The organism is Pseudomonas sp. SR18, assembly GCF_023701505.1.
Taxonomy (GTDB): domain Bacteria; phylum Pseudomonadota; class Gammaproteobacteria; order Pseudomonadales; family Pseudomonadaceae; genus Aquipseudomonas; species Aquipseudomonas cyclaminis.
The window spans coordinates 55,879-112,782 of record NZ_JAMQAU010000009.1; the positions used below are offsets into that span (position 1 = coordinate 55,879).

The 56,904-nt window shown below is 60.3% G+C and carries 53 protein-coding genes (1 of these 53 only partly in view); 29 read left to right on the plus strand and 24 right to left on the minus strand.

From position 1 onward, the window contains the following. Positions 1-47: 47 nt before the first annotated feature. Positions 48-1,142, minus strand: a complete 1,095-nt coding sequence (apbC, locus tag NDJ82_RS15030; RefSeq protein WP_250925772.1) for an iron-sulfur cluster carrier protein ApbC — start codon at positions 1,140-1,142, stop codon at positions 48-50. Between the two features lie 171 nt (positions 1,143-1,313). Between apbC and metG the strand changes: the two genes are divergently transcribed. From metG to NDJ82_RS15050, 4 genes are all read left to right on the plus strand, one after another. Further along, a complete protein-coding gene (gene metG, locus NDJ82_RS15035; protein ID WP_099583481.1) occupies positions 1,314-3,365 on the plus strand; it encodes a methionine--tRNA ligase in 2,052 nt (683 codons plus the stop codon). A 113-nt stretch (positions 3,366-3,478) separates the two neighbouring features. Then, complete coding sequence (gene rsxB / locus NDJ82_RS15040; protein WP_250925773.1) at positions 3,479-4,441, plus strand: electron transport complex subunit RsxB; 963 nt, start codon at positions 3,479-3,481, stop codon at positions 4,439-4,441. Positions 4,442-4,585: 144 nt separating this feature from the next. Then, positions 4,586-5,224, plus strand: a complete 639-nt coding sequence (gene nth, locus NDJ82_RS15045) for an endonuclease III (RefSeq protein WP_099583483.1) — start codon at positions 4,586-4,588, stop codon at positions 5,222-5,224. Between the two features lie 107 nt (positions 5,225-5,331). Next, on the plus strand, positions 5,332-5,514 hold the full coding sequence (locus NDJ82_RS15050) for a PA3496 family putative envelope integrity protein (protein WP_099583484.1): 183 nt from the start codon (positions 5,332-5,334) through the stop codon (positions 5,512-5,514). Positions 5,515-5,595: 81 nt separating this feature from the next. Here NDJ82_RS15050 and NDJ82_RS15055 read toward each other — a convergent pair whose 3' ends face one another. The 3 genes from NDJ82_RS15055 to NDJ82_RS15065 all read right to left on the minus strand — a co-directional run bounded on the left by NDJ82_RS15055 (position 5,596) and on the right by NDJ82_RS15065 (position 9,104). Further along, entirely contained in the window at positions 5,596-6,228 is a 633-nt protein-coding gene (locus tag NDJ82_RS15055; RefSeq protein ID WP_099583485.1) for a response regulator transcription factor, read from the minus strand. A 620-nt stretch (positions 6,229-6,848) separates the two neighbouring features. Further along, positions 6,849-8,066, minus strand: a complete 1,218-nt coding sequence (locus NDJ82_RS15060) for an argininosuccinate synthase (RefSeq protein WP_049709749.1) — start codon at positions 8,064-8,066, stop codon at positions 6,849-6,851. Positions 8,067-8,195: 129 nt separating this feature from the next. Continuing rightward, entirely contained in the window at positions 8,196-9,104 is a 909-nt protein-coding gene (locus NDJ82_RS15065) for a flagellar protein MotY (protein ID WP_158878457.1), read from the minus strand. A gap of 156 nt (positions 9,105-9,260) precedes the next feature. On the opposite strand from NDJ82_RS15065, the gene pyrC reads away from it, so the two are divergent. Together pyrC and rnt are read left to right on the plus strand one after the other, a co-directional pair. Further along, the gene (pyrC, locus tag NDJ82_RS15070) at positions 9,261-10,307 is read left to right on the plus strand and encodes a dihydroorotase (protein ID WP_099583487.1); all 1,047 of its coding nucleotides are present in this window, start codon (positions 9,261-9,263) and stop codon (positions 10,305-10,307) included. After that, on the plus strand, positions 10,304-10,975 hold the full coding sequence (rnt, locus tag NDJ82_RS15075; RefSeq protein WP_032891788.1) for a ribonuclease T: 672 nt from the start codon (positions 10,304-10,306) through the stop codon (positions 10,973-10,975). Before pyrC ends, rnt begins: the two co-directional genes overlap by 4 nt. A gap of 141 nt (positions 10,976-11,116) precedes the next feature. Here rnt and NDJ82_RS15080 read toward each other — a convergent pair whose 3' ends face one another. Next, complete coding sequence (locus tag NDJ82_RS15080) at positions 11,117-11,719, minus strand: peroxiredoxin (protein ID WP_003172097.1); 603 nt, start codon at positions 11,717-11,719, stop codon at positions 11,117-11,119. A gap of 244 nt (positions 11,720-11,963) precedes the next feature. Between NDJ82_RS15080 and NDJ82_RS15085 the strand changes: the two genes are divergently transcribed. Next, positions 11,964-12,182 carry a bacterioferritin-associated ferredoxin gene (locus NDJ82_RS15085; protein WP_010564137.1) on the plus strand — a complete coding sequence of 73 codons (219 nt, stop codon included), beginning with the start codon at positions 11,964-11,966 and terminating at the stop codon, positions 12,180-12,182. Positions 12,183-12,383: 201 nt separating this feature from the next. Beyond that, the gene (gene bfr / locus NDJ82_RS15090; protein ID WP_017526353.1) at positions 12,384-12,854 is read left to right on the plus strand and encodes a bacterioferritin; all 471 of its coding nucleotides are present in this window, start codon (positions 12,384-12,386) and stop codon (positions 12,852-12,854) included. Between the two features lie 67 nt (positions 12,855-12,921). Here the strand turns inward: bfr and grxD are convergent, their stop codons facing one another. After that, on the minus strand, positions 12,922-13,248 hold the full coding sequence (gene grxD / locus NDJ82_RS15095) for a Grx4 family monothiol glutaredoxin (RefSeq protein WP_099583488.1): 327 nt from the start codon (positions 13,246-13,248) through the stop codon (positions 12,922-12,924). Positions 13,249-13,325: 77 nt separating this feature from the next. Further along, entirely contained in the window at positions 13,326-15,434 is a 2,109-nt protein-coding gene (locus tag NDJ82_RS15100; RefSeq protein ID WP_250925774.1) for a molybdopterin oxidoreductase family protein, read from the minus strand. Between the two features lie 433 nt (positions 15,435-15,867). Here NDJ82_RS15100 and argF point away from each other — a divergent pair, with 433 nt between their 5' ends. Together argF and NDJ82_RS15110 are read left to right on the plus strand one after the other, a co-directional pair. Next, on the plus strand, positions 15,868-16,788 hold the full coding sequence (gene argF, locus NDJ82_RS15105) for an ornithine carbamoyltransferase (protein WP_099583490.1): 921 nt from the start codon (positions 15,868-15,870) through the stop codon (positions 16,786-16,788). Continuing rightward, the gene (locus NDJ82_RS15110) at positions 16,785-17,891 is read left to right on the plus strand and encodes an ABC transporter ATP-binding protein (RefSeq protein ID WP_250925775.1); all 1,107 of its coding nucleotides are present in this window, start codon (positions 16,785-16,787) and stop codon (positions 17,889-17,891) included. The genes argF and NDJ82_RS15110 overlap by 4 nt, the downstream gene beginning before the upstream one ends. A gap of 67 nt (positions 17,892-17,958) precedes the next feature. Here the strand turns inward: NDJ82_RS15110 and ybaK are convergent, their stop codons facing one another. Continuing rightward, the gene (gene ybaK / locus NDJ82_RS15115) at positions 17,959-18,429 is read right to left on the minus strand and encodes a Cys-tRNA(Pro) deacylase (RefSeq protein ID WP_112193748.1); all 471 of its coding nucleotides are present in this window, start codon (positions 18,427-18,429) and stop codon (positions 17,959-17,961) included. A 327-nt stretch (positions 18,430-18,756) separates the two neighbouring features. On the opposite strand from ybaK, the gene NDJ82_RS15120 reads away from it, so the two are divergent. The 11 genes from NDJ82_RS15120 (at position 18,757) to NDJ82_RS15170 (ending at position 31,107) form a co-directional block, all read left to right on the plus strand. Further along, positions 18,757-19,611 carry an MIP/aquaporin family protein gene (locus NDJ82_RS15120; protein WP_099583493.1) on the plus strand — a complete coding sequence of 285 codons (855 nt, stop codon included), beginning with the start codon at positions 18,757-18,759 and terminating at the stop codon, positions 19,609-19,611. Positions 19,612-19,692: 81 nt separating this feature from the next. Beyond that, complete coding sequence (gene glpK / locus NDJ82_RS15125; protein ID WP_017137034.1) at positions 19,693-21,198, plus strand: glycerol kinase GlpK; 1,506 nt, start codon at positions 19,693-19,695, stop codon at positions 21,196-21,198. Positions 21,199-21,281: 83 nt separating this feature from the next. Next, positions 21,282-22,037, plus strand: coding sequence for a DeoR/GlpR family transcriptional regulator (locus NDJ82_RS15130; protein WP_017526345.1), 756 nt, complete (start codon positions 21,282-21,284; stop codon positions 22,035-22,037). Between the two features lie 265 nt (positions 22,038-22,302). After that, positions 22,303-23,841, plus strand: coding sequence for a glycerol-3-phosphate dehydrogenase (glpD, locus tag NDJ82_RS15135; protein ID WP_250925776.1), 1,539 nt, complete (start codon positions 22,303-22,305; stop codon positions 23,839-23,841). Between the two features lie 314 nt (positions 23,842-24,155). Then, a complete protein-coding gene (locus NDJ82_RS15140; RefSeq protein WP_099583495.1) occupies positions 24,156-25,082 on the plus strand; it encodes a glutamate/aspartate ABC transporter substrate-binding protein in 927 nt (308 codons plus the stop codon). A 193-nt stretch (positions 25,083-25,275) separates the two neighbouring features. Next, positions 25,276-26,022: an amino acid ABC transporter permease gene (locus tag NDJ82_RS15145; protein WP_024073702.1), complete on the plus strand. Its 747-nt coding sequence runs from the start codon at positions 25,276-25,278 to the stop codon at positions 26,020-26,022. Continuing rightward, a complete protein-coding gene (locus tag NDJ82_RS15150) occupies positions 26,022-26,693 on the plus strand; it encodes an amino acid ABC transporter permease (protein ID WP_158878448.1) in 672 nt (223 codons plus the stop codon). Before NDJ82_RS15145 ends, NDJ82_RS15150 begins: the two co-directional genes overlap by 1 nt. Next, a complete protein-coding gene (locus NDJ82_RS15155) occupies positions 26,690-27,424 on the plus strand; it encodes an amino acid ABC transporter ATP-binding protein (protein ID WP_049709764.1) in 735 nt (244 codons plus the stop codon). Before NDJ82_RS15150 ends, NDJ82_RS15155 begins: the two co-directional genes overlap by 4 nt. Positions 27,425-27,533: 109 nt before the next feature. Next, complete coding sequence (aauS, locus tag NDJ82_RS15160; RefSeq protein ID WP_112193742.1) at positions 27,534-29,435, plus strand: two-component sensor histidine kinase AauS; 1,902 nt, start codon at positions 27,534-27,536, stop codon at positions 29,433-29,435. Beyond that, positions 29,432-30,769, plus strand: a complete 1,338-nt coding sequence (aauR, locus tag NDJ82_RS15165) for a two-component response regulator AauR (RefSeq protein ID WP_284738610.1) — start codon at positions 29,432-29,434, stop codon at positions 30,767-30,769. Before aauS ends, aauR begins: the two co-directional genes overlap by 4 nt. Then, positions 30,769-31,107: a GlpM family protein gene (locus tag NDJ82_RS15170; RefSeq protein WP_099583499.1), complete on the plus strand. Its 339-nt coding sequence runs from the start codon at positions 30,769-30,771 to the stop codon at positions 31,105-31,107. Before aauR ends, NDJ82_RS15170 begins: the two co-directional genes overlap by 1 nt. Positions 31,108-31,230: 123 nt before the next feature. On the opposite strand, the gene NDJ82_RS15175 is transcribed toward NDJ82_RS15170, so the two are convergent. From NDJ82_RS15175 to NDJ82_RS15200, 6 genes are all read right to left on the minus strand, one after another. After that, positions 31,231-32,628: a sigma-54-dependent transcriptional regulator gene (locus tag NDJ82_RS15175; protein WP_099583500.1), complete on the minus strand. Its 1,398-nt coding sequence runs from the start codon at positions 32,626-32,628 to the stop codon at positions 31,231-31,233. Continuing rightward, positions 32,618-34,387, minus strand: coding sequence for a sensor histidine kinase (locus tag NDJ82_RS15180; protein ID WP_250925777.1), 1,770 nt, complete (start codon positions 34,385-34,387; stop codon positions 32,618-32,620). Before NDJ82_RS15180 ends, NDJ82_RS15175 begins: the two co-directional genes overlap by 11 nt. Continuing rightward, positions 34,387-35,511 (minus strand): GNAT family N-acetyltransferase, encoded by a 1,125-nt coding sequence (locus tag NDJ82_RS15185; protein WP_099583502.1) that lies wholly within the window; start codon positions 35,509-35,511, stop codon positions 34,387-34,389. The genes NDJ82_RS15180 and NDJ82_RS15185 overlap by 1 nt, the downstream gene beginning before the upstream one ends. A 123-nt stretch (positions 35,512-35,634) precedes the next feature. Continuing rightward, the gene (locus NDJ82_RS15190) at positions 35,635-36,582 is read right to left on the minus strand and encodes an alpha/beta hydrolase (protein ID WP_250925778.1); all 948 of its coding nucleotides are present in this window, start codon (positions 36,580-36,582) and stop codon (positions 35,635-35,637) included. Continuing rightward, the gene (locus tag NDJ82_RS15195) at positions 36,579-37,973 is read right to left on the minus strand and encodes an aspartate aminotransferase family protein (protein WP_158878442.1); all 1,395 of its coding nucleotides are present in this window, start codon (positions 37,971-37,973) and stop codon (positions 36,579-36,581) included. The genes NDJ82_RS15190 and NDJ82_RS15195 overlap by 4 nt, the downstream gene beginning before the upstream one ends. Continuing rightward, a complete protein-coding gene (locus NDJ82_RS15200; RefSeq protein ID WP_250925779.1) occupies positions 37,966-38,664 on the minus strand; it encodes an MtnX-like HAD-IB family phosphatase in 699 nt (232 codons plus the stop codon). Before NDJ82_RS15200 ends, NDJ82_RS15195 begins: the two co-directional genes overlap by 8 nt. A gap of 214 nt (positions 38,665-38,878) precedes the next feature. On the opposite strand from NDJ82_RS15200, the gene NDJ82_RS15205 reads away from it, so the two are divergent. Next, entirely contained in the window at positions 38,879-39,634 is a 756-nt protein-coding gene (locus NDJ82_RS15205) for a MipA/OmpV family protein (RefSeq protein WP_250925780.1), read from the plus strand. A gap of 63 nt (positions 39,635-39,697) precedes the next feature. Here NDJ82_RS15205 and NDJ82_RS15210 read toward each other — a convergent pair whose 3' ends face one another. The 5 genes from NDJ82_RS15210 to NDJ82_RS15230 all read right to left on the minus strand — a co-directional run bounded on the left by NDJ82_RS15210 (position 39,698) and on the right by NDJ82_RS15230 (position 43,218). Beyond that, on the minus strand, positions 39,698-40,090 hold the full coding sequence (locus tag NDJ82_RS15210; RefSeq protein ID WP_158878441.1) for a DMT family transporter: 393 nt from the start codon (positions 40,088-40,090) through the stop codon (positions 39,698-39,700). After that, the gene (locus tag NDJ82_RS15215) at positions 40,087-40,467 is read right to left on the minus strand and encodes a DMT family transporter (RefSeq protein ID WP_032891828.1); all 381 of its coding nucleotides are present in this window, start codon (positions 40,465-40,467) and stop codon (positions 40,087-40,089) included. Before NDJ82_RS15215 ends, NDJ82_RS15210 begins: the two co-directional genes overlap by 4 nt. After that, complete coding sequence (locus NDJ82_RS15220; protein ID WP_158878489.1) at positions 40,464-41,384, minus strand: arginase family protein; 921 nt, start codon at positions 41,382-41,384, stop codon at positions 40,464-40,466. Before NDJ82_RS15220 ends, NDJ82_RS15215 begins: the two co-directional genes overlap by 4 nt. A gap of 106 nt (positions 41,385-41,490) precedes the next feature. After that, complete coding sequence (locus tag NDJ82_RS15225) at positions 41,491-42,144, minus strand: DsbA family oxidoreductase (RefSeq protein ID WP_250925781.1); 654 nt, start codon at positions 42,142-42,144, stop codon at positions 41,491-41,493. A gap of 54 nt (positions 42,145-42,198) precedes the next feature. Continuing rightward, positions 42,199-43,218: an alpha/beta fold hydrolase gene (locus tag NDJ82_RS15230; RefSeq protein ID WP_099583509.1), complete on the minus strand. Its 1,020-nt coding sequence runs from the start codon at positions 43,216-43,218 to the stop codon at positions 42,199-42,201. Between the two features lie 182 nt (positions 43,219-43,400). Here NDJ82_RS15230 and metR point away from each other — a divergent pair, with 182 nt between their 5' ends. Then, positions 43,401-44,318, plus strand: a complete 918-nt coding sequence (metR, locus tag NDJ82_RS15235; protein WP_099583510.1) for a transcriptional regulator MetR — start codon at positions 43,401-43,403, stop codon at positions 44,316-44,318. A gap of 31 nt (positions 44,319-44,349) precedes the next feature. On the opposite strand, the gene NDJ82_RS15240 is transcribed toward metR, so the two are convergent. Genes NDJ82_RS15240 through nosR form a run of 4 tightly spaced genes read right to left on the minus strand, consistent with a single transcriptional unit; the run spans position 44,350 to position 47,278 of the window. Beyond that, positions 44,350-44,856, minus strand: coding sequence for a GNAT family N-acetyltransferase (locus NDJ82_RS15240; protein WP_250925782.1), 507 nt, complete (start codon positions 44,854-44,856; stop codon positions 44,350-44,352). Then, positions 44,853-45,491, minus strand: a complete 639-nt coding sequence (locus NDJ82_RS15245) for a LysE family translocator (protein ID WP_099583512.1) — start codon at positions 45,489-45,491, stop codon at positions 44,853-44,855. Before NDJ82_RS15245 ends, NDJ82_RS15240 begins: the two co-directional genes overlap by 4 nt. A gap of 23 nt (positions 45,492-45,514) precedes the next feature. Beyond that, positions 45,515-45,928, minus strand: coding sequence for an NUDIX hydrolase (locus NDJ82_RS15250; RefSeq protein ID WP_191947181.1), 414 nt, complete (start codon positions 45,926-45,928; stop codon positions 45,515-45,517). A 48-nt stretch (positions 45,929-45,976) separates the two neighbouring features. Continuing rightward, positions 45,977-47,278, minus strand: coding sequence for a response regulator c-di-GMP phosphodiesterase, NosR family (nosR, locus tag NDJ82_RS15255; protein WP_099583514.1), 1,302 nt, complete (start codon positions 47,276-47,278; stop codon positions 45,977-45,979). Between the two features lie 219 nt (positions 47,279-47,497). On the opposite strand from nosR, the gene NDJ82_RS15260 reads away from it, so the two are divergent. The 4 genes from NDJ82_RS15260 to NDJ82_RS15275 all read left to right on the plus strand — a co-directional run bounded on the left by NDJ82_RS15260 (position 47,498) and on the right by NDJ82_RS15275 (position 53,541). Further along, positions 47,498-49,375: a putative bifunctional diguanylate cyclase/phosphodiesterase gene (locus tag NDJ82_RS15260; RefSeq protein ID WP_250925783.1), complete on the plus strand. Its 1,878-nt coding sequence runs from the start codon at positions 47,498-47,500 to the stop codon at positions 49,373-49,375. A 64-nt stretch (positions 49,376-49,439) separates the two neighbouring features. Next, entirely contained in the window at positions 49,440-50,363 is a 924-nt protein-coding gene (locus NDJ82_RS15265; RefSeq protein WP_250925835.1) for a cytochrome-c peroxidase, read from the plus strand. After that, entirely contained in the window at positions 50,360-52,174 is a 1,815-nt protein-coding gene (locus NDJ82_RS15270; protein ID WP_191958227.1) for a DAHL domain-containing sensor histidine kinase, read from the plus strand. The genes NDJ82_RS15265 and NDJ82_RS15270 overlap by 4 nt, the downstream gene beginning before the upstream one ends. Further along, positions 52,171-53,541, plus strand: coding sequence for an ATP-binding protein (locus NDJ82_RS15275; RefSeq protein WP_099583516.1), 1,371 nt, complete (start codon positions 52,171-52,173; stop codon positions 53,539-53,541). Before NDJ82_RS15270 ends, NDJ82_RS15275 begins: the two co-directional genes overlap by 4 nt. A 20-nt stretch (positions 53,542-53,561) precedes the next feature. On the opposite strand, the gene NDJ82_RS15280 is transcribed toward NDJ82_RS15275, so the two are convergent. Further along, positions 53,562-53,834, minus strand: a complete 273-nt coding sequence (locus NDJ82_RS15280) for a type B 50S ribosomal protein L31 (RefSeq protein ID WP_099583517.1) — start codon at positions 53,832-53,834, stop codon at positions 53,562-53,564. Positions 53,835-54,023: 189 nt separating this feature from the next. Between NDJ82_RS15280 and NDJ82_RS15285 the strand changes: the two genes are divergently transcribed. Both NDJ82_RS15285 and NDJ82_RS15290 read left to right on the plus strand, forming a co-directional pair. Next, a complete protein-coding gene (locus NDJ82_RS15285; protein WP_158878435.1) occupies positions 54,024-55,643 on the plus strand; it encodes an FMN-binding glutamate synthase family protein in 1,620 nt (539 codons plus the stop codon). A gap of 228 nt (positions 55,644-55,871) precedes the next feature. Beyond that, positions 55,872-56,904 carry the 5' portion of an OpgC family protein gene (locus NDJ82_RS15290; protein WP_191958226.1) on the plus strand. The gene runs 92 nt beyond the window's last position, so the window shows 1,033 of its 1,125 coding nt (coding positions 1-1,033); its start codon is at positions 55,872-55,874; the stop codon falls past the right edge of the window.

Sequence of the window (56,904 nt, forward strand, 5' to 3'; positions counted from 1 at the left end):
CAAGAAAAAGCCCCGACAACGCGAGGCTCTTTTGCCCTTCAACCCTCTCAGTCGTCGGTGACGGTAATGGTCGGCATGGCCGGTGCCGCCGCTTCCTGCAATACAATCCGCGCGCCCACGTGACGGGCCAGTTCCTGATAAACCATCGCAAGCTGACCGTCCGGCTCGGCCGCTACGGTAGGTTTACCGCCGTCGGCCTGTTCTCGAATGGCCATCGACAACGGCAACGACGCCAGTAATTCAACCCCGTACTGGGTCGCCAGCTTCTCGCCGCCGCCTTCACCAAACAGGTGTTCGGCGTGACCGCAGTTGGAGCAGATGTGCACTGCCATGTTTTCCACGACGCCAAGCACCGGGATGTTGACCTTGCGAAACATCTCCACGCCTTTTTTCGCGTCGAGCAGCGCCAGATCCTGGGGGGTGGTCACGATTACCGAGCCAGCCACCGGGACTTTCTGCGCCAGGGTCAGTTGGATATCGCCAGTGCCTGGCGGCATGTCGATGACCAGATAATCCAAGTCGCCCCAAGCGGTCTGCGTAACCAATTGCAGCAAGGCGCCGGAAACCATCGGCCCACGCCACACCATCGGCGTGTTTTCATCGGTCAGGAACGCCATGGACATGACTTCCACGCCCAGGGATTCGATGGGCACGAACCACTTCTGATCCTTGACCTTCGGCCGCGTACCTTCGGCAATCCCGAACATCACGCCTTGGCTTGGGCCATAGATGTCGGCGTCAAGAATGCCTACGCGGGCGCCTTCACGGGCCAGGGCCAGCGCCAGGTTGGCCGCCGTGGTGGATTTACCCACACCACCCTTGCCGGAGGCCACGGCCACGACGTTCTTGACGTTAGCCAGGCCCGGAATCTGTGCCTGGGCCTGGTGCGGCGCGATCACGCACTGGATGTCGACGTTGGCTGAACGAACACCGTCGAGACCTTCGATAGCCATTTGCAACATCTGCGCCCAGCCACTTTTGAACAGCCCGGCGGCATAACCCAGCTCCAGCTGCACCGACACCTGATCCCCCTGGACCTCAATGGCGCGCACACAGCCGGCACTGACCGGGTCCAGATTCAAATAGGGGTCGGTGTACTGGCGAAGAACGGCTTCCACCGCTGCGCGATTCACGGCGCTCATGGGCTACTCCCGAAAAAGACTGACTGAAACAGGCGGCTATCCTAACCGTTCCGGCCGCTGAACGGCATGCTTTCGAAGGGCTGGAAAATTCTGAAACAGCGTCACGGGGTGAAATAAATTTCCCGGCGCTTTATAGTGGCCGACCTCCGTTTCATCAAGTAGCCGAGCCCCATGTCCGAGCCACGCAAGATCCTCGTCACCAGCGCCCTGCCCTATGCCAATGGTTCTATCCACCTTGGCCATATGCTTGAGTACATCCAGACCGATATGTGGGTGCGCTTCCAGAAGCACCGCGGCAACCAATGCATCTATGTCTGCGCGGACGACGCCCACGGTTCGGCCATCATGCTGCGCGCCGAAAAGGAAGGCATCACCCCGGAACAACTGATCGCCAATGTGCAGGCTGAACACAGCGCCGACTTTGCCGAGTTCCTGGTGGACTTCGACAACTTCCACTCCACTCACGCCGAAGAAAACCGTGAGCTGTCGAGCCAGATCTACCTCAAGTTGCGTGATGCCGGGCACATTGCCCAGCGTTCGATCACCCAGTATTTCGACCCGGAAAAGAAAATGTTCCTGGCCGACCGCTTCATCAAGGGCACCTGCCCGAAATGCGGCACTGAAGACCAGTACGGCGACAACTGTGAAAAATGCGGTGCCACTTATGCACCGACTGACCTGAAGGATCCGAAGTCGGCAATCTCCGGCGCCACGCCGGTACTCAAGGATTCCCAGCACTTCTTCTTCAAACTCCCGGATTTCCAGCAGATGCTGCAAACCTGGACCCGCAGCGGCACCCTGCAGGATGCCGTGGCGAACAAGATCGCCGAATGGCTGGATGCCGGCCTGCAACAGTGGGATATCTCCCGCGATGCACCGTACTTCGGCTTCGAGATCCCGGATGAGCCGGGCAAGTATTTCTATGTGTGGCTGGACGCGCCGATCGGCTACATGGCCAGCTTCAAGAACCTCTGCGACCGCACGCCGGAGTTGGACTTCGACGCGTTCTGGGGCAAGGACTCCACCGCCGAGTTGTACCACTTCATCGGCAAGGACATCGTCAACTTCCACGCCCTGTTCTGGCCGGCGATGCTCGAAGGTTCGGGCTACCGTAAGCCGACCGGTATCAACGTGCACGGCTACCTGACGGTCAACGGCCAGAAGATGTCCAAGTCCCGTGGCACCTTTATCAAGGCGCGCACCTACCTGGACCACCTGTCGCCGGAATACCTGCGCTACTACTACGCGTCCAAGCTGGGCCGTGGCGTCGACGACCTGGACCTGAACCTGGAAGACTTCGTACAGAAGGTCAACTCGGACCTTGTCGGCAAAGTCGTCAACATCGCCAGCCGTTGCGCCGGTTTCATCCACAAGGGTAATGCCGGGTTACTGGTTGCAGAAAATGCCGCACCGGAACTGACCGACGCGTTCCTGGCCGCCGCGCCAAGCATCGCCGACGCCTATGAAGCCCGCGACTTTGCCCGCGCCATGCGCGAGATCATGGGCCTGGCCGACCGCGCCAACGCCTGGATCGCCGACAAGGCCCCGTGGTCGCTGAACAAGCAGGAAGGCAAGCAGGCAGAAGTCCAGGCGATCTGCGCCACCGGCGTCAACCTGTTCCGCCAGTTGGTGATCTTCCTCAAACCGGTGCTGCCACTGCTGGCGGCCGACGCCGAGGCATTCCTCAACGTCGCCCCGTTGACCTGGAACGACCACACCACCTTGCTCAGCAACCACCAGTTGAACGAGTTCAAGCCGCTGATGACCCGTATCGACCCGGTAAAAGTCCAGGCCATGACCGACGCTTCGAAAGAAGACCTGGCCGCCAGCCAGACCGACACCGGCTCGGCTGCACCAGCGGGCAACGGTGAGTTGGCCAAAGACCCGCTTTCTCCGGAAATCGAGTTTGACGCCTTTGCCGCCGTTGACCTGCGTGTTGCGCTGATCATCAAGGCCGAAGCCGTGGAAGGTGCCGACAAGCTGCTGCGCCTGACCCTGGACATCGGTGACGAGCAGCGCAATGTGTTCTCCGGGATCAAGAGCGCGTATCCGGACCCCTCCAAGCTCGATGGTCGCCTGACCATGATGATCGCCAACCTCAAGCCACGCAAAATGAAGTTCGGTATCTCCGAAGGCATGGTGATGGCCGCTGGCCCTGGTGGTGAAGAGATCTACCTGCTCAGCCCCGATAGCGGCGCCAAGCCGGGTCAGCGCATCAAGTAACCCTGCAAATCAGCCCTGCCGTCTCGGCGACAGGGCTGTTGAGCTAGTGCCCCTTTCTCGCTTGCCGGATAATCAGGCCCTGTTTGTTTAACCGGCTTGCCAATGATCACCCCATGAATCTGATTCAACGTATCGAAGCGCTGCTGCCGCAGACCCAATGCGGAAAGTGCGGGCACCCGGGTTGCAAGCCTTACGCCGAGGGCATCGCGCAGGGCGAGGCCATCAATAAGTGCCCGCCCGGTGGGCAGGAAACCATTGCAGGCCTTGCGCTGTTGCTGCGTGTACCGGTGCTGGACCTCGACACCAGCCGTGGCGAGGCGCCAGCGCAGGTTGCGTATATCCGCGAGGCTGAGTGCATCGGGTGCACCAAGTGCATCCAGGCTTGCCCGGTAGATGCCATCGTTGGCGCCGCCAAGTTTATGCACACGGTGATTATCGATGAGTGCACGGGCTGCGACCTGTGCGTCGCACCATGTCCGGTGGACTGCATCGAGATGCGCCCGCCGATCACCGTGCTGCCTATCGTAGGTGGCCTGGCGGCCAACGACGAAGAACGTCATGACCGTGAAATCAAGCGCAACCGCGCACGGCGGCGCTTCGAGCAACGTAACGCGCGCTTGCAACGAGAAGAAGAGCACAAGCTCGCCGAACGCCTGGCCCGAGCCAGACGCGTGGTACCGGAGCCTCCCACACAGCTGGATACTCACGAGGCCGCGAGGGATGCGTCGATCAAGAAAGCCAAGATCAACGTTGCAATGAGCCGCGCCCAATTACACAAATCGCTGAAGGCATTTGGGCATCCGCCAACATTTGAGCAGCAGTCACAGTTGATCGTTCTGCAACAGCAGTTCGAAGCAGCAGAACAGGCACTGGCCGCCTTGGACCAGAACAACGCGCTCGCGACGCCGCTTCCCAGCAACAACAACGCCGCCCTCAAACGCGCCAAGATCCAGTTGGCGATGCGCCGTGCAGAGCTGAAGAAAGCCCAGGACCAACAGGGTGATGCACAACAATTGGCCGACGCAAGAAGCAAGGTCGATGAGGCCCAACGCCAGCTGGATGCCCATGGTGACTGACGCGCCCTGGGGTGGTTGATCGCCATTGCCGCCACCCGTTGATACCTGTCGGGTTTATGCTACTCGGGTCGTTGCTCGCAGGGTTCCAGGCCTGGACCCACTATTCGAAACTACGCTGATCGCCTGCAAGGAATCCTAAGCCTGATGAACGCCGCAAAACGCCTGGAAATTTTCCGCAGGTTTCACGAAGACAATCCGGAACCCAAGACCGAACTGGCCTACTCCTCGCCGTTCGAGTTGCTGATTGCGGTGATACTGTCGGCCCAGTCTACGGACGTTGGCGTCAACAAGGCCACGGCCAAGCTGTATCCCGTGGCAAACACACCAGAGGCAATCTATGCCCTGGGTGTGGACGGGTTGTCGGAGTACATCAAGACCATAGGCCTGTACAACAGCAAGGCCAAGAATGTCATCGAGACCTGCCGCCTATTGGTGGAACTGCATGGCAGCGAAGTGCCACGAACCCGCGAAGCCTTGGAAGCCCTGCCGGGCGTGGGCCGCAAAACCGCGAACGTGGTGCTCAATACCGCATTCCGACAACTGACAATGGCCGTGGACACCCACATTTTCCGGGTCAGCAATCGAACCGGCATTGCGCGCGGCAAGAACGTGGTTGAGGTGGAAAAGCAGTTGATGAAATTTGTGCCCAAGCCTTACCTGCTCGACTCCCACCACTGGCTGATCCTGCACGGGCGTTACGTTTGCCAGGCCCGCAAGCCACGCTGCGGCAGCTGCCGCATTGAAGACCTGTGCGAATACAAGGAAAAGACATCGGACGATTGAGAGCTCATTGGTTTTCTCGATCAATCGATTGAAAAAATCTTTTTTACCCGTCCATGGATTATCGTTATAAGGAGCGCCAACGGCAGTCTTACTCCGGAGTTAACGTTATGAGCACTGACAAAGAACAGTTGGATGTGGAAGACGACCTCGTTGAGTCGGATGACGATGACGCGCAAGCCCCTGTGGCCGAGGTGGCCAAGACCAATCTGAGCAAACGCCGTACTATCGACAATCTTCTGGAAGAACGACGCTTGCAAAAACAACTGTCCGACTACGACTTCGATCTCTGAGGAGCGCTAGACGGCCGGAAGCCTCCCTGACGGAGGCTTTTTTATGCCGACGGTCCCGGACTATGTGCAGGCTGCCCCCCTCTATACCAAGCCATTACGCTGGGCGAGCTCGATCAGGTCCACGAGGGAACGAGCATTGAGCTTGAGCAGCAGGCGAGTCTTATAGGTGCTGACCGTCTTGTTGCTGAGGAACATTCCGTCGGCGATCTCCTTGTTGGTTCTACCCCGGGCCAATTGCTGCAACACCATCATTTCGCGACCCGACAAACGCTCGACCATATCGGCCTCGCTGGCATTGCCCATGGTAGAGCGTACCGAGTTGAGTGCCTGGTTCGGAAAGTAGCTGTAGCCCGACAACACTGCCTTGATCGCACTCAGCAGCTCGGTCAGGTCCTGTTGCTTGCACACATAGCCGGCAGCACCGGCCTGCATGCAACGCATGGAAAAATGACCAGGGGCCTGCGAGGTGAGCACCAGCACCTTGAACGGTATTGCTTGCTTGGTAGATGACAGCCGGCAAATAACTTCCAGGCCATCGAGTTTGGGAATCCCAATATCCAGTATGACAATGTCCGGCATATGCTCCCGTGCAAGTTGCAACGCATCGACACCGTTATCGGTCTCGGCAACGACCTCATAACCATGGCGTTCCATTAGCATACGCACAGCAAGACGAATGACGGGATGATCATCCACGATCAGCACTTTATTCATGAGAAAGTCCAATTTCGCTGTTCGAATTATTTAGAGCAAGCACAATAGCCTAGTCGTTTGCTAGTTGGCATAGCGCTCCCCCCCAGGCAAGAGCAAGCAGAGACCCACCCCACAGCGATAAAGGAAATGCCCTACAAAAAAACGCAGACTTGGATGTTTCCAGTTTTATAGAGCCTTTCAGACCTTTCCGGCATTTTTCATATTTTGAGTGAAATCTCCCTAGGAACCCCGACACCAAGTAACCATGCTGCACACCGCTATCAGCAAATGCCTCTTGCACATCGACTGCAGAGGCGCGGGCAGGGGTAAAAAAATCAACAGTTTCAGCTCCATTTAACATATTTATTTACATCCTTATTTCCTACAGACCCATGTGTCTTTTACATACTCCCGTAACTACATGAGTGAATTATCTGTAAGACTGGTTCCTACACATATGTAAAAAATTCATTCCTCCCTACAAAAAACGCAGATAACGCACGGCAATCAAGAGTCGAGTTTCCGAAAAGTTTGAACACTGGGTTTAAACAACCTTGAACAACACCGACTTATTTAAAATCCTGGGCAAAAAAAATGGCCCCTTGAAAACAAGGGGCCACTCTTCACAACCGGCGAAACCCTCAGAACAACGAGCGGCCTTTGTTGGCAGCGATGCGCATGCGCAATGCGTTCAACTTGATAAAGCCTGCTGCATCCGCCTGGTTATAGGCGCCGCCATCTTCTTCGAAGGTGGCGATGTTGGCGTCGAACAGCGAGTCATCGGACTTGCGACCGGTAACGATCACATTGCCCTTGTACAGCTTCAGGCGCACAACGCCATTCACGTGGGCCTGGGAGGCGTCGATCATCTGTTGCAGCATCAGACGCTCTGGGCTCCACCAGTAGCCGGTGTAGATCAGGCTGGCGTACTTGGGCATCAACTCGTCTTTGAGGTGAGCCACTTCGCGGTCCAGGGTGATGGACTCGATGGCGCGGTGAGCGCGCAGCATGATGGTGCCACCTGGAGTCTCGTAGCAGCCACGGGACTTCATGCCCACGTAGCGGTTCTCGACGATGTCGAGACGGCCAATGCCGTGTTCGCCACCGATACGGTTCAGGGTCGCAAGCACGGTGGCCGGAGTCATTTCGACGCCGTCCAGTGCGACGATGTCGCCGTTGCGGTAGGTCAGTTCCAGGTATTGCGCCTTGTCTGGAGCGTTCTCCGGGGAGACGGTCCACTTCCACATGTCTTCTTCGTGCTCGGTCCAGGTGTCTTCCAGCACGCCGCCTTCATAGGAGATGTGCAGCAGGTTGGCGTCCATCGAGTACGGGGATTTCTTCTTGCCATGACGCTCGATCGGGATTGCGTGCTTTTCAGCGTAATCCATCAGCTTTTCACGGGAGAGCAAATCCCATTCACGCCAAGGAGCAATCACTTTCACGCCAGGCTTGAGTGCGTAGGCACCCAGTTCGAAACGCACCTGGTCGTTGCCCTTGCCGGTGGCGCCATGGGAAATGGCGTCGGCGCCGGTTTCGTTGGCGATTTCGATCAGGCGCTTGGCGATCAGCGGGCGTGCGATGGAGGTACCCAGCAGGTACTCGCCTTCGTAGACGGTGTTGGCGCGAAACATCGGGAAGACGAAATCGCGGACGAATTCTTCGCGCAGGTCGTCAATGTAGATCTCTTTCACGCCCATGGCTTGCGCCTTGGCACGTGCAGGTTCGACCTCTTCGCCCTGACCCAGGTCAGCGGTGAAGGTCACCACTTCACAGTTATAAGTATCCTGCAGCCACTTGAGGATCACCGAAGTGTCCAGGCCGCCGGAATACGCGAGAACGACCTTGTTTACGTCGGCCATGCCATCACTCCACGGGGTTGTACGGAAAGGCGTCGATTCTACCGACCAAAACCGTGAAATTACAGGGGCGCGACAGCAAATGAAGATAAAGCGACAGATTATGTCGAGGGCGCGACCGACGCCCGCCCCTTAAGAAGTGTGCGCGGGGTTGCTCGGCACAGCGGCCTGGGGAGCCGGTTTCTCGGGGGCAGCCACCCGCTCAAGCTGAATATTCACCCGGCGGTTGCGCGCCCGGTTGGCGGCATTTGTATTCGGTGCCAAAGGATAGCTTTCGCCATGAAAGCGCAGGGTGATCTGGGATTCCTGGATGCCATTGGCCTTGAAGTAGTCCATCACCGCCAGTGCACGACGCCGTGATACATCGCGATTGCTCAGGCGATTGCCGCTGTTGTCCGAGTGACCGTTCAATTCGATGTGGTTGACGGTAGGGTCCGCTTTCAGGAATTCGAGAATCACCGCCAGCTTCTGCTTGGCCGCCGCGTCCAGCTCGATACCACCGCCGGGAAAACCGACTTCGGTCTGCTTGACCTGATCGTAATTCATCGGCAGCAACTTGGCCGTGCACAGCTGATAGTCACTGTAGGCCTTGTTGAATTTCACCGGCAGCAGGCGAATCTCTGAATAGCCGCCCTCGCGCCCGTAGTGACGCACGGTGGGTGAACGGCCATCGAGCAAGCCATTGAACAGGCGCCCGGCCTGGGCCTGGGAGCTGTTGAACAGCACATCGCCACTGCCTGCGCGCACGGCGCCGAGATTGATATCGCCACGACCAGGCTGCCACGGCGCCGCAGCGGCCAACAAGGTGGCGGATCCTGAGCCCAGCGAGCCGTTATAGGCTTTCAGGCGGAATGTCGCCTGCTCACCGGCCCGGCGCACGAACTCACCCGAACCGAAATCGGTGATCGGTTGGGTCAGGCGGCACTCGAACTTGTCACCCTCCACCTTCCACTCAATATTCTCCAGACGTGTCTGGAACGTGAGGGCCATTGCAGGCAGGCTGGCGAACACACTGAGCAGGGCTAGATAATGCTGGCGCACGGGAGGCTCCACTGGTTTCTACAACACTTCAAAGCGTCATACATCGATAAGGCATACGAAAGGCTATCGGATGCATCCTGCAAAACTTGATAGCGAGTGCCTGCAAGAGTCTTTTCCGGTAGCATTCCCACCAGATTGACCCGCCTGGAATCCCCAATGTCCGACCGCCTGACCCTGCTGCGTCCCGACGACTGGCATATTCATCTTCGCGATGGTGCTGCGTTGCCCCAAACCGTGGCCGATGTAGCGCGCACGTTTGGCCGCGCCATCATCATGCCTAACCTGGTACCACCGGTGCGTAACGCCGCTGAAGCCGATGCCTATCGCCAGCGTATCCTCGCTGCACGACCGGCCGGCAGCCGCTTCGAACCATTGATGGTGCTCTACCTCACCGACCGCACCCAGCCCGAAGAAATTCGCGAGGCCAAGGCCAGCGGTTATGTACACGCCGCCAAGCTGTACCCGGCTGGCGCGACCACCAACTCCGATTCCGGCGTGACCAGCATCGACAAGATCCTGCCCGCCATCGAAGCCATGGCCGAAGTCGGCATGCCGCTGCTGATCCACGGTGAAGTCACCCGTGGCGACGTGGACGTGTTCGATCGCGAGAAGGTCTTCATCGACGAGCACATGCGCCGCGTGGTCGAGTTGTTCCCGACCCTCAAGGTGGTGTTCGAGCACATCACCACGGCCGATGCCGTGCAGTTCGTCACCGAGGCCTCGGCCAACGTCGGCGCAACCATCACCGCGCATCACCTGCTCTATAACCGCAACCATATGCTGGTGGGCGGGATTCGGCCGCACTTCTATTGCCTGCCGATCCTCAAGCGCAATACCCACCAGGTGGCGCTGCTGGATGCCGCGACCAGCGGGAACCCGAAGTTCTTCCTTGGCACTGACTCGGCGCCCCACGCCCAGCACGCCAAGGAAGCCGCGTGTGGCTGTGCCGGTTGCTACACCGCGTATGCCGCCATCGAGCTGTACGCCGAAGCGTTCGAACAACGCAATGCTCTGGATAAACTCGAAGGTTTCGCCAGCCTCAACGGCCCACGTTTCTATGGCCTGCCGGCGAATACCGACCGCATCACCCTGGTCCGGGAAGACTGGACCGCCCCTGCCAGCCTGCCATTTGGCGAGCTGACCGTTATCCCGCTGCGCGCCGGTGAAACACTGCGCTGGCGCCTGCTGGAGGAAAGCAAGTGAGTGAAGACCATTACGATGACGACCAGGAACACGGTGGCGGTGGTTCACGCCACCCGATGGCCGAACGTTTCCGCGGCTACCTGCCTGTCGTTATCGACGTAGAAACCGGCGGCTTCAATTGCGCCACCGATGCGCTGCTGGAAATTGCCGCGACGACCATCGGCATGGATGAACAGGGCTTCGTTTATCCAGAACACACCCATTTCTTCCGCGTCGAGCCGTTTGAAGGTGCCAACATCGAAGCGGCAGCCCTGGAGTTCACCGGGATCAAGCTGGATCACCCCTTGCGCATGGCCGTCAGCGAAGAAGCGGCACTGACCGACATTTTCCGTGGCGTTCGCAAGGCGTTGAAGGCCAATGGCTGCAAGCGTGCGATCCTGGTGGGGCATAACAGCAGCTTCGACCTGGGCTTCCTGAATGCTGCCGTGGCCCGCCTGGACATGAAGCGCAACCCGTTTCATCCGTTCTCCAGCTTCGACACCGCCACCCTGGCTGGCCTGGCTTATGGCCAGACCGTACTGGCCAAGGCGTGCCAGGCCGCCGGTATCGACTTCGATGGTCGCGAAGCCCACTCGGCGCGCTACGACACCGAGAAGACCGCTGATCTGTTCTGCGGCATCGTCAACCGCTGGAAACAAATGGGCGGTTGGGAAGACTTCGGCGACTGAGGCTGACTCGAACGGGCTTTCATGGCTAGGCGAGCTTGTCGTGGTGAGCGAGCTTGCTCGCTCACCACAACTAAAGGTCAAAACCCGCACATAAAAAAAACCGGCCCTCACAGGCCGGTTTTTTTTCACCGCGAATCTGGCTTACAGCTTGCCAGCGTTCTCGGTCAGGTAAGCCGCAACGCCTTCTGGCGAAGCGTTCATGCCTTTGTCGCCTTTCTTCCAGTTGGCAGGGCAAACTTCGCCGTGCTCTTCGTGGAATTGCAGCGCGTCAACCAGGCGGATCAGCTCTTCCATGTTACGGCCCAGCGGCAGGTCGTTGATGATCTGCGAGCGAACAACGCCCTTGTCGTCGATCAGGAACGCGCCACGGAAGGCAACGCCGCCTTCAGACTCAACGTCGTAGGCCTTGGCGATGTCGTGCTTCATGTCAGCAGCCATGGTGTATTTGACTTTGCCGATGCCGCCATCGTTGATGGCGGTGTTGCGCCAGGCGTTGTGGGTGAAATGGGAGTCGATGGAAACAGCAACCACTTCAACGTTACGCGCCTTGAAATCGTCCATGCGGTGGTCCAGCGCGATCAGCTCCGAAGGGCAGACGAAGGTGAAGTCCAACGGGTAGAAGAACACCAGGCCGTATTTGCCTTTGATGGCTTCAGACAGCTTGAAGCTGTCTACGATTTCGCCATTGCCGAGGACGGCTGGTACGTCGAAATCCGGGGCTTGTTTGCCGACGAGTACGCTCATTGGGTATCTCCTGATGGGGGTGACTTGAAGTAAAAGGATCCCTTCCAGTGTGTCGTGGGTAAACGACAACGCTGTGACGGGATCACGCTTCGTGAAGACCGACCATCATACACGGCTCGGGAAAAAACCGTTCGTCAGCGGGTAATCATTCTGACCAGAGAAAGACAGAATCTACTTTGACAATCATTCTCGTTAACATTAAGATCCATCGCACTTAAGCCTTAACCCGCGACGGTTCTCCCTTATGTATGTGTGCCTGTGTACTGGCGTCACCGACGGACAAATCCGCGAAGCAATCTATGAAGGTTGCTGCAGCTACAAGGAAGTGCGTGAAACCACCGGCGTTGCCAGCCAATGTGGCAAATGTGCTTGCCTCGCCAAGCAAGTGGTTCGGGAAACCCTGACGCAGCTGCAGACAGCCCAGGCCGCGCTCCCGTACTCAGCAGAATTTACACACGCTTAAAACAGCGTGTTTTAAAGAACCGGACTTAGTGTCCGGTTTTTTTATGCCTGTAATTCAATTAGTTAGCGTCAAGACGCGGAACACAAACATTCTTATTCCGATTAATTTTCATTTATTATTCAATAACTTAGGTTTGACACTAGGGTTTTCGCCGCTCAAACTCCGCCCTATATACAGCTATTACAGGGCAGGACCCCAGTCATGAAAGGCGACATCTCAGTCATCCAGCAACTCAACAAAATCCTTGCCAATGAACTGGTCGCGATCAATCAGTACTTCCTGCATGCGCGCATGTATGACGACTGGGGCCTGGAAAAGCTCGGCAAGCGCGAATACAAAGAATCCATCAAGGCGATGAAGGACGCAGACGCGCTGATCAAGCGCATCCTGTTCCTCGAAGGCCTGCCGAACGTGCAGGACCTGGGTAAGCTGAACATCGGCGAGCACACCCAGGAAATGATCGGCAGCGACCTTGGTTTTGAACGCAAGAGCCACAGCGACCTCAAGGCCGCCATCGCTCACTGCGAAGCCCAGGGCGACTTCGGCAGCCGCGAGCTGCTGGAAGATATCCTGGAAGACCAGGAAGAACACATCGACTGGCTGGAAACCCAGCTGGGCCTGATCGACAAGGTCACCCTGGAAAATTACCTGCAATCGCAGATGGGTGAATAACCCGCTCTCGCAGGCGTAAAAAAGCCCCGCTCTCTCACGAGAAGCGGGGCTTTTTATTGCAGGCGAATCAGGCGTCGGTCTTTGCCGCTGCGTCTTTGATCAGCGCCTGCAACGAACCATCAGCTGCCATTTCAGTGATGATATCGCTACCGCCAACCAGCTCACCGGCTACCCACAGTTGCGGGAAGGTCGGCCAGTTGGCGTACTTTGGCAGGTTGGCGCGGATTTCAGGGTTTTGCAGGATATCCACATAAGCGAACTTCTCGCCGCACGCCATCACAGCCTGGGACGCCTTCGCGGAGAAACCGCACTGAGGAGCGTTCGGAGCGCCCTTCATGTAAAGCAGAATGGTGTTGTTGGCAATCTGCTCTTTGATCGTTTCGATGATATCCATGGAACACCTCGGCTGGAACTTTGCGACTCACAGGTCGGCACGGTGGCGCATTGTAACGCAAAATTCCAGCCGGGTGCTCAGGCGGCTGCTACCTGGACCGGAACCCCATTGAGCGCAGCGTTGCCCGATAACTCATCCAACTGCCGTTCGTCGGTCAAATCATTCGCACTCGCCCCCGGTTGCGCACTGGCAATGCTCATCTGCACGCCTGGTCGGCCATGGCCCCAGCCATGGGGCAGGCTGACGACACCGGGCATCATCTCTAGGCTGGCCAGCACTTGCACCTCGATCATGCCGATGCGCGAACTCACGCGCACCCGCTGACCGTCACTCAGTTGCCGGCTGACCAGATCATCGGGATGCATCAACAATTGATGCCGGGGCTTGCCCTTCACCAGGCGATGATAGTTATGCATCCAGGAATTATTGCTGCGCACATGCCGACGGCCGATCAGCAGCAGTTCGCCAGGCCCAGGCAGCGGCTGCGCTGCGAAGCGCGCCAGGTCAGCAAGAATCACCGCTGGCGCAGCCTGCACCGTGCCATCTGCAGTTTTCAGTCGCGCAGCGAGATTGGGCTGCAAAGGCCCCAAATCCACACCATGGGGATGATCGGCCAGCATCGCCACCGACAGCTTATGACTGGACCCATCACCGTACGCCCCGGCACGTAGTCCAAAGTCGATCATCTTGGCCGGCGGCATCGTCGGTTTAAGCACCGCCCCCGTCTGCGCCGCAAAGGCCGTGGCCAGGCCGACGAAAATTTCCCAGTCATGCAACGCCCCAGCAGGCTTGGGCAGGATCGCGCGGTTGAAACGGGTGACGTTACGCACCGCAAACATGTTGAAGGTGGTGTCGTAGTGATCGTTTTCCAGCGCGGAGGTGGACGGCAGGATCAGATCGGCATAGCGCGTCGTTTCGTTGATATAGAGGTCGACGCTGACCATGAACTCCAACCCGTCCAGCGCCTGCTCCAACTGGCGACCATTGGGCGTCGACAGCACCGGATTGCCCGCCACGGTGATGAGTGCGCGGATCTGTCCTTCGCCTTCGGTAAGCATTTCTTCAGCCAGCGCCGACACCGGCAACTCGCCACCGTACTCCGGACGCCCGGAAACCCGGCTCTGCCAGCGGTTGAAATGCCCGCCACCGGTCGACGCCACCAGGTCCACCGCAGGTGAGGTGCACAAAGCGCCGCCGACCCGGTCCAGATTGCCGGTGACCAGGTTGATCAATTGCACCAACCAATGGCACAGCGTGCCAAACGCCTGGGTCGACACGCCCATGCGTCCGTAACACACGGCCTTGTCCGCGGCGGCAAAGTCCCGCGCCAATTGGCGGATCTGCTCGGCGGGCACCGCACACTGGCGGCTCATGGCCTCGGCAGTAAACCCAGCGATCGAACGGCGTACGTCCTCAAGACCTTCCACCGGTAAATGGCTGGTGCGTGTCAGGCCCTCAGTAAACAAGGTGTTGAGCACGCCAAACAACAGCGCCGCATCGCCGCCCGGCCGTACGAACAGGTGCTGGTCAGCCATGGCCGCCGTCTCACTGCGCCGAGGGTCAACCACCACGACTTTGCCGCCCCTGGCCTGAATGGCCTTGAGGCGCTTCTCCACATCCGGCACCGTCATGATGCTGCCGTTGGACGCCAGCGGGTTGCCGCCCAGGATCAACATAAAGTCGGTATGGTCGATGTCCGGGATCGGCAGCAGCAGGCCATGGCCGTACATCAGGTGGCTGGTGAGGTGATGGGGCAACTGATCCACCGAGGTCGCCGAAAACCGATTGCGCGTCTTGAGCAAGCCGAGGAAGTAGTTGCTGTGGGTCATCAGCCCATAGTTGTGCACGCTGGGGTTGCCCTGATACACCGCCACCGCATTCTGCCCGTGGCGGGCCTGGATGCCGGCCAGCCGCTCGGCTACAAGCGCAAAGGCCTCGTCCCACGGGATCGGCTGCCATTCGCTGCCCACCCGCAACATGGGCTGGTGGAGGCGGTCCGGGTCATTCTGAATATCCTGCAACGCCACCGCCTTGGGGCAGATGTGACCCCGACTGAACGTGTCCAGCGCGTCGCCCTTGATCGAGGTGATCGCCAGGCTACCGTCTTCGGCTTGGGTGGTTTCCAGGGTCAGGCCACAAATGGCTTCACACAGATGGCAAGCACGGTGGTGGAGAGTCTTGGTCATGGCCAGTCTCTTTATAGGGGCTTTGATCTGACTATGAGCCGCGACCATGACGGGCGCCAGCATCGTTCGTCCCGTGAATCGCCGGCCATCAGGCCAAGCCATGACCAAACATGAGCAAATGTTACGAAACCCCGCCCACAGCCTCCGAAACCGACTCAGCCTGATCCAAGCCCGCCCCCGCGCATTGCAAAAGGTTGCGACGCCAGTGTACAAATGGCCCGCTGCTGTCAGGAATTCGTCTTCAAAAGCGCTCTCGCGCCCTTCTTGAACACCCCTAAAAACGTAGCCCTATTGGTAAGACGCGACATTTAATGTCAATATCGCGCCTTCCCCTATTTCGTCGCCCCGTGCGGCTTTCGCCGCAGGTCTCGCCCGTTGTCACAATAAACAAGGCTTTGAGTATCTGCGGTCTGTTGCAAAAAGGTAGTTAATGATGAGCGCAAGGCACTTTCTCTCCCTGATGGATTGCACGCCCGAAGAGCTGGTCAGCGTGATCCGTCGAGGCATTGAGCTTAAAGACCTGCGTAACCGCGGCGTACTGTTCGAGCCTTTGAAAAACCGCGTTCTCGGCATGATTTTCGAGAAGTCGTCGACCCGCACCCGTGTGTCCTTTGAAGCCGGCATGATCCAGTTGGGTGGCCAAGCTATCTTTCTGTCCTCGCGCGACACTCAATTGGGCCGTGGCGAACCAGTCGCCGACAGCGCCCGTGTCATGTCGCGCATGCTCGATGCGGTGATGATCCGCACATTTGCCCATAGCACCGTTACCGAATTTTCCGCCAACTCACGGGTTCCAGTGATCAACGGCCTCTCCGATGACCTGCACCCCTGCCAGTTGCTGGCTGACATGCAGACGTTCCTGGAACATCGCGGCTCGATCCAAGGCAAAACCGTGGCCTGGATCGGCGACGGCAACAACATGTGCAACAGCTATATAGAAGCGGCGATTCAGTTCGACTTCCAGCTGCGCATTGCCTGCCCGGAAGGCTACGAGCCGGATGCGCGCTTCCTGGCGCTGGCTGGCGATCGCGTCACCCTCGTGCGCGACCCACGTGAAGCCGTACTCGGCGCGCATCTGGTCAGCACCGACGTCTGGACCTCCATGGGCCAGGAAGACGAAACCGCCAAGCGCCTGGCCCTGTTCGCACCATTCCAGGTGAACCGCGCTTTGCTCGACCTGGCCGCGCCGGATGTGCTGTTCATGCACTGCCTGCCCGCCCACCGGGGTGAAGAAATCAGCCTCGACCTGCTTGACGATGAGCGTTCGGTCGCCTGGGACCAAGCCGAAAACCGTCTGCACGCCCAGAAGGCCCTGCTCGAATTCCTCGTCCCACCGTCGTACCACCACGCATGAGCCAGCCCCTTCTGCTGAACCTGCGCAATCTGGCATGCGGCTATCAAGATCAACGGGTGGTGCAGAACCTCAATCTGCACCTCAACGCGGGTGATATCGGTTGCCTGCTCGGTTCCTCGGGCTGCGGCAAAACCACCACCTTGCGTGCCATTGCAGGCTTTGAGCCAGTGCACGATGGCGAAATCAGCCTGGCGGGCGAAGTGATCTCCAGTGCCGGTTTTACCCTGGCACCGGAGAAACGTCGCATCGGTATGGTGTTTCAGGACTACGCGCTGTTTCCCCACCTCAGCGTGGCCGACAACATCGCGTTCGGTATCCGCAAGCATCCGCAAAAGGACCGCGTAGTCGCCGAACTGCTGGAGCTGGTCAACCTGAAGAACCTGGGCAAGCGCTTCCCCCACGAACTGTCCGGCGGCCAGCAGCAACGTGTCGCCCTCGCCCGCGCCCTCGCCCCGGAGCCGCAACTGCTGCTGCTGGACGAACCCTTCTCCAACCTCGATGGCGAACTGCGGCGCAAGCTCAGCCATGAGGTGCGCGACATCCTCAAGGCACGCGGCACCAGTGCGATCCTGGTCACCCATGATCAGGAAGAAGCCTTCGCCGTCAGCGATCAAGTGGGTGTGTTCAAGGAAGGCCGGCTGGAGCAGTGGGACACGCCCTACAACCTCTACCACGAACCGCAGACACCTTACGTCGCGAGCTTTATCGGCCAGGGTTATTTCATTCGTGGCCAACTGAGCTCGCCCGAATCCGTCAGCACCGAACTGGGTGACCTGCGCGGCAATCGCGCCTACACCTGGCCGACCGGTGGCGCGGTGGATGTACTGCTGCGCCCGGATGACATCGTCTATGCGCCGGACAGCGCGTTGAAAGCACGGATCGTCGGCAAGACGTTCCTCGGCGCATCGACCTTGTACCGCTTGCAACTGCCGACTGGCGCGCAACTGGAATCGATTTTCCCCAGCCATGCCGATCATCAGGTAGGGGCGGATGTGGGGATTCGCGTGGCGGCTGAACATCTGGTGCTGTTTCAGGCCTCGGGCAGCGTTGCCGCGCAGATCCCTCAAGCCGAATCCGGCGTACGACGCCACAGCCCGACCTGAAAACACAGAGAACACATGTGGGAGGGAGCTTGCCCCCTCCCACATTGGAGTTCACCGGAGCCTGAGATTACTCCCTGCCAATCGGCGCGAACTTGGCCTGGGTGTGTTCAGCCAGCACCTGCGCCGACAGCTCCACCTCCAGCCCCCTTCTCCCCGCACTGACAAAAATCGTTGCAAACGGCTGCGCCGTCACATCGATAAATGTGCGCAGACGCTTCTTCTGCCCCAGCGGGCTGATGCCGCCCAACAGGTAGCCGGTAGAACGCTGGGCCGCAGCCGGATCGGCCATTTCTACTTTTTTCACCCCCGCCGCCTGCGCCAAGGCTTTCAAGTCCAGACTTCCGACGACCGGCACCACCGCCACCAATAATTCGCCCTTTTCACTGCTGGCCAATAAGGTCTTGAACACCTGCGCCGGGTCTAGGCTCAATTTCTCTGCGGCTTCCAGACCATAGGAAGCGGCCTTGGGATCGTGTTCATAACTGTGGATGCGATGTTCGGCGCGAACTTTTTTCAACAAATCCAATGCGGGGGTCATGACGTCTCCGGCGGTGCCTAACAGATGGCCAATTCTAGGCCAAGCCCACGTAAAACGCTCTAGTGCGCACCTCTCTCCAGCCGATAGTCCATGGAGCAAGCATGATCATTCATCAAACCCATAGTTAGAAAGTGACTGACCGTTCACTTTCGACCTTTGACAGCGGTCATTCTTGTCTATATTTTTTCGCTTACGAACACTGTACGAATGTTCCTACAGCGCTCCAGCAGTAAGCCGTGCCTTGGATGGGGATCCTCGTCACGGTGAAAATCGCGCAACCGTCCGTTGAGGCGGTGCGCCAGACAAGAACAACAATCGAGGTTTTCCATGACAACTGCTCTTCAACAGCCTTCACTTTCGAGCCAATGCATGGCCGAATTCCTGGGGACTGCGCTTCTGATCTTCTTCGGTACAGGATGTGTCGCTGCGCTCAAGGTCGCGGGTGCCAGCTTTGGTCTGTGGGAAATCAGCATTATCTGGGGGATCGGCGTCAGCATGGCGATCTACCTGAGCGCCGGTATTTCCGGGGCTCACCTCAATCCAGCCGTCAGCATCGCCCTGTGCCTTTTCGCCGATTTCGAAAAGCGCAAACTGCCTTTCTATATCCTTGCCCAAGTGGCAGGCGCGTTCTGCTCCGCTGCGCTGGTGTACACGCTCTACAGCAATCTGTTTTTCGATTACGAACAAACCCACCATCTGGTGCGCGGTACCCAGGCCAGCCTGGAATTGGCCTCAGTGTTCTCCACGTATCCACATGCGCTGCTGAGTACTGCACAGGCGTTCCTGGTGGAAATGGTCATCACCGCCATCCTGATGGGCGTGATCATGGCCCTGACCGATGACAACAATGGCTTGCCACGCGGCCCGTTGGCTCCGCTGCTGATCGGCCTGCTGATTGCAGTGATTGGCAGTGCCATGGGGCCGTTGACCGGCTTTGCGATGAACCCGGCGCGGGATTTCGGGCCCAAGCTGATGACCTTTTTCGCGGGTTGGGGTGAAATGGCCTTTACTGGCGGGCGCGATATTCCTTACTTCCTCGTACCCGTTTTCGCGCCGATTGTCGGCGCATGCCTGGGTGCTGCGGCCTATCGCGGGCTGATTGCCCGTCATCTGCCGAGCGCCGCACCTGCTGTAGCTGAAACCCAAGACACCGCCGTCACTGGCGAAACCCGTATTTCCTGATAAGACCGCCTGGCCCCTACTGCCCTTTTAGTGGCCCAGGCTGTTGATCCACTCCCTTATTTCTCGTCCAAGGCAATCGACATGACCGACATTCAGAATAAGAACTACATCATTGCCCTTGATCAGGGCACCACCAGTTCGCGGGCGATCATCTTTGATCGTGACGCTAACGTGGTCTGCACCGCCCAGCGTGAATTCGCTCAGCACTACCCGCAAGCTGGCTGGGTCGAACACGATCCGATGGAAATCTTCGCCACCCAGAGCGCGGTCATGGTCGAAGCCCTGGCCCAGGCTGGTCTGCACCATGACCAGGTCGCCGCCATCGGTATCACCAACCAGCGTGAAACCACCGTGGTGTGGGACAAAATCACCGGGCGCCCGATCTACAACGCCATCGTCTGGCAATGTCGCCGCAGCACCGAGATCTGCCAGCAGCTCAAGCGTGACGGCCACGAACAGTACATCAGCGACACCACCGGCCTGGTCACCGACCCGTACTTCTCCGGCACCAAGCTCAAGTGGATCCTCGATAACGTCGAAGGCAGCCGCGAGCGCGCACGCAACGGCGAGCTGCTGTTCGGCACCGTGGACAGCTGGCTGATCTGGAAATTTACCGGCGGCAAGACCCACGTCACCGATTACACCAACGCGTCACGCACCATGCTCTTCAACATCCACACGTTGGAGTGGGACGCGAAGATGCTGGAGATCCTCGACGTTCCGCGCGAAATGCTGCCGGAAGTGAAATCCTCCTCGGAAATCTATGGCCGCACCAAAAGCGGCATTGCCATTGGCGGTATTGCCGGTGACCAGCAAGCGGCGCTGTTCGGCCAGATGTGCGTGGAAGCCGGCCAGGCCAAGAACACCTACGGCACCGGCTGCTTCCTGCTGATGAACACCGGCGACAAAGCGGTGAAATCCAAGCACGGCATGTTGACCACCATCGCCTGCGGCCCGCGTGGCGAAGTGGCTTACGCCCTGGAAGGCGCGGTCTTCAACGGTGGTTCCACCGTGCAGTGGCTGCGCGATGAACTGAAGATCATCGCCGACGCCACCGACACCGAATACTTCGCCGGCAAGGTCAAGGACAGCAATGGTGTGTATCTGGTCCCAGCCTTCACCGGCCTGGGCGCTCCGTACTGGGACCCCTACGCCCGTGGCGCGCTGTTCGGCCTGACCCGTGGCGTACGTGTTGATCACATTATTCGTGCAGCCCTGGAGTCGATTGCCTACCAGACCCGCGACGTTCTCGACGCCATGCAGCAGGACTCCGGCGAACGCCTCAAAGCCCTGCGTGTGGACGGCGGCGCGGTCGCCAACAACTTCCTGATGCAGTTCCAGGCCGACATCCTCGGCACCCAGGTCGAGCGCCCGCAAATGCGCGAGACCACGGCATTGGGCGCCGCCTACCTGGCAGGCCTGGCCTGTGGTTTCTGGGGCAGCCTGGACGAGTTGCGTGGCAAGGCGGTGATCGAGCGCGAATTCGAACCACAGCTGGATGAAGCGGCCAAAGAGAAACTCTACGCCGGATGGCAAAAAGCCGTCAGCCGCACCCGCGATTGGGAACCGCACGAAGGCGCCGAATAAGCCAAGCGCCGGTTGTAACTGGTCGGGAGCAGATTCCTGCGTCATCATGGGCCACTTTTGTATGGCAGCCCAAAGGACGCCCCATGAATCTGCCTCCCCGCCAACAACAAATCCTCGAACTGGTCCGCGAACGCGGCTACGTGAGTATCGAGGAAATGGCGCAGTTGTTCGTTGTCACCCCGCAAACCATCCGCCGCGATATCAACCAGCTGGCGGACGCCAATCTGCTGCGCCGCTACCACGGCGGCGCAGCCTATGACTCCAGCGTTGAAAACACCGCGTACGCCATGCGTGCCGACCAGATGCGCGACGAGAAACAGCGCATCGGCGAAGCCATCGCCGCGCAAATCCCCGATCACGCCTCGCTGTTCATCAATATCGGCACCACGACCGAGTCCATCGCCCGTGCGCTGCTCAATCACAACCACCTGAAAATCATCACCAACAACCTCAACGTCGCCACCATGCTCAGCGCCAAGGATGACTTCGACGTGCTGCTGACCGGCGGTAACGTAAGGCGTGACGGCGGCGTGGTGGGCCAGGCCAGCGTGGACTTCATCAACCAGTTCAAGGTCGACTTTGCCTTGGTCGGTATCAGCGGCATTGATGAAGACGGCAGCCTGCTGGATTTCGATTACCAGGAAGTCAGGGTTTCCCAAGCGATCATCGCCAATGCGCGCCAGGTGATCCTGGCGGCCGACTCCAGCAAATTCGGGCGCAACGCCATGATTCGCCTGGGGCCGATCAGCCTGGTGGACTGTTTGGTGACCGACCAGCAGCCGGTGCCGGCGTTGGTGCAGTTGCTCAATGAGCATAAGGTTCGGCTGGAAGTCGTGTAGCGCCTGCAACACCGCCATCGGGGGCAAGCCCCCTCCCACCTTTGAATGTGCACACCGATCAAAATGTGGGAGGGGGCTTGCCCCCGATTGCGATCTATCCGACACCCACCCTCCAAGAATCATGTTCACAATTCTTCCTTTCCCTACCCTTTGATGAGTTTTTTCAATCAAAGTCGGGTGGCTGTGCCCGCGTTTATCAGCTACCATTTTCGCAAATGAACATTAATGTTCGAATTCAAAGACGAAAAAATCGCGAGGCCAGCCGATGAACCCTTCCACCTTGCCTGCTCCACCGCTTGCCGAAATCTATGACGTTGCCGTGATCGGCGGCGGGATCAACGGCGTCGGCATAGCAGCGGACGCAGCCGGTCGCGGTTTGTCGGTGTTCCTTTGCGAAAAGGACGACCTGGCCAGCCACACCTCCTCCGCCAGCAGCAAGCTGATCCACGGTGGCCTGCGCTACCTGGAGCATTACGAATTCCGCCTGGTGCGTGAAGCGCTGGCCGAACGTGAAGTGCTGCTGGCCAAGGCCCCGCACATCGTCAAGCAGATGCGCTTTGTATTGCCGCACCGCCCGCATCTGCGCCCGGCGTGGATGATCCGCGCAGGCCTGTTCCTGTACGACCACCTGGGCAAGCGTGAAAAGCTCGCCGGCTCCAAAAGCCTCAAGTTCGGCGCCGACAGCCCGTTGAAAAGCGAAATCACCAAGGGTTTCGAGTATTCCGACTGCTGGGTCGATGACGCCCGCCTGGTCGTACTCAACGCCATGGCCGCCCGTGAAAAAGGCGCGCACATCCACACCCAGACCCGTTGCATCAGCGCACACCGCAGCAACGGCATGTGGGACATGAACATGGAACGCGCCGATGGCAGCCTCTTCTCGATCCGCGCCCGCGCGCTGGTGAATGCCGCTGGCCCGTGGGTCGCCAAATTCATCAAGGACGACCTGAAGCTGGATTCGCCCTACGGCATCCGCCTGATCCAGGGCAGCCACCTGATCGTGCCGAAACTGTACGAGGGCGCCCACGCGCACATCCTGCAGAACGAAGACCAACGCATCGTTTTCACCATTCCGTACCTGAACCACCTGACCATCATCGGCACCACTGACCGCGAATACACCGGCGACCCGGCGAAAGTGGCGATCACCGAAGGTGAAACCGACTACATGCTCAAGGTGGTCAACGCACACTTCAAGAAGCAACTGAGCCGCGATGACATCGTCCACACCTACTCAGGCGTGCGTCCGCTGTGCAACGACGAGTCGGATAACCCATCGGCCATCACCCGCGATTACACCTTGTCACTGTCTGGTGGTTCGGGCGAGGCGCCGATCCTGTCGGTGTTTGGCGGCAAGCTGACCACCTATCGCAAGCTTGCCGAGTCGGCGATGGCGCAATTGGCCCCGTACTTCACCCAGATGCGCCCGAGCTGGACCGCCAAGGCCAGCCTGCCGGGCGGCGAAAACATGACCACGCCAGAAGCGCTGGCCGAAGCGATTCGCAGCAAATTCGACTGGGTGCCAAGCGAAATCGCACGCCGCTGGTCCACCACTTACGGCAGCCGCAGCTGGCGCCTGCTGGAGGGTGTGCAATCGCTGGCCGACCTCGGCGACCACTTGGGTGGTGGCCTGTATACCCGCGAAGTCGACTACCTGTGTGCTGAAGAATGGGCGACCCAACCGCAGGACGTGCTGTGGCGCCGCACCAAGCTTGGCCTGTTCACCACCCCGCAAGAGCAGGACAACCTGCAACGCTATCTGTCCCAGGTTGAGCAGAACCGCAGCAAGATCCAGGCGGCCTGACAGACGCATCGTACAAAAGCCCCTGCGCCGTGAGGCCCAGGGGCTTTTTTATGCTGGCCAGATCATTCGGTTTTCCGAACGCGACACCCCAGCCTAGTCGGTTTGCCGGATTAAACAGTTACATATTTACCGTAACACAAAGTTAATAACCATATAAATCAACCAGTTAAGCTTTTACGCCTGGCCTGGCACGACTCATGCTCTACACTCTTGGACGATTGCCTGGGACGCCTCAGGAGCCGTCAAGGGCATTCGCTGTACAAGAGAGCCGTCTAACTGGCTTCATAAAAAAAACAAATGTCGAGGAAGTATTGATGCGCATCGTTCCCCATATCCTGGGCGCAGCTATCGCTGCTGCTCTGATCAGCACTCCAGTTTTTGCCGCCGAACTCACCGGCACACTGAAGAAAATCAACGACTCCGGCACCATCACCCTCGCTCACCGCGACAGCTCCATTCCGTTTTCCTACATCGCGGATGGTTCGGGCAAACCCGTTGGTTACTCCCACGACATTCAAGTGGCTGTCGTTGAGCAACTGAAAAAAGACCTGAACAAGCCCGACCTGAAGACCAAGTACAACCTGGTCACTTCGCAAACCCGTATCCCGCTGATCCAGAACGGCACTGCGGACCTTGAGTGCGGCTCCACCACCAACAACACCGAGCGCGCCCAGCAAGTCGACTTCACCGTCAACATCTTCGAAATCGGCACCCGCCTGCTGGTCAAGAAAGACAAGGAAGGCAAGCCTTCCTACGCTGACTTCGCTGACCTCAAAGGCAAGAACGTCGTGACCACCGCCGGCACCACGTCCGAGCGCATCATCAAAGCGATGAACGCCGACAAGCAGATGGGCATGAACGTCATCTCCGCCAAAGACCACGGCGAATCCTTCCAGATGCTCGAAAGCGGCCGCGCCGTTGCGTTCATGATGGACGACGCCCTGCTGGCCGGCGAAGAAGCCAAGGCCAAGAAGCCGGATGATTGGGTCATCACCGGTACTCCGCAGTCCTTCGAAGCCTACGCTTGCATGGTTCGCAAAGGCGACCCGGACTTCAAGAAAGCCGTGGATGACGCCATTGTCGCCCTGTACAAGTCCGGCGAGATCAACAAGATCTACGCCAAATGGTTCGAAAGCCCGATCCCACCGAAAGGCCTGAACCTGAACTTCCCGATGAGCGACAAAGTCAAGGATCTGATCGCTAACCCTAGCGACAAACCAGCGCCAGAAGTAAAAATCTGATACCTGACTAAGCTTATGTCCTGAGGGAGCAACCCTCCCTCAGGCGTCTGTAATTACCTGCTGGCTTTAACTTGGAACACTCGACCTGGCGGTTTTCGAGCCGATCGCGTGTGCCTGGCGTTCATCGTCAGGTGGGAATGGATTTTCCCCAAGCGGGTGCTTGTACATCGATCGACTTCGAGGGGAGACCCTAATGAATTACAACTGGGACTGGGGCGTGTTCTTCAAGTCCACCGGCGTGGGCAGCGAGACTTATCTCGACTGGTACATCGCCGGCCTGGGCTGGACCATTGCCATCGCTGTCGTGGCGTGGATTATCGCCTTGCTGCTGGGCTCCATTCTGGGGGTCATGCGCACGGTGCCAAACCGCCTCGTATCGGGCATCGCGACCTGCTACGTGGAACTGTTTCGTAACGTGCCGCTGCTGGTTCAGCTGTTCATCTGGTATTTCCTGATACCCGACCTGCTGCCGCAAAACCTGCAGGACTGGTACAAACAGGACCTCAACCCGACCACCTCGGCCTACCTGAGCGTCGTCGTGTGCCTGGGCCTGTTCACCGCTGCCCGTGTGTGTGAGCAAGTGCGCACCGGCATCCAGGCGCTGCCACGGGGCCAAGAGGCCGCTGCGCGCGCCATGGGCTTCAAGCTGCCGCAGATCTACTGGAACGTGCTGCTGCCCCAGGCCTACCGCATCATCATTCCGCCGCTTACCTCGGAATTCCTCAACGTGTTCAAGAACTCCTCCGTGGCGTCCTTGATCGGCCTGATGGAACTGCTGGCGCAAACCAAGCAGACCGCCGAATTCTCGGCCAACCTGTTTGAAGCCTTCACCCTGGCTACGCTGATCTACTTCACCCTGAACATGAGCCTTATGCTGCTGATGCGTGTGGTCGAGAAGAAAGTCGCGGTGCCCGGCCTGATCTCCGTGGGGGGTAAATAATGGAACTCGATTTCAGCGGCATCATCCCCGCCATCCCGGGCCTGTGGAACGGCATGGTCATGACCCTGCAGTTGATGGTCATGGGCGTGATCGGCGGCATCGCACTGGGGACGATCCTGGCGCTGATGCGCCTGTCGTCCAGCAAACTGCTGTCGCGCGTGGCCGGCGCCTACGTGAACTACTTCCGCTCGATCCCGCTGCTGCTGGTGATCACCTGGTTCTACCTGGCGGTGCCGTTCGTGTTGCGCTGGATCACCGGCGAAGACACCCCGATCGGTGCGTTCACCTCCTGCGTCGTGGCCTTCATGATGTTCGAAGCCGCTTACTTCTGTGAGATCGTGCGGGCCGGCGTGCAGTCGATCCCCAAGGGCCAGATGGGCGCAGCACAAGCGATGGGCATGACCTATGGCCAGACCATGCGCCTGATCATCCTGCCCCAGGCGTTCCGCAAGATGACCCCGTTGCTGCTGCAACAGAGCATCATCCTGTTCCAGGACACCTCGCTGGTCTACACCGTGGGCCTGGTGGACTTCCTCAACTCCGCCCGCTCCAACGGCGACATCATCGGCCGCTCCAATGAGTTCCTGATCTTTGCCGGTGTCGTCTACTTCATCATCAGCTTTTCCGCCTCGCTGCTGGTCAAGCGTCTGCAAAAAAGGTTTGCCGTATGATCTCTATCAAGAACATCAACAAGTGGTATGGCGACTTCCAGGTGCTGACCGATTGCAGCACTGATGTCAAAAAAGGCGAAGTGATCGTGGTGTGCGGGCCTTCGGGCTCGGGTAAGTCCACGCTGATCAAGTGCGTCAACGCGCTGGAACCCTTCCAGAAGGGCGACATCGTGGTCGACGGCACCTCCATCGCCGACCCGAAGACCAACCTGCCGAAATTGCGTTCGCGCGTGGGCATGGTGTTCCAGCACTTCGAACTGTTCCCGCACCTGACCATCACCGAAAACCTGACCATCGCGCAGATCAAGGTGCTGGGCCGCAGCAAGGAAGAAGCCACCAAGAAAGGCCTGCAACTGCTGGAGCGCGTCGGCCTGTCGGCGCACGCCCACAAGCACCCCGGCCAACTCTCCGGTGGCCAACAGCAACGTGTGGCGATTGCCCGCGCCCTGGCCATGGACCCGATCGTCATGCTGTTCGACGAACCGACCTCGGCCCTGGACCCGGAAATGGTCAACGAAGTGCTGGACGTGATGGTGCAACTGGCCCATGAAGGCATGACCATGATGTGCGTGACCCACGAAATGGGTTTCGCCCGTAAAGTCGCCGACCGCGTGATCTTCATGGACGCCGGCAAGATCATCGAAGACTGCCCGAAAGAAGAATTCTTCGGCGACATCAGCGCCCGCTCCGAGCGTGCACAGCACTTCCTTGAGAAAATCCTGCAGCACTAAGCCCTACACAGCTGCCACTGTAGGAACATGGCCAATGTGGGAGGGGCTTACCCTCTCCCACACTGGATCGCGCAGGCCGGTAAGCTCTGGTTGACCCAAGGCATCTGTGATGAAATGCGACCCCAACCAATTTCGCGCCGCACCGCCATCACTTGCCGTGAAGCCTCGTCTGATTCGCCAACTGTTCCTGCCGCCGTTGATCGTCGCCCTGATGATCGGCCTGGGTTATATCGGCTTCTGGATCAGCGAGTACTACGGCATCCGCACCCTCAGCGACACCGGCGAACGCCAGTTGGAGCTGCATGCCCGCACCGTCGAAAGTGAACTCAGCAAATACACCTACCTGCCCAGCCTGCTGGAGCTGGAGACCAGCGTCTCGCAGTTGCTCGCCGACCCGAGCCAGGAAACCCGTAAAAGCGTCAACGATTACCTCGAAGGCCTGAACCGACGCAGTCGCAGTCGGGCCATTTATGTGATGGACACCACCGGCCGGGTACTGGCCACCAGTAACTGGCGCGATGCCGACAGTTATCAGGGCGAAGACCTGTCCTTCCGCGCCTATTTCCAGAACGCCGTGCGCGGCCAGCCCGGGCGTTTCTACGGCATCGGCAGCACCAACGGCGAGCCCGGCTATTACCTGGCCCACGGCCTGGAAGAGCACGGCAAGATCATCGGCGTCGCAGTGGTCAAGGTGCGTCTCGAAGCCCTGGAAGAACGCTGGCAACGTGCGCGCCTGGAAGCGTTCGTCAGCGACGAGAACGGCATCATCATTCTCTCCAGCGACCCGGCCCGCCGCCTCAAGGCCGTGCGCCCGCTGAGCGATGAGACCAAGGATCGCCTGGCCCACAGCCTGCAATATTACTGGGCCACACTGAACGAGCTGGAACCGCTGGCCCGTGAACGCCTGAACGAAGGCACCGAAAAACTGACCTTCCCGGCCAACAGCGAAGTGGTCAACGACGAACACGAAGTCAGCTACCTGGCGCAAACCCGCCCGCTCTACGACACGCCGTGGAATTTCACCCTGCTCACCCCGCTCAATGACCTGCGCCGCGCAGCGATCAACCAGGGCATCCTGGTGGCTGTGGCCTTTGGCCTGGTGGCTTTCCTGCTGATCGCCTGGAACGAGCGGCGCAAGGTCATCGCCACCCGCCTCGCCGCGCGTGAAGCGCTGCAGGAAGCCAACAGCCAGTTGGAACGTCGGATTGCCGAACGCACCGCCGACCTGCGTGCCAGTAATGAACGGCTCAAGGGCCAGATCCGCGAACGGCGCCAGGCCGAAGAGACCCTGCGTCGCGCCCAGGATGAGCTGGTGCAGGCCGGCAAACTGGCGGCCATCGGCCAGATGTCCACCAGCATCGCCCACGAATTGAACCAACCGCTGGCGGCGTTGCGCACCTTGTCCGGCAACACTGTGCGCTTCCTGGAGCGCGGCGCCCTGGACACCGCCAGCGCCAACCTCAAGACCATCAACGAACTGATCGACCGCATGGGGCGCATCACCGCCAGCCTGCGCTCCTTTGCCCGGCGCGGTGATGACCAGGGCGAAGCCAACCTCGCCAAGGCGGTGGACGCCGCGTTCCAGGTACTGGGCGCACGCCTGGACAGCCTGGCACTGACGGTGCACCGCGACTTCGCAGCGGCCCAACTGCAGATCGACCAGACGCGCCTGGAGCAGATCCTGGTCAACCTGATCGGCAACGCCCTCGACGCCATGCAGGCCCAACCCACCCCTGAACTGTGGCTGGAAGGCAGCGTTGCCGAAGGTAAATACCGCCTGTATGTGCGCGACAACGGCCACGGCATCGACGCCGAGGCGCGCAAGCATTTGTTCGAACCGTTCTTCACCACCAAGCCCGGCGAGCAAGGCCTGGGCCTGGGCCTGACCCTGTCCGCCAGCCTCGCGGCGGCCACCGGCGGCAACCTCGCCGTGGAACACCCGGCCAGTGGTGGTACTGCCTTTGTCCTGAGCCTGCCATTGGTGGGCGCTCAAAAAGCTGAGTCGACATGAATATTGATCCTCAAGACCTCACCGTGCTGATCGTCGAAGACGACCCCCATGTGCTGCTCGGCTGCCAGCAGGCGCTGGCGCTGGAAGATATTCCCAGCGTCGGCGTAGGCAGTGCCGAAGAGGCGTTGAAGCGCATCGGCGAGAACTTCGCGGGTATCGTGATCAGCGACATCCGCCTGCCGGGCATCGACGGCCTGGAGCTGCTGACCCGCCTCAAGGCCCTGGATAAAAGCCTGCCGGTGGTGCTGATTACCGGGCACGGCGATATTTCCATGGCCGTCGGCGCCATGCGCAACGGCGCGTACGATTTCATGGAAAAGCCCTTCTCTCCCGAACGCCTGGTGGATGTCGCCCGGCGTGCCCTGGAGCAACGCGCACTGGCGCGGGAAGTCTGGTCACTGCGCCGTCAGTTGGCCGAACGCGACTCCCTGGAAGGCCGCATCATCGGCCGCTCCCCGGCCATGCAGAACCTGCGCGAGCTGATCGCCAACGTCGCCGACACCTCGGCCAACGTGCTGATCGAAGGCGAGACCGGCACCGGCAAGGAGCTGGTCGCCCGCTGCCTGCATGATTTCAGCCGGCGTCACTCGCACCAGTTCGTCGCGCTCAACTGCGGCGGCCTGCCCGAAAACCTGTTCGAAAGCGAGATTTTCGGCCACGAAGCCAACGCCTTCACCGGCGCCGGCAAGCGGCGTATCGGCAAGATCGAACACGCCCATGAAGGCACGCTGTTCCTCGATGAAGTGGAAAGCATGCCGATCAACCTGCAGATCAAATTGCTGCGGGTCTTGCAGGAACGCACCCTGGAACGCCTGGGTTCGAACCAGAGCGTGGCGGTGGATTGCCGAGTGATCGCCGCCACCAAGTCCGACCTCGACGAACTGAGCCGCGCCAGCCAGTTCCGCAGTGACCTGTACTACCGCCTCAACGTGGTCACTCTGGAACTGCCGCCTTTACGCGAGCGCCGGGAAGACATCCTGCAACTGTTCGAACACTTCCTGCAGCAGTCGTCCCTGCGCTTCGACCGCAGCGTGCCGGAGTTGGACAACCAGACCCTCTCCAGCCTGATGAGCCACGAATGGCCCGGCAACGTGCGTGAACTGCGCAACGTCGCCGAACGCTTCGCCCTCGGCCTGCCCGCCTTCAAGAAGAGCGGCGCCGGCAGCGGCAACCAGGGCGTGGCCTTCACCGAGGCGGTGGAAGCGTTTGAGCGCAATCTGCTCAGCGACGCCCTGCAACGCAGCGGTGGCAACCTGACCCAGGCCAGCCAGGAGCTGGGGATGGCCAAGACCACGTTGTTCGACAAGGTCAAGAAATACGGGTTGAGTCACTGATGGATCTATTCCTGAAGGCCGCCCTTGGCGCGGCGGTGGTGCTGATATTGGCGGCGCTCGCCAAGACCAAGAACTATTACATCGCGGGGTTGGTGCCGCTGTTCCCGACCTTTGCGCTGATCGCCCATTACATCGTCGGCAAGGGCCGTTCGGTGGAGGATTTGAAGACCACGATCCTGTTCGGGATGTGGTCGATCATTCCGTACTTTGTGTATTTGGCGACGTTGTATGTGCTGGTGGATCGGATGCGGTTGGAGGCATCGTTGGCCTTGGCAGCGGTAGCCTGGTTGATGGCGGCGACGGTGCTGGTCAGCGTCTGGGTGCGCCTCCACACCTGACACACCACAGTCAAAATGTGGGAGGGGGCTCGCCCCCGATAGCGGCGTGTCAGTCACCTTATCTTTAACTGACCCACTGCCATCGGGGGCAAGCCCCCTCCCACATTTTTTATCCCGGTTGGGTCAGCGGACTATTTTGTCGACTTGAATGCCCAGCTTCTTGAGGCGATACCAGAAACTGCGTTCAGAGATCCCGATCTTCGCCGCCGCCGCAGCCTGCACCCCGTTGCTCTCGTGCAACGCCGCCAGTATGTAGGCCTTCTCCACCTCCGCCAGCGCCGCGTCCAGGTCCTGGGGAATCCCCGGTCCATCGCTGAGGATCGCCGTCACGCCGCCCTCGCCCGGCTTCGACGCAAACAGATACCCCGGCAAATCTATATCCTCGATCACCGGCGACGCCGCCACGATGGTCGCGCGCTCCACGCAGTTTTGCAGCTCGCGGATATTGCCCGGCCAGTGATACGCCGCCATGGCCTGCAACGCCTCGGGGCTGAAGCCGGTGATGCGTTTGCCGGCGGTGGCGCTGAGGCTGTGGGCGAAGTGACGCGCCAGCGGGGCGATGTCTTCCACGCGCTCGCGCAGGGCCGGTAACGGGATCGGGAACACGTTGAGGCGGTAATACAGGTCTTCGCGAAACTCCTTATTGGCTACCGCTTCCAGCAGGTTCTTGTTGGTGGCCGCGATCACCCGCACGTCGACTTTGCGTTCGCGAGGGTCGCCCACCGGCTCGATGACCCGCTCCTGCAAGGCGCGCAGGATCTTGGCCTGCAACGCCAAAGGCATATCGCCGACTTCATCGAGGAACAGCGTGCCTTTGTCGGCCTGCATGAAGCGCCCTACCCGGTCCGCGACTGCGCCAGTGAACGCGCCCTTGCGGTGGCCGAACATTTCGCTTTCCAGCAACCCTTCCGGGATCGCCGCGCAGTTGACCGCCACGAAAGGTTTGTCGGCACGGCTGCCGTGCTTGTGGATGGCACGGGCGACCATTTCCTTGCCGGTGCCGCTTTCGCCGGTCAGCAGGATGGTGGCGCTGCTGTCACGTACCGAGTCCACCGCTTGCAACACCGTGCGAAACGCCGGGCTGTCGCCCACCAGGCTGTCGAACTGCGCATGCTCATCCAGCTCGGCGCGCAGGCGTGCGTTGTCGCGCATGATGTCGCGAAACTGCAACGCCTTGCTGACGGTGATGTCCAGCTCATCGATATCGAACGGCTTGGCGATGTAGTCATAGGCGCCGTTGCGCATCGACTGCACCGCATTTTTCACCGTGCTGTAGGCGGTCATCACGATCACCGGCACGTGGGGGTAGCGCACCTTGATCTCCGCCAGCAGCGCCGGCCCGTCCATGCCCGGCATGCGCCAGTCGCTGATCACCAGGTCAATGTCTTCCTGCTCCAGCACCTTGAGCGCATGCAGGCCGTTACCGGCGATAAATACCTGGATGCCGTTCTGACTCAGGGCCGACGCCAGCAGGTCACAGAGCTTGGGTTCGTCGTCGACCACCAGAATGTTATGCGTCATGACTGTCCTCGTCGTCTTCGCCCATCGCCGGAATGTACAGGCTGAAGGTGGCGCCGGCATCTTTCTCGCTGGCGCATTCGATGCTGCCGTCGTGACTTTCCATGATCGAATAGACTTTGGCCAGGCCCAGGCCGGTACCTGAGGCCTTGGTGGTCACGAATGGCGTAAAGATGCGCTCGACCATCTCTGCTGCAATGCCCTGGCCGGTATCGGCAATGCTGATAACGGTGTGGTCGTTCACTGTGCGAATCCCCAGCGTCAGGCGCCCGCCGTCGGGCATCGCGTCGATGGCGTTGAGAATAAGGTTGAGGCACGCCTGTTTAAGCTGCTTGGCATCCGCGTAGATCGTCGCGCCCGGTGCCTGGTCGTCGATCTGCGTATCAATGTTATGTGTCGCCAGTTCCGGCGCGCAGAAGCCGAGGATCTCCTCCACCAGCGCACGCACCGGCTGCACCACCCGTAGCGGCGGGTTGGGCTTGGCGAAGTCGAGGAACTCGGTGATCAGGTCGTTGATGCGGCTGACTTCACTGATCACGTATTCCAGGTGGCGTTTGTCGGTGTCCGGCAGGTCGGCGCGGCGGTGCAACAACTGGGTGGCGGTCTTGATGATGCCCAGCGGGTTGCGGATCTCGTGGGCGAGGCCCATGGCGACTTCACCCAACGCGTGCAGGCGGTCACGTCGGCGCAGCTGGGCCTCAAGGTGATGCAACTCGCCAAGGCGCTCGGTCATATGGTTGAAGGTGCTGCTCAACTGCGCCAGCTCATCGCCGCCGCTGACCGCCACGCGGTGCGTGTAATTGCCCGAGATCACCGCCCCCACGCCTTCGGACAAATCCCGCAGCGGCCGGGTCAGGCGCCGCGACACCAGCACCCCCGCCGCCAGCGACAGCGCCGAGCTGACCAGGAAAATCAGCACGAACAGGTTGCTCTGGTTGACCAGCCCCATCAGGCTGCTATGGCGCAGCAGACCGCTGAAGATCACGCCTTGCAAATCGCCGGCATCGTTGAAGATCGGCCAGTACAAACCGCTGTAGTTATTGGTGAACTGCTCGCTGGGCTGGCGAGTGGCGCGCATGGCGGTTTCGACAGTCTTGGGGATGCGCGACGGGTGATCCTCAAAGCGCTGGGTCGAGAAGATTTCCGAGAACCCCTCCGGGTTGGCCAGGTACAGGCGCAGGTCGAGGGAATGCACATCGGCCACGCTGGTCAGGAAACTGCTGTCCAGGTAGGTGCCGACCAGCAGCAGGTAGTCGACGCCGTCCCGGCTGGTCTCGAAGGTGGAGACCACGATACCGGTGGTGGCCCCGCCCACCTTGACCGTTTGCAGCACCGTATTCTTGGCCAGGCTGATCTGCTGCACGATGTCATCGGCGGCGGTGGTGAACACCACTTTTCGATCACTGGCGCGGATCAGCGCCACCACGTCGATGTCCGTGGCATCGGCAATGTCGGCCGTCAGCCGGTCGTGTCGGGCGGCTTGCTTGTTGTCCGGCGGGCTGATGTAGCGCAGGAACAGCTTGGCCATGCGCGCGTTGTCGTGAAGGATGTCGCCGATCTCGTCCTTGACGATCTTGGTCGACTCTTGCAGCCAAATGCGCACGTTACTGTCGAAAATCTGCGACAGCGTGCTAGCGGCCAGTTCCGCCGCGATCATGGTGGGAACCACGCTGACCAACCAGAACGCCAGCACCAGCTTGCGCTGGACGCTCCAGCGCGAAATGGCAAAGGGGCGGGCTTTCTGGCGGGTCTTGGTGATCATCAGGTTTCGCTTATCGCAGCAGCCATGGCAGGGTCGGAACGATCCGGTCGAATAAACAGTTTTACCAACTTGAGCAGGCCGTTGACCAGCCGGTTGCGATGCCGGAAGAACACGCTGTTGCCCTGGAACTCGCAGCCCAGGCGCAGCTTACTGGCATACCCGGCCTGGCCGCACTCGTACAGTGCAATCTTGTGCTCAATACAGTAGTCGACGTTGGTCAGCCAACTGCGGAAATACAGGTTGTAGTCGCGGGTAAACGCCACGTCATGCCCGAAAAACTTATCCACCAGCCGGTGTTCGTCCACCAGCATCAGGTTGAACGCCACCAACTGCTCGTCCACCCAGTAAAGCGCACACACCGCGCGCGATTCAAGGCGTTCGAGCACACCGGTGAAGTAGCTCGCAGGCAGGCGTTCGAACTGCAATTCGGCCCGTGTCAGCGTGGCTTCGTACAGGCGCATGACCTCAGGCAGCACGTCGTCGATATTGCGCCGCCATTCCACCCGTGGGCCGGGCGCGCGCAGTTTGCGGCGCAGGTCCTTGCGCGTGGATTTGCCCAGCGAGCCGAGGTAGGCGTCCACCGAACCATAGGGCAGCGGCAATACGCCGGTGGGCAGGCTCGGCATGGCCTGGAAACCGGCGGCGCGGCAGCTGTCGACCCAGTGCGGATCGTTGCTGGGTGCGTCCTTGACCGCCAACAGGCCGATGCCGAAATCATCGGCGTCGTGGCGCGCGGCTTGCAGCACATGCTTGAGCAACAGCGGGCGGCGCGACTCGGGCACGTGGCTGGCAAATCCGGCATCACAGCGCTCGGCCACCGGCGAGCCGATGGCGTACAGCCCCAACTGCAAGACGCCGGGCCACAGCCGCTCCAGGCGTTCGGTCAAGCGCTTGCCGGCGCCGGACACCGTGGTGTCGAGGCGGTAATGGGTGATGAACGCGGGCGCGACCGCCACCAGGGTTCCATCTTCGTAAACCGCCAGGTAGCGCCATTGGAAATCATCGATGGCGGCGTTTTCCACGGCGACGTAATAGTCCCAGTCCTCCAGGGCACCCGGAAAACAATCGTTCCATGCACTGCGCTGGAGGGCCCGGATGGTGGGGAAGGCTTGGGTGGTGATCACATTGGCTTCCAACTGGAGTTGTTGTGGTGAAAAGAGTGTGTGTGGTGAGCGGGCTTGTCGAATCGTCGCACCGCCCGCGCTGGGTGGCGAAGCAGCCCCAATCCAGGCAATGAGTTTCTCCAGCTAGACCGCAATGGCAGGTTTTGGGGCGGCTTCGCCACCCAGCGCAGGGCAAGCCTGCTCACCACAACAGCCCTGCTCACCACAACAAGCCTGCTCACCACAACAGCACTGCTCACCACAGGAAACTTGCCGGCTGATGAAGTCAGCACTCAACTCAATCACCCGCCGGTATTGCAGGTCGACGGTGATCATGTGGTAGCAGTTGTCCAGCAGGATCTTGGTCACCGGCCCGCCGAGGTGGCGCTCCACGTAATCGGCGTTCCAGCGGCTGGTGATGTCGTCCTCGATGGAGTGCAGCACCAGCGCCGGCACGTTGATCCGGGGCATGCGTTTCTTGACCACCGCGTTCATCCAGTGCAACTCGCGCACGGTCACGCCTTCCATGGTCAACAACCCCGCTTCGCTGCTCTCGCCTTCCTTCATCTGCCGCTCGACGATCGCCCGCAGCCGTTCATTCTTGATGCCGTACGGCGGCTTCTCGGTGAAGCGGAACAAGCGCACGCCGAAAGGAATGCGGATCAGCAACGGCGTGATAAACGCCATTTTGCTGATGCTCCAACCGTCGTACTTCAAGGTGGTGGAATACATCAGCAGGCCGGCGACCTGGCCCGGATGCTCGGAGGCCAGGTACATCGACATCACCGCACCCATGGACAAGCCACCGACAAACACCTGCGCGTGCCGCTGCTTGATCTGTACAAACGTCTTGCGCACGCCTTCATACCAGTCACGCCAGCCAGTGGCCTGCAGGTCACTGTTATCACCGCAGTGCCCGGCCAGGGTGGGCACGTACACCGTGCAATTGCCCGCCTTGGCCAGGCCCTTGGCGACCTGGCGCAGTTCGGTCGGAGTGCCGGTCAGGCCGTGGATCAACAGGATCCCGACCGGACCTTCACCGAGAACGAAGCCGGCATCACCTTCGCCGAGGTCGATCTCTGCCCGGCTCACCGCGTGGTCGCTCGCACCAACAGTTGCTCAAGCAGCTTCAAGCCGAGGTCGATTTCCGGGTAGCTGATTTCCAGGGACGGCGCGAGGGTGATCACGTTCTTGTAGTAACCGCCCACGTCGAGGATCAGGCCGAGTTTCTGGCCATCCACCACCATGTCGCCCTTCATGCCTTCTTCGACCATGTAGTCCAGGGTCGCCTTGTCCGGCGTGAAGCCGTCCGGGCCGCAGATTTCGCAGCGCAGCGCCAGGCCCAGGCCGTCGACATCGCCGATGATCGGGAAGCGCTTCTGCAAATCCTGCAGGCCTTCCAGAAAGTATTTGCCCTTGGCCATGACCATTGCGCCGTAGTCGACTTCGTTGGTCATCTTGAACATTTCCAGGCCCACCGCCGTGCCCAACGGGTTGGAGGCAAAGGTGGAGTGGGTCGAGCCTGGCGGGAAGATCTTCGGGTTGATCAGCTCTTCACGGGCCCAGATGCCACCCAGTGGGTTGAGGCCGTTGGTCAGGGCCTTGCCGAACACGATCACATCCGGCTGCACGTCGAAGTGCTCAATCGACCACAGCTTGCCGGTGCGGTAGAAGCCCATCTGGATTTCGTCGGACACCATCAGAATGCCGTGCTGGTCGAGCACGTGCTTGAGCTCACGGTAGAAGTTCATCGGCGGGATCACGTAGCCGCCGGTGCCCTGGATCGGCTCGACGTAAAATGCTGCATATTCACACTGGTTGGTTTTCGGGTCCCAGACGCCGTTGTATTCGGTCTCGAACAGACGTGCGAATTGCTGCACGCATTGGCTGCCGTACTCTTCTTTCGTCATGCCTTTGGGGCCACGGAAGTGGTACGGGAACGGGATAAAATTGGCGCGCTCGCCGAAGTGGCCATAGCGGCGACGGTAGCGAAAACTGGAGGTGATCGACGACGCGCCGAGGGTGCGCCCGTGGTAACCGCCTTCGAAGGCGAACATCAGGCTTTTGCCGTTGCTGGCGTTACGCACCACTTTCAGCGAATCCTCGATGGACTGCGAACCGCCGACGTTGAAGTGCACGCGCCCGTCCAGGCCGAACTTGTTCTTGGCGTCCACCGCGATCATTTCCGACAGCTCGATCTTGCCCTTGTGCAGGTACTGGCTGGCGATTTGCGGCAGGGTATCGATCTGCTGTTTCAGCGCGTTGTTCAGGCGCGGGTTGGCATAGCCGAAGTTGACCGCCGAGTACCACATTTGCAGGTCGAGGTAGGCCTGGTCTTCGGTGTCCCACACGTAGGAGCCTTCGCAGCGGCTGAAAATACGCGGCGGCTCGATGTAGTGGACGGTGTCGCCGTAGGAGCAGTACTTGGCTTCTTTATCCAGGAGGATCTGGTCTTCGGCGGTAGCGATGCGGATATCAGACATGGTGGAAAACTTCCTGTGTGTCGGCAGTGAAGGAGGTCGCGTTGGCGGCAATGCCCTGAGGCAGTTGCGCGAGCAGCGCAGGCACTTGGGCAAAGCTGTCGAAGCGCGCATGGGGAATCTGGTGGGCGACGCAGTACTCGGCGAGGCTGCCCTTGGCGAACACGAAGTCGGCGGTGGAGGCCACGCACATGTCGGACTTGCCGTCGCCGATCACCAGCACGCGCTTGTTGCGCGGCGTGGATTTGCACTTGCAGTTGCCGGACGCGGCGCGGCAGGCGTCGCTGGAATACGGGAAATCGATGCGCCAGCTGTTCTGGTCGACCTGGCGCAGGCGGTTGGCGAGGATCGGCAGCAAGGTCACGTAGTTGCGCGACAGGATCCGCGCAATGCCTTGCTCGATACCATCGCTGACCACTTCGATGGACGCGCCGAGGCCAATCACGTGATCGACGAAGTCCGGAAAGTCCGGGTCGATCTCGACGCTGTCGAAGTACGCCAGCAACTCGCTGGGGGTGGCCTTGATCAACGCCAGTTGGCGGCTCAGGCATTCGCGTGAACCGATATGCCCATCCAGCCATTGCTGCTCGATGGTTTCCCACTCGGGGCCGGCGAAGCGTTGGAGGACGTTGTCGATAACATCGGTGGGGGTGATGGTCCCGTCGAAGTCGCACACGATATGCCAGTCAATCATTGTGGTTACCTTGATGGAGTGCGCTGTCTGCGCGTTCACCAGGGGTAGAGCAGGGAGTGTGCCAAGTGGCTGAAGCCCAGCGGGGCTGGGCGCGGGAGGCGCAATGTGTCGTGGAAGCTACAATTTTTGTAGCTTGCTACAAACAAGATGAGTGCTTGCGTGGGGCCGGGGGTTTGCGCGTTCATGCGCGTGTATTCACTTAGGAACTGTGACCATGTTGAGGATCACATGCGCGGCACTCGCCGGTTTACTGAGCCTCGCCGCCCACGCCGAAGGCATCAGCGGTGACGTCGGCGCAGGCGTCAGCTACCAGCCCCACGACCCGACCGGCAGCCGCTACGAAACCCGGCCCGTCCCCTACCTCGACCTGGACTGGGGCAACGTGAGCCTGGGCACCGATGACGGTTTGAGCTGGAGCGCCCTGAACACCAACGGTTTCAGCGCCGGCCCGTACATCAATTACCTGCAGGGGCGCACCTCCAACGGCTCGTTGCAGGGCCTGCGCAACGTGTCGGACATGGCTGAAATAGGCGGGTTCATCCAATACGCTCCGGCTGACTTCTGGCGGGTCTATGCCCAGTTGGGCCAGGCTGTCGGTGGTGGTCACTCCCAGAGCAGCGCGCTGGGCAAGGTCGGCGGCGAGCTGGGCTATCCCCTGGGCGGTGGGATCATTGGCAGCAGTGGGCTGGTGGCGCACTTCGCGGATGCGCGGCAGACCCAGACGTATTTCGGGGTGGATGAAAACGAGGCGGCGGCCACGGGTTTCAAGGCCTACAACGCCAGCGGCGGTTTCCAGAACATCACCCTGAGCCAGAGCTTCCAGTTCCCCCTGGCGCCCAACTGGTCACTGCTGACCAGCGCCAGCTGGGTGCATCTGGTGGGCTCGGCGGCGGACAGCAGTATCGTCAGGCAGGCTGGTGAGGTGAACCAGGGCCAGGTGCAGACGGCGATCAGCTACACCTTCGACTGATTCACCTGATGCATGGAGATATAAATGTGGGAGGGGGTTTGCCCCCTCCCACATTGGCCTGTATCAGCTCTTTTCACCTTCCGCCAGCAGCGCTATCCCGCCGATAATCACCGCCACTCCCACCCAGTGCAGCGGGCTGATATGTTCCCCTAGCCCCAGCCACGACCCCAGCAGCACCACCACAAACACCAGTGAACTCAGCGGAAACGCCAAGGACAGACTGCTGCGCCGCAGGATCAGCATCCACACGAAAAACGCGCCGATGTAGCAGGCAATCGCCGCCAGAATCCCTGGGTTACGCGCCACATCGGCCAGCCACTGCAGGTTGAAATCCATCTGCCCCAGTTGGTCACCGGCGACTTTGGTAAACAACTGCCCGGCGCTCTCGGTGCAGATCAGTAGGGCCCAGAGCACCACGGTGCCGAAACGTCCATGCAACCATGCGTGCGCATTCATGCCTGACTCCCGGCAATCGCCACCAGCATCACCCCCAAGGTAATCACCAACGTGCCCAGCCAGCGGCGGCGGCTGACGGTTTCACCCAGCACCACTTTGCCTGCCAGCACCACCCCGCAATACGCCAGCGCGGCGGCTGGAAACAGCAGGCTCAACGGCGCACGGGACAGAGCTTCCAGCCAGATAAAAAACTCGATCACGTAGGCACCGATCCCCGCCCACAGTAACGGCGCATTAAACACCTGGCCCCAGAATGCGTTCAGGCGAAAGCCGCCTTCCAACTCCGGCAAACGGTCCAGGCCGAGCTTGAAACACAACTGGCCGATCACATCGAGCACGATGGAAAACGCCACCAGCAACACCACGGTCAAGGTCACGGGAACAGCTCCTCAAACAGGTCGATCAGGGCTTCATTGGTGGCCGCATTGCGCTGCAAATCCTCGGGGCTCCAGCGCCCCACTGGCGGCTGGTCGGACTTGGCTTCCCAACGCTTTAACGCGTTGCTGAACGCCGGCGTGGCGAACTCGCCGCACACGTCGATGCCGATGATCCGTTTGCGTGCCGCCAGCGCGCGCAGGGCCTGGAGCAAGTGGGTCAGGCGCATGCCGCCCTGGTCCCAGTTGGTGGCCGCGTCTTCACTGGCGAGCACGTCCTTGTCGATGGTGATCCAGATCGCCTCGGTGGGCAGGCTGCTGATCATCTGTTCAAGGAACGCGGCCCAGTCCAGCTCCGCCAGATTGCGCCAGTGCAGGTGGTTTTCCTGCTGCTGGTGACCCGCGCCATCGCCGACCCGGCCCCAGACTTTCGACGGCGGATGCTGCCAGGGAAACAGCTGCAACTGCCCGCGCTTGAGGGCGCCAAGGTTGCCGCCGCGCAGCTGCGGGTTGTGCAAGTCATCGCTGCACGGGCCGAGGGTGACGATGCGTTTGATCGCCGGCATCTTCAGCGCGCGGTTGACCCATGAACCGCAGTGTCGCTTGGGCGCAAAGCGCACCCAATCGGGGTGGTTATCGAAGTGGATCAGGCTGATGGGTTCTTTGAGATCGGCAAGGAAGGCCGGCGTGAGGTGGTGATAATCGCCGGAGCCGACAAACAGGATTTCCGGTCGCGCATCCGTAGGCCGTGGCCGTCGGGCCAGGCGTTCGGTGAAGCGTTTCCAGGTTTTTGCGGTGGACCACAGGCGCAGCTTCGGGCCCAGGTCGAGCAGGTCGATGCAGGTAGCACGGCCACTGGCCAGGCGCCGGGCAATCGGCGCCTGGGCCGTGAGGCTGTGATCGAGGTCGAGAATGTTCAAGGTCATGTGTCCCCTATGGCTTTAGGGGGTCAATGCAAGGGGCGGGCCAGTGAGATATTTGTGGGAGGGGGGAAGCCCCCTCCCACATTTTGATTTGTGCTCGGCTTCAGTTCTGGGATTCGCGAATGATCTGGCGAATCGCCCCCACAAACGCCTCAACCGGCTGACCACCGCTGACCGCGTACTGGTCGTTGAACACGATGGTCGGCACCGACGTCACGCCACGGGATGTCCACAGCTGCTCTTGCTCGCGGACGTCGGCGGCGTATTCATCGCTGGCGAGAATCTCGGCCGCGCGCTTGATATCCAGGCCGACGCTCTCGGCAATGATCGCCAGGGTGGCCTGGTCGGACGGGTCCTGGCCATCGGTGAAGTAGGCCTTGAACAACGCTTCCTTGAGGTTGTACTGCAAGCCTTCCAACCCGGCCCAATGCAACAGGCGATGGGCGTCGAAGGTGTTGTAGATGCGGCTCTGGCCATCGGTGCGGAATGCAAAGTCCAGATCGGCGCCCATGTCGCGGATGCGCGCACGGTTGGCCTGGGATTCTTCGGCGGTCGAGCCGTATTTTTCAGTGATGTGCTCGACGATGTTCTGCCCTTCGGCAGGCATGTTCGGGTTCAGTTCGAACGGCTGGAAATGGATCTCGGCCTGCACCTCGGTGCCCAGTTGGTCGAGGGCTTCGGTCAGGCCACGCAGGCCGATGATGCACCAGGGGCAGGACACGTCACTGACGAAATCGATTTTCAGGGGAGTACTCATGGTAGGCAACCTCGTTGGCAGTCATACGCCGCAAAGGTTGCACGATACACCACCTCACAACAGCTTCGCAGGCGCCACCTGATCAATCTGTGCCCAATGGGCCGCGTCTTCACGATGGGCTTGCAGGTACGGCAACACCGCCGTCAGCAGCGGCGCCTTGAAAGCCTCCTGGAAACGATGGGCCATGCCGGGAATCAGCTTCAATTGGCTGCCCTGGATATGCGCCGCCAGGTGCACGCCGTGCATCACCGGCAACAACGGGTCGGCGGTGCCGTGGACGACCAGGGTCGGCACGCGCAACTGGTTGAGCAGCGGTACGCGGCTGGGCTCGGCGAGGATCGCCATGATCTGGCGCTTCACGCCCTCCGGGTTGAAGGCACGGTCGTAAGAGAGCGCCGCCTGGTGCAGCAGCGCCTGGCGATCATCCTTGATCGTCGGGCTGCCCAGCGCGGCCAGCAGATCGGCCTGTTGTTCCAGGGCCACCTCGCGATTGGGCGCGCCGCGCCTCGACAACAGTTGCACCAACGCCGCACTCGGTGCCGGCAAGCCTTCGGCGCCGGAGCTGGTCATGATCAGGGTCAGGCTCTCCACCCGCTGCGGTGCCATGGCCGCCAAATGCTGGGCGATCATGCCGCCCATGCTCGCGCCGAGCACGTGAAATTGCTCGATCTGCAACGCGCTCATCAGCCCGAGTGCATCATCGGCCATATCGGTCAGGGTGTACGGCGCCGCCACCGGCAAGCCGAGCTTGTAGCGCAGCACTTCAAAGGTGAGATTGGCGTTGGCCGGCGCCTGGCGCCAGGTGGACAGGCCGACATCGCGGTTGTCATAGCGGATCACCCTGAAGCCTTGTTGACACAGGGCTTCCACCACTTCGTCCGGCCAATGGATCAATTGCCCACCCAGGCCCATCACCAGCAGCAACGCCGGATCGGACGCACGGCCGATGCTCTGGTAGGCGATGCTCACCGTTTCCAGGTCGACCGTTTGGGTCGGGACATTGACATCACATCGAGACGCCGCAAAAGACGGCAGGCCAAACCAGAAGGCGGCCAGTAAAAGCAACACGCGCATGAAAAACACCGAAACGCAGAACCCCAGTAGAGCGCGAGTCTGATGAAGTTTGTTCAAGCGCGCTGCCACACTTGTATGACCGTTTGATGAAGAGTGCCCAGTGGTCGTGGTCGACACGCCTTGCAACATGAGACAAACTCACGCTATTCAACTTCGTCACAAATTGTCTTCATGGAGAGCCCGTGCTCGAAATCCGTCACCTCAAGACCCTGCACGCCCTGCGCGAAGCCGACAGCCTGGTGGAAGCCGCCGAGCGCCTGCACCTGACGCAATCGGCGCTGTCCCACCAGTTCAAGGAGCTGGAAGAGCGCCTGGGCATGCAGCTGTTCGTGCGCAAGACCAAGCCGCTACGCTTCACCAGCGCCGGCCTGCGCCTGCTGCAACTGGCCGACGCCACCCTGCCCTTGCTGCGCGGCGCCGAACGCGATATCGCACGATTGGCCGGTGGCACCGCTGGGCGCCTGCACATGGCCATCGAATGCCACAGCTGCTTTCAGTGGCTGATGCCGACCATCGACCAGTTCCGCGACGCCTGGCCGGAAGTCGAGCTGGACCTGGCGTCGGGTTTTGCCTTCGCCCCGCTGCCGGCCCTGGCCCGTGGCGACCTGGACCTGGTAGTCACGTCCGACCCGCTGGAACTGCCGGGCATCACTTATGTGCCGCTGTTCACCTACGAAGCCATGCTGGCCGTGGCCAACCAGCACGCGCTGGCGAACAAGTCGTTCATCGTGCCTGAAGACTTGCTGCCCGAAACCCTGATTACCTACCCGGTGGAGCGCGACCGCCTGGACATCTTCACGCGCTTCCTGGAACCCGCCGACATCGAGCCGGCCCAGGTGCGGACCTCGGAGCTGACAGTGATGATGATGCAACTGGTCGCCAGCGGCCGTGGCGTGTGCGGCATGCCCCATTGGGCGCTGCATGAATACAGCTCGCGTGGCTACGTGAAGGCCAAGCGCCTGGGTGAGAAAGGCTTGTTTGCGACGCTGTATGCGGGGATTCGTGCGGACATGCTGGATGCGCCGTACATGCGCGACTTTTTGCTTACGGCCAAGGACACGTCGTTTTCGACATTGGACGGGGTAAGCGCCGTTCGCTGATCAAACCAGCCCTCGCTCCCACAGGTAGATCTCAGTCGGTCTTCAGTTCACGCCACATGTGGATCTTGTCGAAATATTCGACGCCCATCCGCACCGCCAGCGGCTCCAGGCCGTATTGAATGAACCCGCAACGTTGGTACAACGCAAACGCGGCATCATTGCCGGCGGTGACGGTCAGTTGGATCACTTTGAGGCGCGGGTGCTGGCGCGCTTCATCGAGCGCCGCTTCCACCAGGCGTCGGCCCAAGCCCTTGCGCTGATAAGCCTCGGTCACGTACATGCCAAACAACGTTACCTTGTGCCGCGCCTTTTCCCGAGGCTCGAACGCCAGGCCGACAATCCCCGCCAGTTCATCCCCTTCGAAACCGCCCAGCAGCCGATCCAACGGGTTGTCGAGGCGCTTCTCCCACCAGCTCAGCGGCATCAATGCGCGCTCGGCCACGCTGGAGGTAAACGCCTGTGGATAAACCTCATAGGCCTGCAGCATCAAGGCCCGATACACCTGCGCATCAGCCGCCCCGAGCGCGCGAATGTTCATGCGCTGCGCCGTTGCTCAACCATCAGCCGGACGGCCAGGGCGGCGAGGACAAAGCCCATGAAATAGCGCTGCACCGACAGCCATGTGGGGTTGTGCATAAACCACGCGGCGATGGAGGCGGCAAACAGCGAGATCAGCATGTTCACCAGGAAACTCACGCTGATCTGGGTGAAGCCCAGCATCAGGCTCTGGGTAAACACCGAACCGTGTTCCGGGGTGATGAACTGCGGGAACACCGAGAGGTAGAACACCGCGATCTTGGGGTTCAGCGCGCTGGTAAGAAAGCCCATGGTCACCAGTTTGCGGGTGGAGTCCGGCGGCAATTGCTGGGCCTCGAACGGCGAGCGTGCGCCCGGCTTGACCGCTTGCCAGGCCAGCCACAGCAGGTAGAGCGCGCCAGCCCACTTGAGCACTTCATAGGCCATCGGCACCGCGAGGAACACCGCCGTCAAACCGACCGCCGCCGCGAACAGGTGCACAAAGAACCCCGCCACCACACCGAGCAACGACACCATGCCCGCCTTGCGGCCCTGGCAGATCGAACGGGAGATCAGGTAGATCATATTCGGGCCGGGGGTGAGCACCATCAGCAGGCACGCGGCGGCGAAAATCAGCAAGTCGTTGAGTGGGATCACGGGTCAGTCCTTGAGCCTGTGCATCAGGCAGTGGTAGTCAGCGATGAGCGATAGAACGGCAGGATCAAATCACGCGTCAACGGCGCCAGGACCAGGCCGCCATCACCGGCAGGGTCGATCCAGCGGACTTCTTCGATTTCGGCGGCAGGGGCGACGGGCACGTCAATCTGCACTTGGAACAACTCGGCGTCCACGGTGAACCCCGGCTCGTTGGCCGCAGGGGCAGAGAAGTTGCCAAGATAGGCGGCCGCGTTGGGATCGATACGCAGGTTCAGCTCCTCAAACAGTTCCCGGGCCAGGGCCTCGGCCGGTTGCTCGCCGGCATCGATCTTGCCACCGGGCTGCATAAAGGCCTGGGTGCCGCGCTTGCGCACCAGCAGGGTTCGGCCGTCAGCACCGATCAAAAGGGCAGCGGCGATGCGGATAGTGGTGGACATGAAATAAAAGCCTTTAAGTCAAAAGAGTGAACAGTAATGGAACGCGGCTCACGCCTCCTCCGGTTCCTTGATAAATACGCTGTACTTGGCCCCTTCCATTGCCTCGAACGCAATCAGCTTGTCCACCAGCGGCAGGTTCAGCACCTTGCCGGCGTTGAGCAGCAGCATGCCGTTGTCGGCATTGAGATTACGCGCCAGGACCATGCCGGCAGCCAGCTCACGGGTGCTCAAGACCTTGACGGTCGGATCGCCCAAGGTCACGTCGCTGAGAAACGCCGCGCAGGCCTGGACGAAGTCTTCGATCAGCTCGGGGTCATAGAGGCGCCCGGCATATTTGCGGATATATAACAGTGCTTCATCACTGTTCAGGCGCCGTTCGAGGATCAGGCCTTTTTGCAACTCGATGAAGTCCACTGCCAGTTTCAGCAGGCGAGCACCGAACGGAATCGCCTCGCCCTTGAGGTGGTCGGGAAAACCGCTGCCATCCCAACGCTCCTGATGATGACGAATCATCCGCGCCGCATCCTTCATCGGCTCCAGCGTCATCAACAGCGATTCGCTCTGCGCCGGGTAGCCGCGGTAACGCTCGCGATCGGTGCTGTGCAGCTTGTCGGCCGGCTCAACCAACATGCTGTCGCTCCAGCTCAGCTTGCCAATGTTGTACAGCGCCGCCGCCATGGCCAGGTCGCGGGTACTGGCTTCGTCCATGGACTGGGCGGCGCAGTAGACTCGGATCAGATCGATCAACGGGCGGTTGGTTTGTTTGTCCTTGGGTAAACGCAGGTTGGCCAGCAGCGAAAACACTTCGGTGCCCGTCACGTAGCTGCGTTTGAGTTCGTCGTAGGCCAGGTCGAGCATGTCGGCGGTCTGTTGCAGCTCACTGGTGCGTGCCACCACGCGCTTTTCCAGGGTGGAATTCAATAGCTTGAGCTGCTCGTTCTGCTGATGCGTCAGGCGCTCCAGGCGCTGATGCTCCAGGGCCTGTTGCAGGATCAGCTTGAGTTCCTCGTCATTCCAGGGTTTGCCGATATAGCGGTGGATCTGCCCTTCGTTGATCGCCTTGATGATCGTCGGCAGGTCGGCATAACCGGTAAGCAAGATGCGGCTGGTGGCGGGGTAGAGGCGATGAACCTCGGCCAGCAACTGCGCGCCGTCCATGCCGGGCATGCGTGCATCGCTCATCACCAGGTCGATGGGCTGGGCGGCCATGATTTCCAGGGCCTGGGCACCGCTGCCGGCGAGCACCACATCGAATGGCTGGCCGCGCAACAGGCGGCGCAGGCTGTTTAGGATCGACTCTTCATCGTCGACCAGCAAGACTGTGGGTTTCGTAGCCAGTTGTTCATCCATGCGTGCTGCGCCTTCCAATTAAACTGAGTTGAGCTAAATTGAACCCTTGTGCCAAGCCGTCTTACCTCGCTTAACGCGCGGGGTTGATTTGACGCCAACTGGCCGCCAATTTCAAGGGAACCCGACTATGCTGACACAGCAGGTCCGCGCCCCGCGCAGCAATGGAACCAGGGAAGGAATCGTTATGCAGTCGACCCCTTTGCAGGTGAGGAGAGCGTCATGAACTCGAGCTCAGGGCGGGCCAACCGTCGCATCCTGATCGTCGATGATACGGCCTCGATCCATGAAGACTTTCGCAAGATTCTCTGCCCGGCTGTACACGACGAAAAGACCCTGGACAGCCTCGAAGCAACCCTGTTCGGCACCACAGCCGCCCCGCCGCGCCAGTTATTTGTGCTCGACTCTGCCTACCAGGGGCAGGAAGCCCTTGAGCTGGTGAACCAGGCCCTGGCCGCCAACGCGCCTTACGCCATGGTGTTCATTGATATGCGCATGCCGCCCGGCTGGGATGGCCTGCACACCATCGAACAGCTGTGGAACGCCGATCCCAACTTGCAGATCGCCCTGTGTACGGCCTACTCCGACTACTCTTTCGAAGCCATCGAGGCACGGCTGAAATACAACGACCAGTTGCTGATCCTGAAAAAACCCTTCGACCACTTGGAGATCCGCCAGATGGCCAGCGCGCTGACCTGGAAATGGCAGCTCGCCCAGGACGTCGCGCTCAAGATGCTTGGCTTGGAGCGCACCATCGAAGAACGGGTGCAGGAATTGCTCAAGGTCTCGCACCTCCTTCAATACGACGCGCTCACGCAGTTGCCCAACAGCACGCTGCTGGGCGACCGCCTGACCCAGGCCATTGCGCTGGGCCGTCGACATGACACGCAATTGGCGGTGATGTTTATCGGGCTGGACCGATTCAAACGTATCAACAACGCCCTGGGCTATCCGGTAGGCGACGAAGTGCTCCAGCAGGTCAGCCAAAGCCTGATCGCGGCAGTGCGTGCGTCGGACTCGGTGTTTCGCTATGGCACCGACGAGTTTGTGATCCTGCTCAACGATGTCCAGCATCCTCAGCAAACCCAGCACATTGCCCAGAAGCTGCTTAAAACTATCAGCGCCACCCGCCATGTGGCGGGGCATGACCTGAGCGTCACCGCCTGCCTGGGTATCAGTATTTACCCGAATGACAGCGGCAACGCCGTAGAGCTGATCAAGCATGCCGAAACCGCCATGCACACCAGCAAGGAACGCGGCCCGGATAATTTCAGTTTCTATACCGAAGACATGAACCTGCGCGCCCAGCACCAGCAAAACCTGGAAAGCGCGATACGACAGGCACTGGAACGCGATGAATTTGTGTTGCATTACCAGCCAAAACTGGACCTGGCTTCCGGCAACATTGTCGGTGCGGAGGCGCTGATACGCTGGTTCCAGCCGCGCTCGGGGTGGGTCAACCCGGCTGATTTCATTGCGGTGGCTGAAGACAGCGGCTTGATCGTTCCGCTGACCCAATGGGTACTGCGCCAGGCGTGCGAGCAAGCACAGATTTGGCGGGTGATGGGCCTCCCCCCCTTGCGCGTTTCCGTGAATATCTCGGCCATCGACTTTCGCCAGCGCGATTTCGTTGACAACCTGGCGGCGGTTCTCAAGGAAACAGGCCTGCCATCGGCGCAACTGGAGCTGGAAATCACCGAGAGCGTGCTGATGCAGAACGTCGACGAAACCGTGGATATCCTGCAGCGAATCAAGGCCATGGGCGTGCGCCTGGCACTGGATGATTTCGGCACGGGTTATTCCAGCCTCAGCTACCTGCGCCGCTTTCCCATTGATGTGCTGAAAATCGACCAATCCTTCATACGCGGCTTGAACACCAACAGCCAGGACGCGCAGTTGATCACGGCGATCATCGGCATGGGCAAGAGCCTGGAACTCAATATCATCGCCGAAGGGGTGGAAACCACCGAACAACTGGACTTCCTGAAAACGCTGGAGTGCGAAGAAGGCCAGGGTTTTCTGTTCAGCAAAGCCGTGCCGGCGAAAGATTTCGCCCAGTTGCTGCAGGTCGGCCGTGCGATGCCGATAACCCGACAATAGCCCCACGCTTGCAAGGAGTGCTCGCTTGAATGAAGTCTCAACCTATGGTTTGGGTCTGGCCGTCATGGTGGGACTCAGCATGCCACTGCCGGCCGCCCCTCTGGACGAGGCGCTCAAGCCTTTGCCGCCAGTGACGGTGCTGGACGCAGCCAAAGTCGAACTGGGTCGCCAGTTGTTCAATGAGCCACGCCTGTCGGTGAATAACACGCTCTCCTGCGCCAGTTGCCATCAGCTGGAAGCCGGGGGTGCTGACAACAAGCCTTTCTCCATCGGCTTCGACGGCAAACCGGTGGAGATCAATACCCCCTCCGTATTCAACGCCAGCCTGAATTTCAAGCAGTTCTGGAATGGCCGGGTGGACACGCTGGAAGCCCAGGTCGAGCAAGTGGTCATCAGCCCGGCGGAAATGGGCAGCGACTGGAAAACCGTGGTGCAGAATCTAACCGCCCTGCCCGCCTACCAGAACGCCTTCAATCAGGCCTACCCCGACGGCGTCACCGCAGCCAATGTGCAAAACGCCCTGGCCACCTATGAACGCACGCTGCTCACCCCCAATTCGCGCTTCGACCAATACCTGCTGGGCAACACCGACATCCTCACGAAGCAGGAAAAATACGGCTATCAGCGTTTCAAGGATTACGGCTGCATCGCCTGCCATCAGGGCGTGAATATCGGCGGCAATATGTTCCAGAAATTCGGGGTGATGGGTGACTACTTCAAGGCGCGGGGCAACCCGGTCGAATCAGACCTGGGGCGCTACCTGCTGACCAAGGACGAAGAAGACCGCCATGTGTTCAAGGTGCCCAGCCTGCGCAATGTGGCCGTCACCGCGCCGTACTTTCACGACGCCTCGGCCAAGACCCTGGCCGAGGCGGTGGACGTGATGTTCAAGTACCAGCTGGGGCGCAACCCGTCCCAGGAAGATAAAGACCTGATCATCCAGTTTCTCAAGACCTTGACCGGCGAATGGGCGGGCAAGCCTCTATGACCCTTACCCGCCGCCGCACCAGCCAACTCTTGCTCGGCCTGATCGCCCTGCTGCTGGCCTCGACACTGGTATTTCTGTACCTCAAGTCCTCCCGCGACCAAACGGCCACCTATACCCAGTCACGGGACTTGATCCGCCAGCTCAAGCAGCTCAATGCCCAATGGGACAGCGAAGTGCTCAAGGCGCGGATCGCGCTCACCCACAACTACGACCCGCTGGTTACGCCGCTCGCGGACATGACACAACTGTGGGCCAAACTGGGCAGTGACGCGTTTTACCACGGCCCCGAAGACCTGCCCCGCTGGAAGGCCAGCACAGAGGCGTATGAGGCAGCCATCCAGGAAAAAGCCCGGTTGGTCGACCAGTTCAAATCCCACAATGCCGTGCTGCGCAACTCACTGGCTTTTTTGCCAACCGCCGAAGATGACATCCAGGCGCAGTTCAATCGCATTGACGACGCAGGCCGCCTGCAACTGCAAGATGTGGCCACCGACACCTACGATCTTCTGCTCAGCAGCCTTGAATTCGCCCAGGTCACCAGCGACGAGCGCGCCGCCGATATCCTGGTGGGCCTGGGCAAGCTGGCGATCAACAAAGATCGCCTGCCGATTGAGTTCCAGGCCCCGGTGGAGATCCTCAGCAACCACATCTCGCTGATCCTGCGCGAACAGCCGGTGGTCAACGGCCTGCTCGAACGCATTGCCGCAGTCCCCGTGGCCGACCGCCTGGACGAGCTGAACAACCACCTCAATCAGGACCAGCAAGCCGCCGACCTGATCGACCATCAATACCACCTCTACCTGCTGATCTTCTCGACGTTGTTGGTGGTATTGCTGCTCTATCTGGCGGTGCGCCTGCTGCGCAGTTTCGCCGAGATCAACCGGGTCAACCGCGCCTTGCAAGCAGCCAATGAAACCCTGGAGCAACGGGTGGAACGGCGCACCCAGCAGCTCAAGGATGCCCAGAGCGAACTGCTGGACAGCGCCCGCCAGGCCGGCATGGCGGAGATCGCCACCAACGTGCTGCACAACGTTGGCAATGTGCTCAACAGCGTGAATATCTCCGCCGACCTGGTCACCCGCAAACTGCGCAGCAGCAAGGCATTGGGATTGGGCAAGGCCATGCAGTTGATCAACGAACACACGGCTGACCTGGGCACCTTCCTGACCCAGGATGAAAAGGGCAAGCTGCTGCCGGGCTACCTCAACCAACTGGTGGAGGCCATTGCCATCGAACAGCAAGGCATGGCCGATGAACTGGCGCAACTGAGCAAAAGCGTTGACCACATCAAGGACATCGTCTCTACCCAGCAATCCTATGCCGGTGCATCCACGCTGATGGAGCCGGTGCATATCAGCGCCCTGATGGAAGACGCCCTGCGCATGAACGCCGGCGCGCTGAGCCGCCACCACGTCACAGTGGTCAAGGAATATGGGCAAGTGCCGGAAATCATGGCCGACAAACACCGGTTGCTGCTGATCATGGTCAACCTGATCAGCAACGCCAAATACGCCATGTCCAACCTCACCGACCGGCCACGGCAGATGACCCTGGCGGTGCAACAATTGGACGACGCCACCTTGCAGATCAGCGTGAAGGACGAAGGCGAAGGCATCCCCGCCGAGAACATGACCCGGATCTTCACCCACGGTTTCACCACCCGCAAGGAGGGCCACGGCTTCGGCCTGCACAGTTGCGCCCTGGCCGCCGTGGAAATGCACGGCCAGCTCAGCGCCCGCAGCGACGGGCCGGGGCTGGGCGCAGTGTTCACCTTGACGATTCCTCTGACCCTTGCCGGAAGCCCGCCATGAACCAACCACCTAACCGGCGCATTTTGCTGATCGACGATACCCCGTCGATCCACGACGATTTCCGCAAGATCCTGATGCCAACCGGTGAATCGAACCAGGCGCTGGATGATATGGAGTCGGCACTGTTCGGCGACACCAGCAAACCCACGGTACAACCCTTTGAGCTGCACTCGGCCTATGGCGGAGAGGAAGGCCTGCAGCTGCTCGCCACGGCCATGGCAGAAACCCGGCCCTATGCCCTGGCGTTTGTGGACATGCGCATGCCCCAAGGCTGGGACGGGGCCAAGACCATCGAAGAGTTGTGGAAAGTCGACCCTGGCCTGCAGGTGGTGGTGTGCACCGCGTATTCGGATTATTCCTGGGATGACCTGCTGCATCGCCTGCAGGGCTACGATCGTTTGCTGATCCTGAAAAAACCGTTCGACAACATCGAAGTCCAGCAGATGGCCAATACCCTGGCCAACAAATGGGACATGGCTCGCCGCGCCTCACTGCAAACCGCCCACCTGGAGCAGTTGGTGGAACAGCGCACCCTGGCGCTGCAAGTGGAAATCGACGAGCGCAAGCAACTGGAAAGCCAACTGGTACAGTCGGAAAAGCTCGCATCCCTGGGGCAGTTGGCCGCGGGCGTGGCCCATGAGATCAATAACCCGGTGGGGTTTATCTCGTCCAACCTCAGCACGCTCGATGGCTACTTCAACCAGCTGCAACAGATGCTGGAAGCTTACCGGCTGGCCGAGGACAGCCTCGCGCAGGGCGAGCAACTCAAAGCCCTGCGCACCGAACTGGAACTGGATTTTCTCAAGGACGACATTCCCCTGTTGATCAGGGAGTCCAAGGAAGGCATCGGGCGCGTGGTGCAAATCGTCAAGGACCTGAAAAACTTCTCGCGGGTCGACAATGACCAGACCTGGCAATTTGCAAACCTGCAGCAGGGCATCGACTCCACGCTGAACATCGTCGCCAGCGAGCTCAAGTACAAGGCCGACGTGATCAAACGCTATACGCCATTGCCGGAAATCGAATGCCTGGCCTCGCAACTCAACCAAGTGGTCATGAACCTGGTGATCAACGCCGCGCAAGCCATGGGGCCGGAGCGCGGCACCATTACCATCAGCAACGGCGTGGAAGGCGAGAACGTGTGGCTGGAAGTGGCGGACAACGGCTGCGGGATTGACCCGCAGGCCATGCAGAAAATTTTTGATCCATTCTTCACCACCAAACCAGTGGGCGAAGGGACGGGGCTGGGGTTGTCACTCTCCTACGGCATCGTCAAAAAACACCGTGGCGATATCTCCGTGAGCAGTGAGCTGGGCAAAGGCACGCGGTTTCGCGTGGTGCTGCCGATTCGGCAGACGGCGGCGTAGGGCACGCCGCCGCATCATGCTCACGCCTCGGCTTTTTTCGGACTCGACCCAAACGCCGCAAAGCGCTTGTTGAACCCGGCAATCCGGCCTTCGACCTGGGTCTTGCGCTGCTGGCCGGTGTAGATCGGATGCGACGCGCTGGATACGTCCAGCGGGATGTACGGGTAGGTGTTGCCGTCGCTGTGTTGATGGGTGCGATCGCTGTCGGCGGTGGAGCCGATCAGGAAGAACACGTCGGCAGCGGTGTCGTGGAACAGCACTGTGCGGTAGTCGGGATGGATACCAGCTTTCATGGGGCCTCCGGGGCGTTTGGTTGCGACTTTATTGTTATACAGTAACACCAAATAAGCCTACAAACGAGAACCGATTGCAATAAGAAACGACCGGGGCGGCATATGAAGAATAAACCCCCAGGTTGTTTGTGGTTTCCGGACTGGCGCAGAATGCCCCATCGACCTCAGAGTCCGAACCAAGGAAACCGTATGAGCCTGTCCTTGCTAAGCCGCTACGCCTTTTTTGCTGTGTGCGTCATTTTTACCCTCGCCAGCCTCCCCTTTATCGAACATGAATGGCTGTGGCCCATCACCCTGGTCACCGGCGTGCTGAGCCTGATCGGCATTTTCGACCTGCTGCAAAGCCCCCACGCGGTGCGCCGCAACTACCCGATCCTGGGCAATATCCGTTATTTGGTGGAAGCCATTCGCCCGGAAATCCGCCAGTACCTGCTCGAATCCGATAGCGACGCCCTGCCCTTCTCCCGCTCGCAACGCTCGCTGGTCTACTCCCGCGCCAAGAACGAAACCGCCGACAAACCCTTCGGCACCCTCATCGACGTGTACCAGTCGGGCTTCGAATTCATCGGCCACTCCATGCGCCCGGCGCCGCTGAGCGATCCCAGCACGTTTCGTGTGATGGTCGGCGGCCCGCAATGCACACAGCCGTACTCGGCGTCGGTGTTCAATATCTCGGCAATGAGTTTTGGCTCCCTGAGCGCCAACGCCATTCGGGCGCTCAACCATGGCGCCAAGCTGGGCAACTTTGCCCACGACACCGGCGAAGGCAGCATCAGCCCCTATCACCGTGAAAACGGCGGCGACCTGACCTGGGAACTGGGCAGCGGCTACTTTGGCTGTCGCACCAGCGATGGCCGTTTCGACCCGGAACGTTTCGCTGTGCAGGCGCAGAACCCGCAGGTGCGCATGATCGAAATCAAGATGAGCCAGGGTGCCAAACCTGGCCATGGCGGGATCCTGCCCAAGCATAAAGTGACCAAGGAAATCGCCGAAACCCGTGGCATCCTGATGGGCGAAGACTGCGTCTCACCGTCGCGCCACAGCGCGTTTTCCACGCCCATCGAACTGATGCAGTTCATCGCCCAACTGCGCGAACTGTCTGGCGGTAAGCCGGTAGGTTTCAAGTTCTGCCTGGGCCATCCGTGGGAATTCATGGGCATCGCCAAGGCCATGTTGGAGACCGGCATCCTGCCCGACTTTATCGTGGTCGACGGCAAGGAAGGCGGTACCGGCGCCGCGCCCGTGGAGTTCACCGACCATATCGGCGTGCCGCTACGTGAAGGCCTGTTGTTTGTGCACAACACCTTGGTGGGCTTGAACCTGCGCGACAAGATCAAGCTCGGCGCCAGCGGCAAGATCGTCAGCGCCTTCGACATCGCCAGCGTCCTGGCCATCGGTGCCGACTGGGCCAACTCGGCGCGCGGCTTTATGTTCGCCATCGGCTGCATCCAGTCGCAAAGCTGCCACACCAACAAATGCCCGACCGGCGTCGCCACCCAGGACCCATTGCGCCAACGCGCCCTGGTGGTGCCGGACAAAGCCCAGCGCGTGTTCAACTTCCACCGCAACACCCTCAAGGCGTTGGCAGAAATGCTCGCGGCGGCGGGCCTGGATCATCCGTCGCAGCTGTCAGCCAAGCATTTGGTGCGACGCATGTCAGCGACCGAGATCAAGCTGTTCTCGCAACTGCATGTGTTCCTCAAGCCGGGTGAATTGCTCACCGGTGAAGTGAACGGCGAGTTTTATTCACGTATGTGGCAGATGGCGCGGGCGGACAGTTTTGAGCCGCATGAGTCAGCAGTCGCCTGATGGACGCGTTCTAACCCCCCTCTGCTGAACCGGACCATCGACGGCATCGTTGAAACAAGGAGATTCACATGCCGTTAAGGTCGTGCGCGCAATTGAGACATTCAGTAATACCCAACCTTTGCAATTGCTTACAAATACCGCCAACCTGCGCCCGCCCGACGCACGGCGTACGACATCACCGCCGCCTGCCTGTCCTTAATAAACCTACTTGTTCAAGAGCCCGCTGCCATGCTGAACGGACGCGACCCGCGCATCGATTTTTTTCGGGGCCTGGCGTTGATCTTCATTTTCTGGGATCACGTCCCCCACAACCCCCTCGGTCAAATCACCTTGCGCAACATCGGTTTCAGCGATGCCGCCGAAGTGTTCGTATTCCTGGCCGGCTATGCCTCGGTGCTGGCCTACGGCAAGGTCCTGCAGCGCGAGGGTTACTGGATGGCTGGCCTGAAGATCCTGCGTCGGACCTGGGTGTTGTACGTGGTGCATATCTTTTTGCTGGCGATGCTGATGGGCATCGTGTTCTTCGCCAACAGCCATGTGGAAACCCGCGACCTCGTCGAAGAGATGGGCCTGACGCACTTCGTTACCCACCCGCAGCAGGCGCTGACCGATGAGTTGCTACTGCGCTTCAAGCCCAACCTGATGGACCCGTTGCCGTTGTACATCGTGCTGCTGGCCGGCCTGTCGCTGGTGCTGCCGTTGTTGCTGCGCCAGACCTGGCTGGTGGTGGGCGCGTCGATGACGGTGTACCTGCTGGCGCCGTGGATGGGCTGGAACCTGCGGGCGATTGCCGACGGCGTGTGGTACTTCAACCCGGTCACCTGGCAGTTGCTGTTCGTGCTCGGCGGCGCAGCGGCGATTCATGCCAGCCGGCCACGCCCGCTGCAAAACCAGGCCTTATCCCGGCAGCCGTTATTCCTCGCCGCAGCCGCCTATGTGCTGGCCGCTGGCGTGATCACCCTGTCGTGGCGCTGGCCCGAGATCCATGACGCGTGGATGCCATCGGCCCTCAGTGACTGGCTGTACCCCATCAGCAAGACCGACCTGTCGCCGGTGCGGTTGCTGCACTTCCTGGCCCTGGCCTACGTCACCGCCAAACTGCTGCCGGGCCGCGGCTGGACGCAAAACTGGCTGGCGCAACAAACCTGCCGCATGGGCCGTTACTCCCTGGAAGTGTTCTGCCTCGGCGTGTTGCTGGCACCGTTGGCGGACATGGTCAACGCCATGGCCGGCGATGCGTTCGCCATGCAGATTTTGACCG

What these genes read in the sequence shown, in the direction of transcription:
- apbC (WP_250925772.1), bottom strand. Translation starts at nt 1,142, where the DNA reads ATGAGCGCCGTGAATCGCGCAGCGGTGGAAGCCGTTCTTCGCCAGTAC.
- metG (WP_099583481.1), top strand. Translation starts at nt 1,314, where the DNA reads ATGTCCGAGCCACGCAAGATCCTCGTCACCAGCGCCCTGCCCTATGCC.
- rsxB (WP_250925773.1), top strand. Translation starts at nt 3,479, where the DNA reads ATGAATCTGATTCAACGTATCGAAGCGCTGCTGCCGCAGACCCAATGC.
- nth (WP_099583483.1), top strand. Translation starts at nt 4,586, where the DNA reads ATGAACGCCGCAAAACGCCTGGAAATTTTCCGCAGGTTTCACGAAGAC.
- NDJ82_RS15050 (WP_099583484.1), top strand. Translation starts at nt 5,332, where the DNA reads ATGAGCACTGACAAAGAACAGTTGGATGTGGAAGACGACCTCGTTGAG.
- NDJ82_RS15055 (WP_099583485.1), bottom strand. Translation starts at nt 6,228, where the DNA reads ATGAATAAAGTGCTGATCGTGGATGATCATCCCGTCATTCGTCTTGCT.
- NDJ82_RS15060 (WP_049709749.1), bottom strand. Translation starts at nt 8,066, where the DNA reads ATGGCCGACGTAAACAAGGTCGTTCTCGCGTATTCCGGCGGCCTGGAC.
- pyrC (WP_099583487.1), top strand. Translation starts at nt 9,261, where the DNA reads ATGTCCGACCGCCTGACCCTGCTGCGTCCCGACGACTGGCATATTCAT.
- NDJ82_RS15080 (WP_003172097.1), bottom strand. Translation starts at nt 11,719, where the DNA reads ATGAGCGTACTCGTCGGCAAACAAGCCCCGGATTTCGACGTACCAGCC.
- NDJ82_RS15085 (WP_010564137.1), top strand. Translation starts at nt 11,964, where the DNA reads ATGTATGTGTGCCTGTGTACTGGCGTCACCGACGGACAAATCCGCGAA.
- bfr (WP_017526353.1), top strand. Translation starts at nt 12,384, where the DNA reads ATGAAAGGCGACATCTCAGTCATCCAGCAACTCAACAAAATCCTTGCC.
- grxD (WP_099583488.1), bottom strand. Translation starts at nt 13,248, where the DNA reads ATGGATATCATCGAAACGATCAAAGAGCAGATTGCCAACAACACCATT.
- NDJ82_RS15100 (WP_250925774.1), bottom strand. Translation starts at nt 15,434, where the DNA reads ATGACCAAGACTCTCCACCACCGTGCTTGCCATCTGTGTGAAGCCATT.
- argF (WP_099583490.1), top strand. Translation starts at nt 15,868, where the DNA reads ATGAGCGCAAGGCACTTTCTCTCCCTGATGGATTGCACGCCCGAAGAG.
- NDJ82_RS15110 (WP_250925775.1), top strand. Translation starts at nt 16,785, where the DNA reads ATGAGCCAGCCCCTTCTGCTGAACCTGCGCAATCTGGCATGCGGCTAT.
- ybaK (WP_112193748.1), bottom strand. Translation starts at nt 18,429, where the DNA reads ATGACCCCCGCATTGGATTTGTTGAAAAAAGTTCGCGCCGAACATCGC.
- NDJ82_RS15120 (WP_099583493.1), top strand. Translation starts at nt 18,757, where the DNA reads ATGACAACTGCTCTTCAACAGCCTTCACTTTCGAGCCAATGCATGGCC.
- glpK (WP_017137034.1), top strand. Translation starts at nt 19,693, where the DNA reads ATGACCGACATTCAGAATAAGAACTACATCATTGCCCTTGATCAGGGC.
- NDJ82_RS15130 (WP_017526345.1), top strand. Translation starts at nt 21,282, where the DNA reads ATGAATCTGCCTCCCCGCCAACAACAAATCCTCGAACTGGTCCGCGAA.
- glpD (WP_250925776.1), top strand. Translation starts at nt 22,303, where the DNA reads ATGAACCCTTCCACCTTGCCTGCTCCACCGCTTGCCGAAATCTATGAC.
- NDJ82_RS15140 (WP_099583495.1), top strand. Translation starts at nt 24,156, where the DNA reads ATGCGCATCGTTCCCCATATCCTGGGCGCAGCTATCGCTGCTGCTCTG.
- NDJ82_RS15145 (WP_024073702.1), top strand. Translation starts at nt 25,276, where the DNA reads ATGAATTACAACTGGGACTGGGGCGTGTTCTTCAAGTCCACCGGCGTG.
- NDJ82_RS15150 (WP_158878448.1), top strand. Translation starts at nt 26,022, where the DNA reads ATGGAACTCGATTTCAGCGGCATCATCCCCGCCATCCCGGGCCTGTGG.
- NDJ82_RS15155 (WP_049709764.1), top strand. Translation starts at nt 26,690, where the DNA reads ATGATCTCTATCAAGAACATCAACAAGTGGTATGGCGACTTCCAGGTG.
- aauS (WP_112193742.1), top strand. Translation starts at nt 27,534, where the DNA reads ATGAAATGCGACCCCAACCAATTTCGCGCCGCACCGCCATCACTTGCC.
- aauR (WP_284738610.1), top strand. Translation starts at nt 29,432, where the DNA reads ATGAATATTGATCCTCAAGACCTCACCGTGCTGATCGTCGAAGACGAC.
- NDJ82_RS15170 (WP_099583499.1), top strand. Translation starts at nt 30,769, where the DNA reads ATGGATCTATTCCTGAAGGCCGCCCTTGGCGCGGCGGTGGTGCTGATA.
- NDJ82_RS15175 (WP_099583500.1), bottom strand. Translation starts at nt 32,628, where the DNA reads ATGACGCATAACATTCTGGTGGTCGACGACGAACCCAAGCTCTGTGAC.
- NDJ82_RS15180 (WP_250925777.1), bottom strand. Translation starts at nt 34,387, where the DNA reads ATGATCACCAAGACCCGCCAGAAAGCCCGCCCCTTTGCCATTTCGCGC.
- NDJ82_RS15195 (WP_158878442.1), bottom strand. Translation starts at nt 37,973, where the DNA reads ATGTCTGATATCCGCATCGCTACCGCCGAAGACCAGATCCTCCTGGAT.
- NDJ82_RS15200 (WP_250925779.1), bottom strand. Translation starts at nt 38,664, where the DNA reads ATGATTGACTGGCATATCGTGTGCGACTTCGACGGGACCATCACCCCC.
- NDJ82_RS15205 (WP_250925780.1), top strand. Translation starts at nt 38,879, where the DNA reads ATGTTGAGGATCACATGCGCGGCACTCGCCGGTTTACTGAGCCTCGCC.
- NDJ82_RS15210 (WP_158878441.1), bottom strand. Translation starts at nt 40,090, where the DNA reads ATGAATGCGCACGCATGGTTGCATGGACGTTTCGGCACCGTGGTGCTC.
- NDJ82_RS15225 (WP_250925781.1), bottom strand. Translation starts at nt 42,144, where the DNA reads ATGAGTACTCCCCTGAAAATCGATTTCGTCAGTGACGTGTCCTGCCCC.
- NDJ82_RS15230 (WP_099583509.1), bottom strand. Translation starts at nt 43,218, where the DNA reads ATGCGCGTGTTGCTTTTACTGGCCGCCTTCTGGTTTGGCCTGCCGTCT.
- NDJ82_RS15240 (WP_250925782.1), bottom strand. Translation starts at nt 44,856, where the DNA reads ATGAACATTCGCGCGCTCGGGGCGGCTGATGCGCAGGTGTATCGGGCC.
- NDJ82_RS15250 (WP_191947181.1), bottom strand. Translation starts at nt 45,928, where the DNA reads ATGTCCACCACTATCCGCATCGCCGCTGCCCTTTTGATCGGTGCTGAC.
- nosR (WP_099583514.1), bottom strand. Translation starts at nt 47,278, where the DNA reads ATGGATGAACAACTGGCTACGAAACCCACAGTCTTGCTGGTCGACGAT.
- NDJ82_RS15260 (WP_250925783.1), top strand. Translation starts at nt 47,498, where the DNA reads ATGAACTCGAGCTCAGGGCGGGCCAACCGTCGCATCCTGATCGTCGAT.
- NDJ82_RS15265 (WP_250925835.1), top strand. Translation starts at nt 49,440, where the DNA reads ATGGTGGGACTCAGCATGCCACTGCCGGCCGCCCCTCTGGACGAGGCG.
- NDJ82_RS15270 (WP_191958227.1), top strand. Translation starts at nt 50,360, where the DNA reads ATGACCCTTACCCGCCGCCGCACCAGCCAACTCTTGCTCGGCCTGATC.
- NDJ82_RS15275 (WP_099583516.1), top strand. Translation starts at nt 52,171, where the DNA reads ATGAACCAACCACCTAACCGGCGCATTTTGCTGATCGACGATACCCCG.
- NDJ82_RS15280 (WP_099583517.1), bottom strand. Translation starts at nt 53,834, where the DNA reads ATGAAAGCTGGTATCCATCCCGACTACCGCACAGTGCTGTTCCACGAC.
- NDJ82_RS15285 (WP_158878435.1), top strand. Translation starts at nt 54,024, where the DNA reads ATGAGCCTGTCCTTGCTAAGCCGCTACGCCTTTTTTGCTGTGTGCGTC.